Below are 57,671 nucleotides of genomic sequence, written 5' to 3'. Positions count from 1 at the left end.
AATTTCTATGATTTCGATACTGCTGGTAGATTCTAAATGCGACATAAAATAAGGTAAACAATGCTCATGTGTGTTGCTATCTACCAGAACAAATATTTTAGAAAAATTATTCTTGTGTATATGTTTATTAAGAGCAGGATAGCACTTGTCGTTAAAATGAATTATACCGTTGTTCGCTGTTATAGAATCCATGAAAAATTATCTGATTAATTTGATGCGAAATTAAGTAGATTTTAACAAAAAAGGTAATTAGAGTATAATTATATTTGCCAAAAATTAGTATTAAAATGATTGATAGGAATACCTTTAATAACACTGAGATTGCTTTTAGTTTAAAAAATGATTCTCAACTTGAACGGGCATATTTTTTATTTAAAATGATATCAGTGGAGCCATTAGTAAAAATAGGAACTGCAGCCACTAATTTTGCACTTAAGGCGAATTTGCCTATTGAGGGTTTAATTCGGTCTACCGTATTCGATCATTTTTGTGGAGGTGTTAATGAAGAGGATTGCTTGCCTGTAATAAATAATATGTATGACAAAGGAGTGAGTTCCGTTTTGGATTATTCTGTTGAAGGTAAAGAGAATGAAAAAGAGTTTGACAATGCCCTCGATACTGTTTTGAATATTATAGAATTTGCAAAATCACTTGACGCAATACCAATAGCAGTATTCAAGCCCTCTGGTTTTGGACGCTTTAAGTTATACGAGAAGGTGAATCAAAATTCAGCATTGAATGAAGCTGAAACTGAGGAATGGAAAAGGGTAGAAGCTAGGTTTGATGCTGTATGCAAAAAAGCTAAGGCCTATGATGTGGCTGTTTTAATTGATGCTGAAGAGAGCTGGATACAAGATGCTGCAGATCGATTGGTAACAAAAATGATGAAAACCTATAACACCGAAAAGCCTATCGTATACAATACACTGCAAATGTATAGGCACGATAGAATGGCATTTTTAGAAAAAGAGCATATCAAAGCTAAAACCGAAGGCTATTATTTAGGCTATAAATTGGTTAGAGGCGCGTACATGGAAAAGGAAAACGATAGGGCAAAAGATAAAAAATATGAATCACCAATTTGTAAAAGTAAGCAGTTGACCGACGATAATTTTAATACAGCATTGCATTACATGATCAGTAATTTAGATAGCATGTCCATTTTCGCAGGAACGCATAACGAAGAGAGCTCTTATTTACTAATGGAATTAATGGCTGAAAACAAAATTTTGAATAATGATCCCAGGGTTTGGTTTGGGCAACTATATGGTATGAGTGATCATATTAGTTTTAATTTAGCTCATTTAGGCTACAACGTTGCCAAGTATATGCCTTTTGGACCGGTGAAAGATGTTATGCCATATTTAACACGTCGTGCAGAAGAAAACACGTCGGTAGCAGGACAAACAGGACGAGAATTGGCACTTATAAAAAAGGAAAAGAAAAGACGTAAGCTAGCTTAAAAAGCATCGCAAATTTCCTCTAACATCTCCTTTATTTCGGCATAACTTGCTTTATGGTTAAGGTTATTTAATTGGTCTAAATTTTGAACAGTATTGGATTTTGTGTTTTGCTCTATGTAAAAGATATCTTCAAGCTTTGTTGCAACTAGCTTTTCATCATTTACGATTAAAGTTTCATGAAGCTTTTCTCCTTTTGATAATCCGGAGACGTTAATATCGCCTTCTTTTTTTAAAATTTCCATGAGAGCTTCAGCCAAATCTTTTATTTTAATGGGCTGTCCCATATTAAACGATACCTTACTGTGTTTTTCAAAATCAAGTTTAATCAATTCTAAAATTAAGTGGCACGCTCTATTTTTCTCGATAAATAAACGCGTAGCATCTTTGTGAGTTATAGTTAGGTGTTCTCCATTTTTAAGTTGTTCTATAAATAAGGGAACTACGGAGCCGTTTGAGCCAAAAACATTACCAAATCTTGCTGAAATAAATTTTGTGACACTGGAATTGCTATTCAATTTAGACAAGTACCTTTCTGAAATTAACTTGGTCATGCCCATTATACCTATTGGATTCACAGCCTTATCCGTTGATATAAAAATAAATCGTTTAGTACTATGTTTTAGAGCTAATTGAGCTAATGATTGAGTAGCGAAAATATTGGTTTTTAACGCTTCGAATGCATTATCCTCAACAAGGGAGACGTGTTTGTAGGCCGCAGTATGAAACACTATTGTTGGCTTATAGGTCTTGAATATTTGAGACATTTTATCAGTATCTCTAATATCCCCTAAAACGACTTTTGTATGTTTAGTATCGTCGATTTCTCGTTTTAGGTAAAATAACGGGGTTTCGGCATTATCCAGTAAAATTAGGGTGTCAAACTTTGAATTTAGGAGAAGCCTTGTCAAGCCACTTCCAATAGAGCCGGCGGCACCAGTAATTAAAATTCTTTCATGAGCATAGGGGTATGCTATAGGTTTTTTTTGTTTTGAAACTTCAGAATTTAACAATCCGGAATTATCTATTAAATTTTTAATTCTTCGGAAGGAGTGTTTATCCATTAAAGTTGTACAATTTTAAGTAATTGAAAAGTATTAATAATTTTAGGATATTCCAAAATATAGATTTAAGATTACTTAGCAGCTACCTTGTATAGGGTAATGAATATAAGCTTTAGATCTAAAAGAAAACCATTGTGTTTAAGATACATCTTATTATACCTCAACTTATCTGGGATAATGGTATTGATAAAATAAGCTTCTGGGTTATCAGCTTTTTTAAGTAACTCTACTTCGTTTCTGTATTGTAATGACGCCAAACCAGTAATACCAGGTTTTAATTTAAAGATTACTAAGTCTTCAGGCTTATAAAAATTCACATAATATCTTAACTCAGGTCTGGGTCCCACAAAACTCATATCGCCTTTAATAATATTGATAAGTTGCGGAAATTCATCAATTTTATACTTACGTAAATAATAGCCAATTCGCGTAACCCTTGCATCATTATCACCAATGGTTAAAAGTCCTTTTTTTTGGGACTTTACATACATAGTTCTGAATTTATAAATATTGAAGTCAACATTATGTTGTCCTACACGTTCTTGGATAAACAAAACAGGACCTTTAGAGTCTAGCTTAATTAAAATAGCTAAAACAAGTAGTAATGGAGCGAGAATTATTAAACCTATTGATGCAAAAATAAAGTCGAATATACGCTTAATCATTGCTAGGGGAAATGTTTAAAATTTTAACAAGACTGTCACAATTTTCGACTTCTATTTCCATGGTTTCATTATTCAGTTTGCTTTCAACTATATATAAACCACAAGGTGTTTGTCTAGGTGTGCTTTTTGAAAAGTTTACACTTCCAGATTTTAGTAAAGCTTTTATTTTCAGGCTATCCAAGGGGTGTACATCAACTTTTGAATATTCAAAGGGCTTTGAATTAATATTTTTTAAAACACGAGCCTCAGGGCCATAAGCGCAGGATGTTTTTTTGCCGTTTAAAAAAAAGGCTAAAATAATTAAGCCTATAGAAAAACCACCGAGATAGTAGCCTATGCGTTGGATCAGTTTCATTTGTAATGTTTGAGTTGGGCTGTAGTACGTTTAAAAAACTAACAGGTTAATATCGCTATGTTTTAAATTAAACCATTCACCAACAGACTTGTTCGTTAAAATTCCGTGGTAAAAGTACAATCCATTTTTTAATCCTTTATCAAATCTCAAAGAATTTTCAATACCACCGTCTTCAGCAATTTTCATTAAATATGGTGTAAAAATATTACTTATAGAAACAGATGCAGTTCTAGAGTATCTCGCAGGTATATTGGGTACACAATAATGTATAACACCATGTTTCACAAATGTTGGTTCAATGTGAGACGTAACTTCACTCGTTTCAAAACAGCCTCCCATGTCTATACTCACATCTATTACAACAGCTCCTTTTTTCATATGCTGAACCATGTCTTCTGAAACCACAATGGGTGCTCTGTTTACACCCCGTACAGCACCTATAACCACATCACATCTTTTTAATGCCTTTAGTAGGTTTTTTGGTTGAATGGTAGAAGTAAATAAAGATCTGCCCAAATTAGTTTGTATACGCCTTAGTTTAGTGATTGAATTATCAAAAACTTTTATGCCGGCACCTAAACCATTGGCGCTTCGTGCAGCATATTCACCAACAGTACCTGCGCCGAGAATTACAACCTCTATAGGAGGTACGCCGCTTATATTTCCTAACATCAAACCAGAGCTGTCCTTGCCATTGCTCAACAGTTCCGAAGCTATTAATACAGAGGCTGTTCCTGCAATTTCACTTAAAGAACGTACTGCAGGATAGGTGCCGTCTTCGTCTTTAATAAATTCAAAGGCCAAAGCAGTGATGCGTTTAGAAGCTAGGGTTTCAAAGTATTTTTTAGTTTGTGTTTTTAATTGTAATGCAGAAATTAAGATGGCTTGTGGGTTCATGAGCTTTATTTGCTCTAAACTTGGCGGCTCTACTTTTAATATCATTGGGCAGGAATACACTTTGGCTGTGTCTTTAGAAATTTCTGCTCCAGCCTCACTATAGTCTTTATCACTAAACCTGGCACCTTTTCCTGCTCCGGCCTCAATAAGTACTCTATGGCCATTACTAACTAGTGCAGAAACCGCATCTGGAGTTAAGCAAATTCGGTTTTCTTGATATGTAGTTTCCTTTGGCACGCCAATAAATAATTGACGTTTGTGCTTAAAAATTTCTAGTTTCTCTTCTTGAGGAAGCAATTGTTGCTTGGTAAATGGCGACAAGGATTCAGACATCATTTGTTATGTTTAGCGAGATTGAAATTACAAATATTTTTGGGTTTTATAATTATTTTAAAAACAATTTATTTAGTCGATAAGTTTGGTTTGAGCCAAAAAGTAGGAATATATGTAAAATTAGATGTGGTATTTGTACATCAATTTTTAATTTATTTGCACTAATTTTGTTTGTATTATTTTATGAATATAAAACCTACATTTCTCTTACTAGTATTCATCTCTTTTTTTGGATTCTCTCAACAATACACTATCGAAGGAATTGTAAAAGATGATAAAAATGCACCCATAATTTATGCTAACGTTGTATTGGAAGATGATACCAATACTGATATAAAAACAGGTGTAATTACCAACGCAAACGGTTTTTTTAAATTAGAAAACTTAAAACCCTCTACGTATAATTTAAGAATTAGCTTTTTGGGGTATGAAAGTTTTTTATCAAAAATTAATCTGAATGGAAATGTAAATCTTCAAACCATTATTTTAACTGAACAGACTGAAACTTTAGAAGGCGTAGTGGTTACAGCAAAAAGGCCTACAATAAAACGTTTGGTAGATAGAATTGTGTTTAATGTAGAAAACTCTACGTTATCTAATTCCAATGTTTTAGATGTATTAAAACATACCCCAGGAGTTATTGTGAGTAATGGTTCTATTTCTGTAAAAAACGCATCTCCAGTAGTCTATATAAACGACAGAAGGGTGTATCTATCGGCTGATGAAGTTATGGAGCTATTGGAAGCCACACCTGCAAATAATATTAAGTCTATTGAAGTCATCACTAATCCTCCTGCCAAGTACGATGCCGAAGGTGGAGCTGTTCTAAACATACAAACAAGTAAAAATATTATCGCTGGATATCATGGTAGTGTTTTTGGCAACTATAACCAAGGATTTCAATTCCCTAAATTTTCATTAGGCACAAGTCATTTTTTTAAATCCAAAAAATTAAGTGCTTTTGTAAATTACAATATCAACCCAAGAAAAGATTTTAGAAACAATAAAGAAGAAATTAATTTTATTGATAACAACGCTATTTCATCTACTTGGGAAACCGATTATAATCGTGACAGGGAGTCGAGCAATCAAAATATCACAGGAACTATAATTTATGATTTCGATAATAGTAATAGTTTAAGTTTTTCAGCCAATACTTTAATAGCCCCAAGAAGAAATTCAAGAGAGAAAGTAAATAGTCTTACAGAGGTTTTTAATGCTAACAAGGTTTTAGATTCTTCTTTTAGAACGCTCAATAATTTAGTGTCGGAAAAGTTTAATCTAGCATTTTCTTTAGGCTACATTCATAAGTTTAAAAGAGAAGGTGAGCAGCTTTCAATAGATGTACATTATACGGATTACGATTTTTCTGAATTTCAAAATGTAGATACAGGATACTTCTTGCCAAATGCATCTACATCATTTAGAGATAATAGGTTTCAAACCTTTTCAGGTCAGGATATAGGATTAATGACAGGGCAGATAGACTATAAGCTGCCTTCAGAAGATGGATCTTTATTAGAATTTGGGCTAAAGGCAGTTGGTATAAATTCAGATAATATTTTAGATCAGTTTATTTTTGATAATGGAGTACGTCGAGAAGACATAAATAATTCAGATGTTTTTATTTACAATGAAAAGAATTACGCTGCTTATACAAGTTTTGAAAAGGATTGGGAACGTTGGAGCATTAAAGCTGGTTTAAGGGTTGAGGTCACCGAAACCGAAGGTGAGTCTCAACTTACCCAACAAACCAATATAAATAACTATACCAACTTATTTCCTTCTTTTTATTTGTTGAATAGGTTAAAAAATGACGACGAAATTTATTTTAGCTACAATAAACGTATTAATAGACCAAGATACAGAGAGCTTAATCCGTTTAAATTTTTCAAAAATGATAATTCATTTATTTCGGGTGATCCTGGTTTACTTCCAGAAATTGATGATAGTGTTATTTTAGGTTATACAATTAATAACACCTATACTTTCGAAGCGTATTATAGATATGAAAAAAATCCAATTCTAGAACTACCTGTTCAGGATAATGAAAATAGACTGCTTAAATACATATTTACAAATATAGATCATAACCAATCTTACGGATTGGATTTTACCACTTACACAGGTGTTTCCAAACATTGGAGTCTTTATGTATTATCTTCCTTGTTTTTCTATGAAAATAATTTTTTTGCAATAGGAACTAATAACGAACTTCAGAGTAACGAAAGGTGGTCTGTTTACGCTAATGTTGTAAATTATTTTAATTTTTTAAAAGATAATAGTTTAACAGCAGATATTGGTATAGATTATATAAGTCCTGTCTTTATAGGTCCTAGCGATATAAGTGGTAGGTTAGGTGTAGATATTAATTTTAACAAAACGTTTTGGGATAATAGAGCCTCTCTTAATATTGGTGTTAGAGATTTATTGAATACTAGAAATTTTTCCCAAAGCACAAAGTATTTGAACCAAGATTGGCTTGTGGATACTAATTTGGAAAATAGGCTATTTGTTTTAGGATTTAATTACAAGTTTGGTAATTACAGATTAACTGCAAAACAAAAGACAGTTGATTTAAGTGAAAGGGATAGGTTAGAACAAGAATAATTTTAAAAATACTGTTTTACCTTGTCCCAAAAGTTTTTTGGTGATACTTTAAATTCTTCTTCTAATTCTTCTAGTGATTTTGAAGCATCATTTATTCTATTAAATATACGAGCTCTTATAAGGTATATGGAAGGAATTACCACTGCCATAACAGGTACCATATAAATTAATTGAAATTGGTCCAAATATCTATCATCGTAAAATAAATAAATAATTTGATAGATATACATAGCAATTGGGACTAGGAGTACATGATACCACCAATGTCTATTGGTGAAAAACCATATAAAAATAAGAAGTAATGGGATAGCCTTACCAGTAAATATCCACATGGCAGTATTGGCATTTTCAAAAAAACCACTATAATATGTAAATAAAAAAGTGTCCCAAGTTTTTTCCCTTGGAACACTTTCATATAATGTAAACAAAAAAGGGGTAAGCGCTAAAATTGTAGCGATAATACTCCCTTGAATCAAGCTTTTTTTATCTACCGCGAGGTACCTTGATTGTAGATCTTTCGACTTTTGCTGTTTGTTCTCCATCTTGGTTAACTGTATTCGCTACATAAGCTGTGAACAACATGCCTCCGAAAATTGCTGCTGCAATTACATACTTTTTAATTTTCATTTTTTAAGGGATTTAATTAATTAATTATCCCAAATGTATAGAAAGAGTAGGATAGCAGTTTTGATTAAATGTTAAAATTATGTTAAAAACAGTGTTTTTTAAAATTCCTGCTGTGGGTTTCCCGTAATCTTTAAAAAATATGCGAATTATGTTGGTTTACTTATGCGTCATAGGGGTTTAGGTTAGGTCTGTATTTTATATTTTTAATTTAATTTTTCTTGTATTTATTGATATTTCTTCCAAAATAACCTCGTTAAAATTATCATCCAAAATAGGTTTTATGAATTCTGGCCACTCAATTAAAATCCAGTTTCCAGAATATAGATAATCTTCAATTCCAAAGTTGTAGGCTTCTTCAATATTTTCGATTCTGTATAAATCAAAGTGATAAAGAATGCCATTTTTTATGTTGTACTCATTAACAATTGAAAATGTTGGGCTACTAATAGTGTCAGCACTTCCTAGGATCCTTGCAATACTCTTCACAAGTGTTGTTTTGCCAACACCCATGTTGCCATACAATAAAATAATTTTTGAATCTACTGTTTCAATTAGTTTTTTGGCAACATCCTCAACTTCATCTAAGCTATAAGTAATCTCCAAATCAATTATTATGTTTACGCAATATTACATATAAATTTTCAAAAATACTAACAAAAAGTGTATTTCGTCGATGTTTTTCGTATTACAAAGATATTATTTAGGATTGAAAACTACAAAAGGAATTATCATTTCCTCTATTGAAACGCCTCCATGTTGATAAGTATTCCGGTAATAACTTACATAGTGGTTGTAGTTGTTTGGGTATGCAAAAAACAAATCGCCTTTCGCAAAAATAAAGGAGCTACTCATGTTTATGGTTGGCAAATGAATGCTTTTTGGGTCATCTGCAAGCAGTACATCTTTTTTATCAAAAGTTAAACTTCTTCCCGTTTTGTACCGTAAATTTAAGCTTGTATCTCTATCACCAATTACCTTTGATGGGTTTTTTACATTAATAGTGCCATGATCTGTAGTTAATATTAATTTAAAACCAAGATTTTGTGCTTGCTGAATCATTTCTAGAAGTGGTGAATTTTTAAACCAGCTCAAAGTGAGCGATCTATATGCCTTGTCGTTCGAAGCTAGTTCCTTAACTACTTCCATTTCTGTTTTGGAGTGGGAGAGCATATCCACAAAATTATACACAACAACTGTTAGGTCGTTATCTTTTAACGCTTTAAAATTATCAACCAGTTTTTTGCCATTTTTTAAATTGGTGATTTTGTGATATTCGTAATTTAAATGGTTTAGCCCGAGACGTTGCATTTGTGTTTCTAAAAAATCAGCTTCATGTAAATTTTTGCCTCCTTCATCGGTATCGTTTTTCCAATATTGCGGATACATTTTTTCCATCTCACTGGGCATTAATCCGGAGAAAATAGCATTTCTCGCGTATTGTGTTGCGGTTGGTAAAATGCTGAAAAACGCACTTTCTTGTTCTTTTTTAAAATAGTTGTTAATAATAGGCTCGAAAACTTTCCATTGATCGTACCTTAAATTATCTACAACAACTAAAAGTGTAGGTTGATCTTTACTTAACTCAGGAACAATTTTTTCCTTAAATAGCGTATGAGACATTATTGGTGCATCATCATTGTTGAACCAGTTTGGGTAATTTTTATCAATAAATTTTCCGAATTGAATATTTGCTTCTGTTTTTTGCGATTCTAAAATTTCGAACATGCCTACATCTTCAATGTCTTCTAATTGAATTTCCCAATAAATTAATTTTTGATATAGGCTCACCCAATCTTCATAGGAGTTTACCATGGCCATTTCCATAGCAATTTTTCTAAATTCTTGTTGATAATTTGATGTAGTTTTTTCTGAAACTAACCTCGAGTGGTCTAAATTCTTTTTTAAGCTTAATAATATCTGATTTGGATTCACAGGTTTTATTAAATAATCGGCTATTTTATTGCCAATGGCTTCCTCCATAATATACTCTTCTTCACTCTTAGTAATCATTACGACGGGAATACTGTCTTTCTTTTCTTTTATTTCGTTAAGTGTTTCTAGACCTGTAAGTCCTGGCATATTTTCATCTAAAAACACAATATCAAAATTGTTATCCTCAATAATATCTATGGCTTCAGTACCACTATTGCATGTGGTAACCTTATAGTTTTTCTTTTCAAGGAATAGAATGTGAGGTTTTAATAAATCTATTTCGTCATCAACCCAAAGTATATTAATCATGTTGTTTTATTTTTAGTAGTGGTGTCCTAAAGTTGGACTTCATATATTTATATTTGTAAAAAATGTAAAGATTAAAAGTTTGAATAAACTTAAAATACTAAACGACCCAATTTACGGATTTATTACTATTCCAAACTCGCTAATTTTTGATTTAATCCAGCATAAATATTTTCAACGTTTAAGACGTATTACTCAAATGGGGATGTCTTATTTAGTTTATCCTGGAGCACACCATACCAGATTTCATCACGCTATCGGATGTGTGTATTTAATGCAAAAAGCAGTGAATATACTTCGTTATAAGGGAGTTACAATTTCTAAAGAGGAGGAAGAAGCACTTTATGCAGCCATATTATTGCATGATATTGGTCACGGTCCGTTTTCACATGCTATGGAGCATAGTATTGTAAATGGCGTATCTCATGAGCAAATTTCTTTGTTATTTATGGAGCGTTTAAATGAAGAATTTAACGGAAGTTTAACGCTTGCCATCAAAATATTTAAAGGTGAATACGAGCGTTCTTTCATGTGTCAGCTTATTTCTAGCCAATTAGATATTGACAGGGCCGATTATTTAAAGCGTGATAGTTTTTATACAGGAGTTGCCGAAGGAAACGTTAACAGCGAACGTTTAATCACTATGTTAAATGTTGTTGATGATAATTTGGTAGTTGAAGAAAAAGGGATTTACAGTGTAGAAAAATTTATTATCGCGAGGCGTTTTATGTATTGGCAAGTGTATTTGCACAAAACAGGTCTTGCTGCTGAACAATTACTTATGCGTGTTTTAACAAGGGCCAAGGAATTAACAGAAATGGGTGTGGAATTACAGGCTAGTACTGCTCTTAAATACTTTTTGAACAATGATATTTCTAGGGATGATTTTACAAATGAAACATTAGAAGTGTTCCATGAATTAGATGATTATGACATTATATCTGCAATGAAATTGTGGAAACACCATGACGATTTCGTACTTAGAAATCTATGTGAAATGATAATCAATAGAACTTTACCAAAAATAAAAATCAAAAGAAAAGCTGTAAAACCGCAGGATTTAGAAAAACATATCGAAAGCGTAATGCAGGATTATGGTATTGCAGAGAACGAAGCAAAATATTTTGTGTTTTCAGGTGATATACATAATCAGGCATACCAAACGGAGCAGCAAAATATTAATATTCTGTATAAATCTGGAAAAATTCAAGATATTGTAAAGGCTTCAGATCATCTCAATTTAAAAGCATTATCTAAGCCAGTAACAAAATATTACGTATGTTATCCAAAATAAAAGCACGAGTTGTGATTAGAGTTTTCTCTAATTGTTCACAACCATGGAATATCTTAAAAAACAGAGCATTATAACTTTAGTACATTTTTCCTATTTTTGCTCAAATTAATCAAATTACTACTAACTCAACTCGTGTGAAATTCACAGCACAACAAATAGCAGATATTTTAGAGGGGGATATTGTTGGGGATGCCGATGTTAAAGTGTCAAAACTCGCAAAAATAGAGGAAGGTGTGGAAGGTACACTTACTTTTTTGGCAAATCCGAAATATACAACATATATATACTCTACTAAGGCCTCAATAACTATAGTAAATAAAACTTTTGAGCCAGAAGATAATATTACTACCACCTTAATAAAGGTAGATGACGCTTATAAATCTTTTTCGAAACTTTTAGAGTATTATAATCAAGTTAAGCTTAATAAGTTTGGCATAGAGCAACCATCTTTTATTGCAGAATCTTCGGCATATGGTGAAAACATCTATATAGGTGCGTTTTCATACGTTGGTGAGAATGTTACTATTGGCGATAATGTCAAGATTTTTCCAAATGCATATATTGGCGACAATGTGAAAATTGGTGATAATACTATAATTTTTGCTGGCGCTAAAATATATTCAGAATGTCTTATTGGTAACCATTGCGTGATTAATTCGGGCGCAATTATTGGTGCTGACGGATTTGGTTTCGCGCCCAACGAAAAAGGGGAATACCAAAAAGTACCGCAAACAGGCAATGTTATTTTAGAAGATTTTGTAGATGTAGGTGCTGCCACAACCATAGATAGAGCAACTTTAGGTTCTACTGTAATTAGAAGGGGAGTGAAATTGGATAATCAAATTCAAATAGCCCATAATGTTGAGATAGGTAAAAATACGGTAATAGCTGCACAAACAGGAATTGCTGGCTCCACTAAGATTGGTGAAAATTGTCAAATTGGTGGTCAAGTAGGTATTGTAGGGCACATTACAATTGGCGATAATGTAAAAATACAGGCGCAATCAGGAATTGGTAGAAACGTTAAGGATAATGAGGTCTTACAAGGCTCTCCAGCACTTGCTTATGGAGATTACAATAAGTCTTATGTGCATTTTAAAAATTTGCCAAAAATCATTAAAAAATTCAACGATATAGAAAAAAGCTATGGCAATAGTTAATACAGAGAACAAACAAAAAACTATAAAGAATGAAGTGTCGCTTACAGGAGTGGGGCTACACACTGGTAAAAACGTAACATTAACGTTTAAACCGGCAATTGCCAATTTTGGATTGGCTTTTAAGCGTGTAGATTTAGAAGGTGCTCCAGTTATTGAAGCCGATGCTAACTATGTAACTAATACGCAAAGAGGTACATGCCTAGAGAAAAACGGTGTTATTATACAAACCTCAGAACACGTACTTGCTGCTTTGGTAGGATTGGATATAGATAATGCAATTATTGAACTAAACGCTTCAGAACCACCGATAATGGATGGGTCTTCTAAGTTTTTTATAGAAGCTCTGGAAGAGGCTGGAATTGTTGAATTAGAAGCAACTAGGGAAGAATTTGTCGTGTCTGATGTGATTTCATATACCGATGAAGAAAGTGGTAGCGAGATTTTAGTGATGCCTGCTAAAGAATACCAAATTACTACAATGGTAGATTTTGGGACAAAAGTATTAGGTACTCAAAATGCAACACTGAATCAAATTTCAGATTTTAAAGACCAAATTTCCAATTCTAGAACGTTCAGTTTTTTACATGAAATTGAAATGCTTTTAGAACATGGTTTAATAAAAGGAGGGGATTTAAATAATGCCATTGTTTATGTGGATAAGCCTCTATCGCCTGAAACCATGAAAAAACTGCGTGCTGCATTCAAAAAAGAAAACATTGCTGTAAAGCCGAACGGTATTCTCGATAATCTTACTCTTCATCATCCTAATGAAGCTGCAAGACATAAATTACTCGATGTTTTAGGAGATTTAGCTTTAGTAGGAACGAGAATTCGTGGAAAGGTTATTGCTAATAAACCGGGACATTTTATTAACACACAGTTTGCCAAAAAGCTGTCGAAGATTATAAAAAACGAAAGACGTAACAACGTACCAAATATAGATTTGAATCAAGAACCTTTAATGGACGTGACTCAAATTATGCAAATGTTACCCCACCGTCAACCATTCTTGTTGTTAGACAAAGTATTTGAGCTTACGGATAATTATGTTGTTGGTATGAAAAACGTGACCATGAATGAAGAATTCTTTAAAGGTCACTTCCCTGGTGCGCCGGTGATGCCAGGGGTTTTAATCGTTGAGGCTATGGCTCAAACGGGCGGTATCTTGGTATTAAGCACTGTACCAGATCCAGAAAACTATTTAACATTTTTCATGAAAATGGATAATGTAAAGTTCAAAAGAAAAGTGAGTCCTGGAGATACATTAATATTTAAATGTTCATTAATTACTCCAATTCGTAGAGGAATTTGTCATATGCAAGGTTATGCTTATGCCAATGGTAAATTATGTGCCGAAGCCGAACTTATGGCGCAAATTTCTAAAGTAAAATAATTAAAAACTAAAGCATGAATCAACCTCTAGCATATGTGCACCCAGGTGCTAAAATTGCCAAAAATGTAGTTATAGAGCCTTTTACAACTATCAACAACAATGTAGTAATTGGAGAAGGTACATGGATTGGAAGCAATGTAACCATAATGGAAGGTGCGCGTATTGGTAAAAATTGCAACATTTTCCCAGGTAGCGTTATATCAGCTGTTCCTCAAGATTTAAAATATAATGATGAGGAAACAACCGTTGAAATTGGCAATAATGTAACTATAAGAGAATGTGTTACAATTAATCGTGGCACTGCAGATAGAATGAAAACGGTGGTAGGCGATAATTGCTTAATTATGGCTTATTGTCATATTGCGCACGACTGTATTGTGGGTAATAATTGTATATTCTCTAATAATAGTACACTTGCTGGCCATATTAATATTGGAGACTACGTTGTTTTAGCCGGTATGACAGCGGTTCACCAATTTGTGTCAGTAGGAAACCATGCTTTTGTAACTGGAGGTTCTTTGGTTAGAAAAGACGTGCCGCCTTACGTAAAAGCTGCTCGTGAACCCTTATCGTATGTAGGTATAAATTCAGTAGGTCTAAGACGTAGAGGCTTTACTACAGACAAAATTAGAGAGATTCAAGATATATACAGAATATTATATCAAAAGAATTATAATAATACCCAAGCTTCAGAAATAATTGAGGCTGAAATGGAGGCGACTCCAGAACGTGATGAGATACTTCAGTTTATAAAGAATTCACATAGAGGTATTATGAAAGGATATTTTAAATCAAATTAAACATTTAGATGGCAACAACATCAGATATAAGAAACGGATTATGCATAAGATATAACAATGATATCTATAAAATCATTGAGTTTTTACATGTAAAACCAGGAAAAGGACCAGCATTTGTAAGAACAAAGCTAAAAAGTGTAACTAACGGAAAAGTTATTGATAATACTTTTTCTGCAGGACATAAATTGGATGACGTGCGTGTTGAAACCCATAAATTTCAGTATTTATATAATGATGGAGAATTCTATCATTTTATGAATGAAGCAGACTATACACAGATTCGCTTATTAGAAGCGGCTTTAGATAGACCAGATTTAATGAAAGAAGGCGAGATAGTTACTGTAATCATTAATTCTGAAGATAATATGCCACTTTCAGTAGAAATGCCCGCAAGCGTTATTCTAGAGATCACCCACACCGAACCCGGAGTAAAAGGCAATACGGCCACAAACGCTACTAAACCTGCCACTGTTGAAACAGGTGCTACAGTAAATGTACCTTTATTTATTAATGAAGGTGATAAAATTAAAGTGGAGACAGACAAAGGGACTTATAAAGAACGTGTAAAAGAATAACTTATAGCATAAGTTCAATTCACTCAAAAATCAGTTTTAATAGTTATTGAATATTGCCAACAGTATACTGATATATGAAATTTCCAGAAAAACAGAAATTAAAAGATATTGCACATTTAATAGATTGTGAGTTTGTTGGTGATGCCGATTTTCCTGTTTTAGGGATGAACGAAATTCATGTTGTTGAGCCAGGAGATATTGTCTTTGTAGATCATCCTAAATATTACGATAAAGCACTACAATCTGCTGCAACCATAGTGCTCATTAATAAAAAAGTGGATTGCCCTTTAGGTAAAGCACTTTTAATTAGTGATGATCCGTTTAGGGATTTCAATAAATTATCCAATCATTTTAAGCCATTTCAAGCGTCGAATACCCTAATATCCCATACTGCAAAAATAGGGGAAGGCACAACCATTCAACCTAACACGTTTATAGGTCATAATGTAAGTATTGGTAATAATTGTGTTATTCATTCAAATGTTAGTATTTACGATGACGCCGTAATTGGTGATAATGTTACCATACATGCAGGGACTGTGTTAGGTGCTAATGCATTTTATTATAAGAACAGGCCAGAGGGTTACGATAGGCTTTTATCTTGCGGACGCGTTGTTATTGAAAATAATGTGGATATTGGTGCTTCTTGCACCATAGATAGAGGGGTTACCGGAGATACCACCATAAAAGAGGGTACTAAAATTGATAATTTGGTGCAAATTGGGCATGATACCGTTGTTGGTAGAAAATGTTTAATTGCCTCTCAAGTAGGAATAGCAGGGTGTGTAATTGTAGAAGATGAAGTAACCATTTGGGGGCAAGTTGGAATAACAAGTGGTATTACAATAGGCAAAAAAGCAATAATTTTGGCAAAAGCAGGGGTAAGTAAATCGCTTGAAGGTGGAAATCGATATTTTGGGATTCCTGCAGACGATTATCGTTCTAAATACAAGGAAATTGCTTCAATAAAAAAAGTACCAGAAATCTTAGCGACTTTAAAAAAACAAAAAGGCTAGTAGTTTATTTTTCATTTAAAATGAATTACTTTTGCTAAACTTTAAACAAAAACGGAAATTTATCACTTATGAGTGTATTAGTAAATAAAGATTCAAAAATTATAGTACAAGGTTTTACAGGTAGTGAAGGTACGTTTCATGCTGAACAAATGATAGCATATGGTACTAATATTGTAGGAGGTGTTACTCCGGGAAAAGGAGGTCAAACACACTTAGATAAACCAGTATTTAATACTGTTGAGGACGCGGTAAAAGAAGTTGGAGCCGATACTACAATTATTTTTGTACCACCAGCATTTGCTGCTGATGCTATAATGGAGGCTGCCGATGCGGGCATAAAAGTAATTATTACTATTACCGAAGGTATTCCTGTGGCGGATATGATTACTGCTTCAAATTACATTAAAGATAAAGGTTCGCGTTTAATAGGTCCTAACTGTCCGGGTGTTATTACACCAGGTGAAGCGAAAGTTGGTATTATGCCAGGTTTTGTTTTCAAAAAAGGAAAAGTAGGCATTGTCTCAAAATCTGGAACGCTAACTTATGAAGCCGCAGACCAAGTGGTGAAACAAGGTTTGGGAATTACTACTGCAATAGGTATTGGTGGAGACCCAATTATAGGTACAACTACGAAAGAAGCGGTTGAATTATTGATTAATGACCCTGAAACGGAAGCTGTGGTGATGATTGGTGAAATTGGAGGTCAACTAGAAGCCGATGCGGCGAACTGGTATAAGGAAAGTGGCAGCAAAAAGCCAATTGTAGGTTTTATTGCTGGGGAAACAGCCCCTGCCGGTAGAACCATGGGGCATGCTGGAGCTATTGTTGGCGGAAGTGATGATACAGCTCAAGCTAAAAAGAAAATTATGAGAGCTTGTGGTATTCATGTTGTAGATTCTCCTGCTGAAATAGGAAAGAAAGTTTCGGAAGTTATAGCATAAAAGTTGTAAAACATATTATAAAAATCCCCAATTCTGGGGATTTTTTTGTTTTAATAATATATTTTAGTATAAAATTTATTTTTATGAAATCTAAAATAACGGTATTTGTATTATTTAGTCTTTCAGTATTTAACTGTACAATAGAGATAGAGGATGATGAGAAACTTATCGAACATTTAGCTGGAAAATGGGAACTAATCTCAATAACATTTGATGGAGACCAACAAATAACTGAGTGTGATAAAACAACCACCTCTGAGTTCATTACTAATAGCGCATATAAAGGAAGTTATACAGGCACTGTGTATTTTTGGACAGAAGCGCTTGATTCATGTAACCCGGAAATCTTCAATGGTACTTGGAAATCAGATGATGGAGATTTTGATTTAACCTTAACTATTAGTGGAGCAAATACCTCTTATACTAACAATTTTAGAATAATTTATACGTATAGCTCCGAAGGTGAAAATGACGATGTTGACAATAGTGATGAGCTTATTTACATAGATTTAATATTTGAAAATGAAGATGAAGACTTTGAAAGAATATATACTTATCGGAGGTCGACCTAGTTTTTAAATTAATTAATAATTAAACAGAATAATAATATTTTGAAAAGAACTAACCTCACTATATTTTGTGAGGTTTTTTTATAGCAAGCAATCTGTATTTATTATATTTGAATAAATCATTCTTAATAACATTACACAACAAACCAACTATAAAATGAAATTATTAGAAGGAAAAACGGCCATTATTACAGGCGCTAGTCGAGGGATAGGACGAGGTATTGCGAAAGTATTTGCTGAACAAGGGGCTAATGTAGCCTTTACCTATAGTTCTTCAGTTGAAGCAGCAAACGCATTGGAAAAAGAATTAAAAGATGCCGGTGTAAACGCAAAGGGCTATCAAAGTAATGCGGCTAGTTTTGCAGAAGCTCAAAAATTAGCTGAGGACGTGGTAAACGATTTTGGAAGTATTGATGTGCTAGTGAACAATGCTGGTATTACGAAAGACAATTTATTGATGCGCATTAGTGAAGAAGATTTTGATAAAGTAATAGAAGTTAATCTAAAATCTGTGTTTAATATGACTAAAGCTGTACAACGTACCATGTTAAAACAGCGTAAAGGTTCTATTATCAATATGAGCTCGGTAGTTGGTGTTAAAGGCAATGCAGGACAAACCAATTATGCGGCGTCTAAAGCAGGAATAATTGGATTTTCTAAATCAGTCGCACTGGAATTAGGCTCAAGAAACATAAGGAGTAACGTTATCGCTCCTGGTTTTATAGAAACAGAGATGACCGCTAAACTTGATGAAGAAGTTGTAAAAGGTTGGCGTGCTGGAATTCCTTTAAAACGTGGAGGTACCCCAGAGGATGTAGCAAATGCTTGCGTGTTTTTAGCTAGCGATTTAAGCGCATACATTACTGGCCAAACCATAAATGTTGATGGCGGAATGCTTACCTAAATTATGATTTGGCTTTCTGGTTTTTAGTTGTTGCTTATCTAAAATACTAAGGTTATAAATAGAAGATTGCTTAATGCAAACAGAAACTTTGTTATACATCATACTATCTGGAATAATAGCGCTACTTGTAGCGCTTTTTCAGTATATGTATAAATCAAAACACAAAGGTAAATTAACTTTTGTTTTCACATTACTGCGCTTTTTATCTGTATTCGCTATTTTACTATTGTTAATAAATCCTAAGTTTAATCAGGTAAAAGTTTACACCGAGAAACCTAAACTCGTAATAGCCATAGATAATTCTAATTCTATAGCACATTTAAAGCAAAACGATAATGCTATTGAAGCTTTAAATCGCATTAGGCAAAATCAGGAATTGAATAATAATTTTGATATCGAAGTTTTTAAGTTTGATGAAAACATGCAACAATCAGATAGTCTTGATTTTAAATCAACATCTAGTAATATAGATAAAGCGTTGCGGCAACTTTCAGGTATGTATAAAACTGATGTTGCGCCTATTGTTTTAATTTCAGACGGGAACCAAACTTTTGGTAATGATTTTTCTGTTGCGAACACCTATTCACAACCTGTTTACCCCGTTATTCTTGGCGACACTGTTACTTATACAGATCTTAAAATCCAACAGCTAAACGTTAACAAATACGCGTTTTTAAAAAATAGATTTCCCGTGGAAGCTATTGTAGTATATCAGGGTAATTCTGTGGTGCGTTCAAAGTTTACAGTAAATCAAGGGGATAGGGTTTTGTTTTCTAAAGTAATTGAGTTTTCCAAAACAGAAAATTCAAAGGTTATAAATCTTACACTATCAGCAAGCAGTGTGGGGGTTAAAAGTTATAGTGCTACATTACAAAGCATTGATAATGAAAAAAACACCATAAACAATACAAAAAACTTCGCGGTAGAAGTCATAGATCAAAAAACAAAAATCGCTTTGGTGAGCGATTTTCCACATCCAGATTTGGGTGCATTAAAAAAGAGCATCGAAAGTAACGAACAACGTTCTGTTGAAATTTTTAAACCAAACCAAGTTTCTAGTAAAATAAATGATTTTCAGCTGGTTGTTTTGTACCAGCCAAATAACGCATTTACTGAGCTTTACAAACTTTTAAAATCTGAAAAGAAAAACATATTTACAATTGTTGGAACGAAAACGATACTGGGTTTTTTAAATAAAACAGAGCCTACATTCAATATAAAGGCTACAGGGCAAAACGAGGATTTTCAAGCATTATTAAACTCAAATTATGCGCCTTTTTTGGTTGAAGATATTAATTTTGAATCGTTTCCACCTTTAAAAGGACCATTTGGAGATGTAAATTTTGAAGTGCCTTTTGAGACCATACTGGAAAAATCAGTCTTGGGGATTTCTAAAAATGCGCCTCTGTTAGCAACAATAGAAAACAACAATAGAAGAATGGCTGTGCTTTTTGGTGAAAACATATGGCAATGGCGGGCACAAAGTTATTTGAATGAATCATCATTTAATCCCTTTGATGATTTTTTAGGTAAGTTGGTACAATATTTAGCATCGAACCAAAGCAAAAGTAGATTGACTGTTGATTACGAATCGTTTTATACCGGAAGTGGCAACATCATACTTAAAGCACAAATATTTGATAAAAATTATCAATTTGATGAGCGCCAGTCGTTAGAGTTGATTCTTAGAAATACTATTTCAAAAGAAACGAGCACAATTCCTTTTGTGTTGAGAAACAATAACTATCAAGTAGACTTAAGAGGCTTAGAGGCTTCAAAATATAATTTTACGGTGCAATCCAATAATGGAAACATTTCTAAGTCTGGCAGTTTTGAAGTATTAGAATATAATATTGAACAACAGTTCCTCAACGCTGATGTAACAAAATTGAACCAACTAGCGACAAATACAAACGCTAAAAGTTTTTTTACTGATGATTTAAGTGCATTAACTTCAGAATTAATTTCAAATGAAGCTTACAAACCTATTCAAAAAAGCAATAAAAATACCGTACCTTTGATAGATTGGAAATACCTATTAGGATTGATAGTTTTAACACTATCTGCTGAATGGTTTTTAAGAAAATATAACGGATTAATATAAAAATAAGATACTATGGAAAAATTACCTAAAGTCGCATTACCAGTTATAGTAGTAGTGATTATACTCTTCGTGTTAATAGCTAAATCGGCTGTAACAATCGATTCAGGACATGCAGGCGTTTTATATGAAACTTTGGGAGATGGAGTTGATCCTGAAAAACCTGCATTAGGACCAGGCTTTCATATTGTAGCACCTTGGAACAGGGTTATAGATTATGAAACAAGACAACAAGAAGTGCCAGAGAAAATGGCAGTGTTATCATCTAACGGTTTAGATATTAAATTGGATGCGTCTGTTTTATATGAACCAGACCTTAGCAATCTTGGACGTTTACACAATGAAAAAGGTTTGGATTACTTAAATAGAGTATTACAGCCGGCAGTTAGAAGTGCTGCACGAAGTGTTGTAGGTAGGTATACTCCAGAGCAATTGTATTCTAGCAAAAGAGATGCTATACAAGAGGAGATTTTTGAAGAAACTAAAAAAATCGTAGAGCCGCAATATATTAAATTGAATGATATTTTAATTAGAGACGTAACATTACCACCAACTATCAAAGAGGCGATTGAGCGTAAATTAAAACAGGAGCAAGAATCTTTAGAATACGAGTTTAGATTAGTTACGGCAGAAAAAGAAGCGCAGAAAGTTAGAATTGAAGCTCAAGGTAAGGCAGATGCGAATAGAATTTTAAGCGCATCTTTAAATGATAGAATTTTGCAAGATAAAGGTATTGAAGCTACAATGAAACTATCAGAATCACCAAACAGTAAGGTTATTGTAATTGGTTCAGGCGATAGTGGATTGCCAATTATATTGGGAAATCAATAATTAAAATAATTTAACAATTTATAGTTTATCTTAAATTATAATTAAGAAAGTGCGTTTAAATTATTCAAACTAAAATAGTTTTAAAAATTAAACAGATAATTTGGAGTATTAAACAGAATTTTTTGATATTTGCACAAATAAAAGACATGAACATTACTCACATACATCATCATTTTTTCATTTGCTCTCAGGCGAAGTAAAAATGTATTGAGTAATATCAACATATATTTTAAACCCGTTTGAGACTTATCAAGCGGGTTTTTTAATTTTTAGTTGAGCTTGGTTGGTTTCAAACCCAGAAAAATAAGAAAATGAGTAAATTAAGAATTGCAGTACAAAAATCGGGTCGTTTAAATGAAGACTCAATGAGGTTATTAAAGGACATTGGTATTTCTATCGATAACGGTAAAGATCAATTAAAGGCTTCGGCAAAAGGGTTTCCTGTGGAGGTGTTTTATTTGAGGAATGGCGATATTCCACAATATTTAAAGGATGGTGTAGTAGATGCAGCAATTATTGGTGAAAATGTTTTGATAGAAAAAGGAGAAGGTATAGGTGTTGTTGAAAAGCTGGGGTTCTCTTCTTGTCGCGTATGCATTGCTGTACCTAAGGCCGATAAATATAAAAGTATTAACGATTTAGAAGGCAAGCGTATAGCAACATCATATCCTAATACTGTAAAAATGTATTTAGCTAGGCATGGCGTAAATGCAAACCTCCACATTATTAATGGATCCGTTGAGATTGCTCCCAATATTGGGTTGGCAGATGCTATTTGCGATATTGTTTCTAGCGGAAGCACCTTGTTTAAGAACAATTTAAAAGAAGTGGATACCATTTTAAAATCTGAAGCGGTTTTGGCTGTATCCCCAAAACTGACTGAAGAGCGTAAAGCTATCTTAGAAACCATTCAGTTTAGAATTCAATCGGTTCTAAAAGGAAGAAACTCTAAGTATGTACTGCTAAACGCTCCCAATGATAAGGTTCAGGATATTATTGATGTTTTACCAGGAATGAAAAGTCCAACGGTATTGCCATTAGCCGAGGAGGGTTGGAGTTCAGTGCACTCTGTAATTAGTAAGAATGAATTTTGGGAAGTAATAGACGAATTAAAAGCGAAAGGTGCTCAAGGTATTTTAGTATGCCCAATTGAAAAAATGGTGTTATAGTTTTATTATACACAGATCGAAGCATCTCACCTAACAAAGAGAAGACATGAAAATCATAAAAAACCCAAACAAATCAGACTGGTCGGATTTACTAAAACGACCTACACAAACTGTGGATGATATTGAAGGTGTAGTTAATGAGGTATTCATAGACGTTTCCAGAAATGGTGATGACGCCATTAAAACCTATACCAAAAAATTCGATGGTATTACTTTAGAATCAAATACTATTACTGCAGAAGACATTGAAGTTGCTATTACGAAAGTGCCAGAAAAACTGCAAAAAGCAATCATACAAGCAAAAGAAAATATAGAGGCATTTCACGAGGCTCAAAAAACATCAAAAGTTGTGGTAGAAACCTCTAAAGGCGTAAAATGTTGGCAAGAAAAGCGACCTATACAAAAAGTAGGATTATACATTCCGGGAGGAACAGCACCCCTATTTTCAACAGTTTTAATGTTAGCTGTACCAGCACAAATAGCAGGTTGTAAAGACATCATATTATGTTCACCACCTAATAAACAGGGTAAATTAGCACCAGAAATTTTATTTGCAGCACAATTATGTGGTGTTACTAAAATCGTGAAAGTAGGTGGTATTCAAGCAATTGCAGGCTTAACGTTTGGTACAGAGAGCATTCCAAAGGTTTATAAAATCTTCGGACCAGGAAATCAGTTTGTTACTGTAGCAAAACAGTTGGCAACAAAATATGGCGTAGCTATAGATATGCCAGCTGGACCAAGTGAATTATTGGTGGTTGCAGATGCTACGGCAAATGCATCGTATATTGCTTCAGATTTATTGAGTCAAGCTGAACATGGTACAGATAGTCAGGTCATTTTGGTATCAACTTCAGAAGTGTTGATTAATGATGTTTCTAAAGAAGTTGAGAAGCAACTGGCAGTTTTGCCACGTAAGGCCATTGCAGAAAAAGCCATTGCAAACTCAAAATTAATTTATGTTGAAGATGATGCTACAGCTTTGGAGTTGATAGATGAATACGGACCAGAACATTATATCATTTGTTGTAAAAACGAAGATTTGTATATAGATAATATTAATAATGCTGGATCTGTTTTTATAGGTGACTATACACCCGAAAGTGCTGGTGATTATGCATCTGGTACCAACCATACATTGCCAACCAACGGATTTTCAAAAGCGTATTCAGGAGTTAACTTGGATAGTTTTATGAAGAGTATGACCTTTCAAAAAATATCCAAAGAAGGTATTTTAAATATAGGAGAAACCATAGAGTTAATGGCAGAAGCGGAAGGGTTGCAAGCCCATAAAAATGCTGTAAGTATTCGATTAAAGGATTTAAAAAATTAGCTAATGTCATGCTGAACTTGTTTCAGCATCTCAATAATCAGGCACTGAAATAAATTTAGTGTAACAAGATGATAGATATAAAAAAATTAATAAGGCCCAATGTAAAAGTATTAAAACCATATTCGTCTGCCAGAGATGAATATCAAGGTAATAGTGATGCGATGGTATTTTTAGACGCTAATGAAAATCCATTCGAAAATGGTGTAAATCGGTACCCTGACCCACAGCAAAGAAGCGTTAAATCCTTACTCTCAGAAATAAAAGGAATACCTCAACAAAACATACTTTTAGGTAACGGAAGCGACGAGGTACTGGATTTGATTTTCCGCGCATTTTGTGAGCCAAATGAAGATAATATCATTACTTTACCACCAACGTATGGGATGTACAGTGTTTTAGCTAATATTAATGCTATTGGAATTAAAACAGTGCAGTTAAGTGCAAATTTTCAGCCTAAAGTTGATGAAATTTTAAATATCGCTGATTCAAATTCTAAGCTATTATTTTTATGTTCCCCAAATAATCCAACGGGTAATAGTTTCGAGGCGCAATCTATAGAGCGATTGATAAAAGCATTCAAGGGTGTTGTGGTGATTGACGAAGCGTATATCGATTTTTCAAAAGAAGAAAGTTGGATACGTAGATTAAACGAGTTCCCAAATTTAATTGTTACCCAAACCCTTTCAAAAGCTTATGGAATGGCAGGTATCCGTTTAGGTATTTGTTATGCTTCTGAAGGAATTATTTCAGTATTAAATCGTATCAAACCGCCTTATAACGTTAATGAATTAACCCAGCAAAAGGCTATTGAGCAATTAGAAGAAACTAAAATAACCCAGCAGCAAGTTCAAGTTATTTTAGAGGAGCGTACTGTGTTGATAGATAAATTGTCAGAGATAGATTTTATTTTTAAAATTTATCCATCAGATGCCAATTTCGTTTTGGTAAAAGTTGATGACGCCACAAAGCGCTATAATCAATTAATAGAAAAGGGTATCGTTATAAGAAACAGAACTACCCAACCAGGATGTGAAAATTGTTTGCGTTTTACTGTGGGAACACCAGCAGAAAATGAAATATTAATAAATACTTTAAAATCAATATAGTGAAAAAGGTATTATTCATAGACAGAGATGGTACTTTGGTACTAGAACCGCCAGTAGATTATCAATTAGATAGTTTAGAGAAATTGGAGTTCTACCCAAAAGTGTTTCAATATATGGCAAAAATTGCGAGTGAGTTGGATTATGAATTAGTAATGGTTACAAACCAAGATGGTTTGGGGACGGATAGTTTTCCAGAGGATACGTTTTGGCCTGCTCACAATAAGATTTTGAGCGCTTTTGCTAAAGAAGGTATAGTATTTTCTGCAGTTCATATTGACAAAACGTTTCCTCATGAAAATGCTGAAACCAGAAAACCAAGAACAGGGTTGTTAACTCAGTATTTTTCTGAAGACTACGACTTAGAAAATTCTTTCGTTTTAGGTGACAGAATTACTGATATGGAGTTAGCAAAAAACCTTGGTGCAAAAGGAATTTATCTATCGGAAGATCCAGAATTGGGGGTAGAAGAAATAGAAAGTTCAAAACAAGATATTTTGGACTGCATTGCGCTAACAAGTACAGATTGGAAGGAAATATATGAGTTTTTGAAGCTGAAAGACCGTGTTGCTGAAATAACGCGAAACACTAATGAAACTCAGATATATATTAAGTTGAATTTAGATGGCTCTGGGAAAAACAATATAGATACAGGCCTGTCGTTTTTCGACCATATGTTGGACCAAATTGGGCGCCACGGTGCTATGGATTTAACTATTAAAGTTGATGGTGATTTAGAAGTTGATGAGCACCATACCATTGAAGATACCATGATTGCCTTGGGCGAATTATTCAATAAGGCCTTGGGTGATAAACTAGGTATAGAACGTTACGGTTTTTGCTTACCAATGGATGATTGTTTAGCACAAGTTGCCGTTGATTTTGGAGGTAGAAATTGGCTAGAATGGGATGCTGAATTTAAACGTGAAAAAATAGGAGATATGCCCACTGAAATGTTCTTCCATTTATTCAAATCTTTTACTGATGGTGCAAGATGTAATTTGAATATAAAAGCTAAAGGCACTAACGAGCATCATAAAATTGAAGGCATTTTTAAAGCTTTTGCAAAAGCTATGAAAATGGCTGTAAAGCGAGATGCAAATAAAATGTTTTTGCCAAGTACAAAAGGAATGTTATAAATAGCCATTTGCTATTGGCTGTTTGCCAATTGCTAAGAGCCAAAAGCTAAAAGCTATAAAATGAAATTAGTAATTATAAATTACGGTGCAGGTAACATCAAAAGTATTCAATTTGCATGTAACAGGTTGGGTGTAGATGCTATTTTATCCAATAATCCTGAGGAAATAAAATCAGCAGATAAAATTATATTCCCGGGAGTTGGAGAAGCAAGTTCTGCAATGAAAATGCTAAAACAGAGTGGTTTAGATACCTTAATTCCAAATTTAAAACAACCTGTTTTAGGTATTTGTTTGGGTATGCAATTGATGTGTTTACACACCGAGGAAGGCAATACGGAAGGTTTAGGTATTTTTCAAACCAATGTAAAACGTTTTTCAAATAATGTAAAAGTACCCCAAATGGGATGGAATGTTATTAAAAACTTGAAATCCGATCTATTCAAAGGAATCAAGGAGAACGAATATATGTATTTGGTACATAGTTATTATGCGGAACATTGTAATGAAACAATTGCGGCAACGGATTATGAAATTAATTATGCGTCTGCTTTACAACATGAAAATTTTTATGGCACTCAATTTCATCCTGAAAAGAGTGGAAATGAAGGCGCTAGAATATTAGAGAACTTTATAAATATGTAATGCTTTTAGTCTTTGTCTTTAGCCTGTGGCTAATTACAAATTGCTAATTAAGAATAGCCAAAATATGAGAATAATACCAGCCATAGATATTATTGAAGGAAAATGTGTGCGCCTTACCAAAGGCGATTACGATACCAAAAAAGTGTATAATGAAAATCCTCTAGAAGTGGCCAAAATGTTTGAGGCGTCCGGTATAGAATATTTACATTTAGTGGATTTAGATGGCGCAAAGGCAAGTCATATTGTAAATTATAAGATACTGGAGCAGATAGCTACTAAAACGAAATTAAAAATTGATTTTGGTGGTGGACTAAAAGCAGATGAAGATTTACACATTGCCTTTAATTCTGGTGCAAGACAAATTACAGGTGGAAGTATCGCTGTAAAGGACCCAAAGACTTTCGAGGGCTGGATTAATAAATATGGTAGCGAAAAAATAATATTGGGAGCCGATAGTAATGCAGGTAAAATAGCTATTAGTGGATGGCAAGAAGATAGTTCAGAAGACGTAATTCCTTTTATTAAAACATATCAAAAGAAAGGTATTAAGTATGTTATTTGTACTGATATATCAAAAGATGGGATGTTGGAAGGACCTTCTTTTGATTTGTATAAGGACATTATTTCTAACTGTTCAAATAGTAGCGGTCAATCTGTAAAGTTAATAGCCTCTGGAGGTATTTCGCATGTTGATGAATTACCTAGATTAATAGATTTGGGTTGTGAAGGTGTAATTATCGGAAAGGCCATTTATGAGAAGAGAATTAGTTTATATGAACTTGAAAAATATGTGTAATGCTTACTAAGAGAATCATACCTTGTTTAGATATAAAAAATGGGCGAACTGTTAAAGGTGTCAACTTTGTGGATTTACGTGATGCAGGAGATCCGGTAGCATTAGCAAAACAGTATGCAGATCAAGGTGCAGATGAATTGGTGTTTTTAGATATTACCGCAACGTTAGAGGCTCGAGCGACAACCTTGGAAATGGTACTACACGTTGCCGAACAGGTAAATATCCCGTTTACCGTTGGCGGGGGTATTTCTTCTGTAGCGCATGTAGATGCTTTGTTAAAAAATGGGGCAGATAAGGTGTCTATTAACTCTTCAGCGGTTAAAAGACCCCAATTGGTCAACGAATTGGCAGATAAATTTGGAAGTCAGTGTGTCGTAGTAGCTATCGATGCAAAACAAATTGAAGGGCAATGGAAAGTACATTTGGCAGGCGGAAGTATTCCAACTGAAATTGATTTGTTTGAATGGGCTAAAGAGGTTGAAAAAAGAGGGGCGGGCGAAATTCTATTCACTTCAATGAACCATGATGGTACTAAGAACGGATTTGCGGATGAAGCTTTGGCAAAATTATCAGATATGGTAAATATTCCAATTATAGCCTCGGGAGGTGCTGGTAAGGTAGCGCATTTTGTTGATACTTTTACAATAGGAAAAGCAGATGCGGCATTAGCAGCAAGTATATTCCATTTTGGCGAAATTCCCATCCCTGTATTGAAAAAAGAACTAAAAGAAAATAATATAGAAGTGCGTTTGTAAAGTGCATTCGTTTTGCTGAATTTGTTTCAGCATCTTATAAGCAATGATTATGACAATTAAATATGACGATAAAGGTTTAGTTCCAGCAATAATTCAGGATGCTACAACAAAAAATGTATTAATGTTGGGTTACATGAACGAAGAAGCTTATCAAAAAACCTTGAAAACCAAAAAAGTAACCTTCTTCAGTAGAAGTAAACAACGTTTATGGACTAAAGGGGAAGAAAGTGGTAATTTTTTAAACTTAGTAGGTATTAAGAATGACTGTGACAATGATACTTTGTTGGTTTTAGTAAATCCAGTGGGACCAACGTGTCACAAAGGAACAGGTAATTGTTGGGGAGAAGAAAACACACCATCTTATGGATTCTTTTCAACCTTGGAAGATGTAATTACAGAACGGGTTGCGAATAAAGATACTGCGAAATCTTATGTAGCTAGTTTGTTTTCAAAAGGCATCAATAAAGTAGCTCAAAAAGTAGGTGAGGAGGCCGTAGAAACTGTTATTGAGGCTATGGACAACAACGATGAATTATTTTTATATGAGTCGGCAGATTTATTATTTCACTACTTAATGTTGCTGCAAGCAAAAGGTTTTACCCTAAAAGATATTGAAGAGGAATTAAAAGGGAGGCATAAGTAGCCCCATCGCTTTCATACACCATATTATTTATTAATATTATTGCATGGGTTCAAAAATTAAGCGATAATAAAAAGACTGTATTTATTTTTTTTATATTTGTAAGAATTCAATTATTAAATTATGACCATATATTACTCACCACGTTTAGTTTTAAAGTGGTTACTATGGTTATTTTTTATTTTACTCGTATTTAATTGTGTTGGTATATGGCTAAAGCTTAGCTATAGCAATCGATTGGTAACTCATATTTCCAATGCAACTAGTTTTAATAGTGAAACAAGTATATCAACTTTATATTCTTCATTGATACTATTAACAGCTTCTATTTTAACGTATTATATTAATATTTCTGTAAAAAGGTTGAATAAAGGAAATGCCTCTTGGCTTTGGTTAAGTATCATTTTTTTATATATGTCTATTGATGAATCTGTCGAAATTCATGAAAGAACTATTATGGTCTTTAGAAGTCAATTTAATTTAACAGGACTTTTATATTATAGTTGGGTTATTCCGTACGGTATTCTTGGGCTGCTATTATTGTTTAAGTTTATTCCATTTTTATACAAACTAGAAAAGAAAACCAGAAACTTATTTTTGGTTTCTGGTTTTTTATTCGTTTTTGGTGCAGTAGGGATAGAGCTTTTTGGAGGAAGACATCACGAACTTTATGGTCAAGAAAATATAGAATATGCAATGTTTTATACCATAGAGGAATCTTTTGAGATTATTGCTATCTCTATTTTTATATATGCTCTGTTACGATATATTGCTTTAATTAATCCGAAAAGCACCTTCATTTCTAGGAATTAGTTTAAGGTTAATTTAGTTGAGCCATCCGTTTGCTTCAGATTTTCTTGCAAACCATACAAAAAAGAAAGCCAGTACAATTATCATTATAGTCATTCCAATACTAGAGGCGTAGCCATTAATTAAAATGTATCCCATTTGTACAATAACCGCTAACAATGATAGGTACCATAATTTAACAGACCATGATTTTCTAAGTAATAGTCCAATGGCCGCTAAAGCGCCCCCAAAAACAGCAATAGCAAAAACAGCGGTAACCCAAGCGGGCATGTTGGCTGCAATTTCAAGTTGTTCTGGTGAATACATGGCACGATAACTTTCGGTATCATACGCTTGTTGTAAATAGGCATTTACGCCCATGCCGTTCCAAATAAGAGCAATAATACTCACAATCCAAAACCAAATTGGCGGTTTGCTTGATGTAGAATTCAACATAATTTTATAGTTTTTAGTTAGTAAATGATAATACAATTTATAAATTTTTTGCCACAATAGATAAATAGATTACTTTCCATTTTCTTTAAGGAATAATGAAGAAGTATTTTTACGTTGTAGATATTCAATATTTAGGCTATCGTTTTCATGGGTGGCAAAAGCAACCAAATGTAAAAACGTTACATCTTATGGTAGATCGTACCCTTAACTACATTATGGAAGGTAAATATTTTAAAACATTAACTTCGGGAAGAACGGATGCAATGGTTTCTGCAGAGCATGCTGCTTTTGAGTTATTTTTAAAAGAACCCATAAGAAACGAAACTGAGTTTTTAGCGCTATTCAATTATAATTTACCTCAAGATATAAGAGCTTTAAGTATTAAAGAGGTAAATGCTGAGTTTAATATTATTCAGAATTCCAAAGTCAAGGAATATTTGTATTTGTTTACGTTTGGTGAAAAATGCCATCCGTTTTGTGCACCTATAATGACTACTATTTTAGATGATTTGGATATTGATATTATGAAACATGGCGCTAAACTTTTTGAAGGTGAACATTATTTATGGAGTTATTGCTATAAGCCTACTGAAAATGGCGTTTATATCAGAGAGATTGTAACATGCGAACTAGTAGAAAACCATATTTACACTGCCAGTTATTTTCCAGAACAATCATACATTCTAAGGGTAAAAGGTAAAGGGTTTATGCGAAATCAAATTCGATTAATGATGGGAACTTTGATTGATTTGGGGAAAGGAAATTTAACACTTAAAGATATAGAGGAGAGTTTTATTCCTGATAGTAAAATTAAAATGGATTATATCGCACCTGCCTCTGGACTGATTTTGAATTCTGTGGAATTTGAATAATGTGAACAGCCGATAATAATCGCTGTGAAATTAAAAAACTTTTTAATAAACTACTCTCAGCTTGTTTTCTGATAGTTGAAAAACAAATTTGAACACCTTTTCCGTTTAAGCAACCTATATGGGATTCTGCGTTTGGAATTTAGTGCTTCGACTGAGCTCATGACAGGCCAAAGTTGTGTGTACCTATCGCAGAGTGCGAAGGGTGAAAGCCCAACTTATTTAGCCTGAGCGCGGTCTAAGAGTGTGTAGTGTCACGATACCTTTTCTTCTTAAAAACCTTTAACAGTTTATAGGTTTTTTAACTTAAAATTATGTTAATAAATAACCATTAGGGTTAAAGCCTGTTAAACCGCTTGACATTTTTAAGATATCCTATAGTTTATATAATGAAATTAAAAACAAAAAAATAAAATTATGAGCTATTTAAACATGAATGATGAAGAACTAATGCCTGTGGTGGTGGAATTAAATGTTTTATTAGCCGACTACCACGTGTATTATCAAAAATTAAGAAGTAAACATTGGAACATTATTGGAAAAAATTTCTTTGACTTGCATGAAAAGTTTGAAGAATTGTACAATGATGCCAAAGTAAAAATTGATGAAATTGCTGAGCGTATTTTAACGTTACGCTACCATCCTATGAGTAAATTAGAAGACTATTTAAAAACATCTTCAATCCTAGAGGAGGCACCATTGAAATCTGACCAAAACATGGTTGATGAGACTTTGGACGATCACAAACTTCTTTTGAAACAGATGGGAAAAGTTATTGAAAAAGCCGAAGCCATTTCTGATGAAGGTACTATAGACCTTATAGGTGCCTATATTAGAGAATTAGAAAAATCTAGTTGGATGCTAAATGCTTGGTCAAAGAAAACTTCTGAAAACCTAAAGGATAATATTGTTGAAGCTTAATAACTTATCGAAAGTATTAAGAAAAATAACAAGAATTAAAATTTAGAAAAAAATGGAAAGTACAATAGGAAAAGCATTTACCGAACTTATAGAAAAATTAGAAGGATGGTTAAGTGCAATTATACAAAATATACCAAATTTAATACTCGCAATCGTAGTAATGTTTACAGCTTATTTTGTAGCGCGCTACACTAGGAAGTTTGTATTAAAATTGGTTCAAAAACGTGTCAACCAAAAATCAATTGCAAAAATCATTGCTAAAATATCTGCCGTGGCAGTAGTTGCCGCAGGATTATTCTTAGCCTTAGGTATATTAAACTTGAGCAAAATGTTAACCTCATTATTGGCAGGTGCCGGTGTTGCAGGTTTAGCTATAGGTTTAGCGCTGCAAGGTACACTTTCAAATACATTTGCGGGAGTTGTAATATCGTTTAGAAAACGAATTCAATTGGGTAATTGGGTAGAAACCAATGGCTTTTCGGGAGAAGTTGTTGATGTAAATTTAAAAGAATTTGTGTTGAAACAAGCAGACAACAACTTAGTAATTATACCAAATAAAATGATTTTAGAAAATCCACTTAAAAATTATTCACTTACAACCCGAATGAGAGTGGTGGTTGAATGTGGTGTTGGATATGAATCTGATTTAGAAGAAGTAGAGCGTTTGACAAAAGAAACAATAGCCAACAAATTTGAGCAGGTTAATGATCCAGATGAGGTGGAATTTTATTATACCGAATTTGGAGGAAGTTCTATTAACTACATGTGCAGGTTTTGGATAGATGCTGAAAGCATGTTGGAAAAATTGAAGGCTAAGACTAAAGCTATTATAGAAATTAAGAAAGCTTACGATAAAGCTAATATTAATATTCCATTCCCAATTACAACGTTGCAATTCGATAATAAATTGGCTTTAGACAACTCTTTCGTAAATGAAGAACAAAATAGTAATTAACTATTAAAAATGCACGAGATGCATTGTATGATGTTGACGATGAAATGAAATAAGAAATCAAGAACTAAACATAATTTCTACTTCATATGAAAATGGAATTTTGATGTAGCGTATTACGATGAAGATTCTATAAGTATCAAAACCAAAAATATGATGCTATGAAATAGCTATTTCGAGTTAAGATAAATAAAAAAGTCTCAAGGTAACTTGAGACTTTTTGTATTTTTAGGTTTCTATTAAAATCGAGAACCTCATGAGTGTATCCGTGCCAAAGTCAATCTTTACATTTTTTAAAAAATTAGAAAAGAATAATAATCGCGATTGGTTTAATGCCCATAAACCTGAATTTAAGGCTATTGAAGGCGAAGTAAAATTATTTTACAATGCTGTTTTTGAGAATTTGAAAAAGCACGATGACATTGATAAACTTAAAATATTCAGAATATATCGTGATGTCCGCTTTTCAAAAAATAAGTTGCCATACAAAACGCATTTTGGCGGATCGTTTCACAGAACAAAACCACGACTAAGAGGTGGTTATTATTTACATATACAACCAAATAACGAAAGTTTTATAGCAACAGGCTTTTGGGAACCTGCTAAAGAAGATTTATTACGTATTCGTAAAGAATTTGGAATGGATGATTCTGAAATTCGCGAGATTTTGGCAAATAAAAAATTTAATTCGATTTGGGGTGATTCATTTGTTGGTGATGAAGTTAAAACTGCACCCAAGGGCTTTAGTAAAGAGCATCCAGCGATAGATTTGATTAAAAAGAAGCAGTACATCTTCACTAAAAAATATACAGACAAAGAAGTTTTAGATGCTAGTTTTTTAACGGAAGTTGATTACGCTTTTAAAACTATTCGCCTATTTTTTGATTATATGAGTGATGTACTAACTACCGATTTGAATGGAGTGTCTTTGATTGATTAGGAATTTTTTTTAATGAATAAAACAATTTTTGAGATTACTAAAATGGATTGCCCTTCTGAGGAGAATCTTATCCGTATGAAGTTAGATGGTATTGCAGGTGTCGTGAATTTGCATTTTGATATACCAAACCGAAGATTAACCGTATACCATCATGATGATGCTGAACTTATTGAAACCTCAATTCTCGATTTGAATTTAGGAGGAAAAAAAATATCCAGCGAAAAATCTGAAGACATAAATCTCAACGAAAACACGAGTCAGAGAAAACTACTTTGGACTGTTCTTACTATAAATTTTGTGTTTTTTATTATTGAGATTGCCACAGGGTTTATTTCTAAATCTATGGGGCTTGTTGCTGATAGTTTAGATATGCTTGCCGATAGTTTTGTATATGGCTTAAGTTTGTTGGCTGTTGGCGGAACATTGATTAGGAAAAAACAAATTGCAAAAATTGCTGGCTATTTTCAAATAACCTTGGCAGTGATAGGATTTATTGAAGTTCTAAGACGGTTTTTTGGGGCGGAACAACTACCTAATTTTTCCACAATGATTGTTGTATCCATATTTGCGCTTATTGCAAATGCAATTTGCCTTTATATTTTGCAAAAATCAAAAAGTAAGAACCAGGCACACATGAAAGCAAGTATGATTTTCACATCTAACGATGTGATTATCAATTTAGGAGTGATCATCGCAGGAATATTGGTAAATTGGTTAAATTCTAGCAAGCCAGATTTAATAATAGGCACCATAGTTTTCGTTCTGGTTATTCAAGGTGCATTACGGATTTTAAAGTTGAGTAAATAAAAATACGTTAAACTGCGACCAAAACCTCAGGTCTCTCAAACAGCTGAATATGGCTCAATAACCGCTCTTTTACAATCGTCATCATACGCTTGTTTAGCGCAGAAGAATTTTGAATGTAAATCTCGTAGTCTTCAACTGTAAACAAACCGATAATCATCCCTTTCATGGAATTACGCAGTTTCATGTCTTTTTGAATAGCGTTTTCAATGTAAAGCATACGCTTTTCCAAAGACAAATCATAAAACACCGATTTGTGTTTGGTGATATAGTTTTTAAATACTGCAATTAACAGGTCATTTTGAAATTTAATAATGGGGCGCAACACCAAATTTTGAAAACGTTCGTCGGTACTCATATTTTCCTTAATAGTAGCGCTTAAAATTTCAGGACGGATTTGTTTTAGGTTGAATGCTCTAGAGTCCATTTATGGAGATTTTCAATAAAAGTATCGAAATAAAAACCTTGAAATTTCAGGATCGATTCTTAATTGTTAACGAGGTTATTAACATCGAAGTTTTTTATCTTTAGAAAAAATTTAAAATGAAATTCGGAAGTGTTAATAATCCACAAGATATAGATTTTACATTACCAAAAGATCACCCAGAAACCAAACGTGTTTTAAACGCTGTTAAAGATGACAATATTCCTGAGATATATGTGGGTTGTGCCAAATGGAACAGGGCAGACTTAAAAGGATTTTACCCAAGAGGAACTAAAGATGAATTAGGATATTATTCAAGGCAATTTAACTCTATAGAGCTCAATGCTACCTTTTACAGAATATTTCCTGCAGAACAATTTTCTACTTGGTATGATAAAACTCCTGAAGGATTCAAATTTTTCCCAAAACTAAACCAAGAAATCAGCCATTGGAAACTACTAAACGATACAAACGAAGTGGTAGAGCACTATTTGTATAACGCTTCAAATTTAAAAGAAAAATTAGGTACTATATTTTTACAGATGCACAGTAATTTTAAACCTAAAGATTTTGATCGTGTTGTGCGTTTTGCAGAAAGTTGGCCAAAGAAAATCCCCCTCGCTATAGAGTTTAGACATACGGACTGGTATAACGATAAAGCAATTGCTGAAGATTTATATCAACTTTTGGAGACCAATAACATTTCAAACGTAATTGTAGATACTGCTGGCAGGCGCGATTTAATGCATATGCGATTAACAAATGCTACAGCTTTTGTGCGTTATGTAGGAGCAAACCATCAAAGTGATTATAGGCGATTAGACGATTGGGTAGAGCGTTTAAAGCTTTGGAAGGCGCAAGGTATTAAAGAGATTGATTTTTTCGTACATCAAAATATTGAAAAAGAATCACCATTACTATCTGCTTATTTTATTAAAGAATTAAATAAGGTACTTGGTTGCAATTTAGCCATACCTAATGAAGATTCCCAAAAAACATTATTTTAAAGACTTAAATAATAATTATGAGATTTCATACGAGAAAATGGATTAAACCAGAAGATTTAAATGCAAACGGAACTCTTTTTGGAGGTCGTCTTTTAGAATGGATAGATGAAGAAGCGGCCCTATACAGTATTGTTCAATTAGAAAATCAAAAAGTTGTTACAAAATACATTAGTGAAATAGACTTTAAATCATCTGCAAAACAAGGTGATGTAATTGAAATTGGTATTAAAGCTATAAAATTTGGTAGAGCTTCCTTAACCTTGAGTTGCGAGGTTAGAAATATGAGAACGCGAGAAACCATCATCACTATTTCTAATATTGTAATGGTAAATATTGGGCCAGATGGCAAGGTTTTACCTCATGGAAAAACACAAGTTGAGTATGTAAAAGACAGATTGTAAAAGGTAGTTACTGTTGCTCTTTAAAAATTACAATCAATTTTTCGATTTTGTTGCATAAAATTCAGTTAATGTGCGCTCCATTGTATATTTTATAAAAATAAAATAACAATGTGCTCTAATCTTTTGAATAAATGTAATTAACTATAACTTTGTAAACTGTAATAAATTGGAACTTAAAACGGGTTTCGATATTATTCAAAAACAAACCTTTATTATTTATGAGTAAGACATTATTTGACAAAGTGTGGGATTCTCACGTTGTTAGAAAAATAGAAGATGGACCTGACGTGTTTTTTATTGATCGTCATTTTATACATGAAGTTACAAGTCCTGTGGCTTTCGTTGGACTAAAACAAAGAGGAATTGGCGTGATGTACCCAGAGCGTACTTTTGCTACTGCCGACCATAACACACCAACTTGGGACCAACATTTGCCAGTAGCCGATCCGCTATCTGCAAACCAACTTGAAGCATTAGCAAATAATGCTGCCGAATATGGTATTTCGCATTGGGGATTAGGTCACAGAAACAACGGTATAGTGCATATTGTAGGACCTGAAAATGGTATTACATTACCTGGTTCAACAATTGTTTGTGGAGATTCGCATACATCAACACACGGTGCTTTTGGTGCTATTGCTTTTGGTATTGGTACTTCTGAGGTTGAAATGGTATTGTCTACACAATGTATTATGCAGCCTAAGCCAAAGAAAATGCGTATTAATGTAAATGGAGAACTTGGTTTTGGCGTAACACCTAAAGATGTAGCGTTATACATTATTTCGCAACAAACAACTTCTGGTGCTACAGGATATTTTGTAGAATATGCTGGTGATGTTTTTGAAAACATGTCTATGGAAGGCCGTATGACGGTTTGTAACCTATCTATTGAGATGGGGGCTCGTGGCGGTATGATTGCTCCTGATGAAAAAACTTTTGAGTACATTAAAGGTAGAAAACACACACCAAAAGGGGCAGATTGGGATAAGGCGATGGCATATTGGAAAACGCTTAAAACTGACGATGATGCTGAATTCGATGTAGAGTTTAATTACAATGCCGCCGATATTGAGCCTATGATTACCTACGGAACAAATCCAGGTATGGGAATGGGTGTAACGCAATCTATACCTATGGCAGAAGATGTTCAGGGAGGTGTTGCAACCTATAAAAAATCATTAGGCTATATGAAGTTTAATGAAGGTGATGATATGATTGGAAAACAAGTAGACTATGTATTCCTAGGATCGTGTACAAACGGACGTATTGAAGATTTTAGAGCATTTTGTTCTATTGTTGAAGGTCGCCAAAAAGCAGATAATATTACAGCGTGGTTAGTTCCAGGATCGCATAAAGTTGTGGATCAGATAAAAGAAGAAGGTTTAGATAAGATTTTAGAAGAAGCTGGTTTTGTGTTAAGGGAGCCAGGTTGTTCTGCATGTTTAGCAATGAACGATGATAAAGTACCTGCAGGGAAATTAGCAGTATCTACATCTAACCGTAATTTTGAAGGACGTCAAGGACCGGGTTCTAGAACCTTATTGGCTTCTCCGCTAGTAGCAGCAGCTACTGCGGTTGAAGGTGTGGTAACCGACCCAAGAACATTAATTAAAGTAACAGCTTAAATGGTTGTTAGCGGTTGGCTTTTTGCCATCAGCACAAGAATAAAAATACTAGTTAGCCAATAGCGAATAGCTAATGGCCAAAAGCAAAAATAACATGGCTTACGATAAATTTGAAGTTTTAACAAGTACAGCATATCCGCTTCCAATAGAAAATGTGGATACCGATCAAATCATTCCTGCGCGTTTTTTAAAAGCTACGGAGCGTAAAGGGTTTGGAGATAATTTTTTCCGTGATTGGAGATACGATTCTGAAGGCAATCCTATTGCAGATTTCCCTTTGAATGACAAAAAATATGAAGGTTCTAAAATATTAGTTGGAGGTAAGAATTTCGGTTCTGGATCTTCAAGAGAGCATGCAGCATGGTCGGTTTACGATTTCGGATTACGTTGTGTTATCTCTTCCTTTTTTGCAGATATCTTTAGAAATAACTGTTTGAACATAGGTGTATTGCCTGTTCAAGTTTCAGCTGATTTTTCTCAAAAATTATTTGATGCTATTGAAGCAGATCCTAAAACAGAAATAAAAGTAGATTTACCAAACCAAACAGTAACTTTATTATCAACTGGAGAATCTGAATCTTTTGATATCAATGGATACAAAAAAGGCAATATGCTAAATGGTTTTGATGATATTGATTATCTTCAAAATATGCAAGAAGAAGTGAGAGCATTTGCTGAAACAAGACCTTTCTAGTGTGTTGGCACATCAAAAAACATATTAACTGTGAAAAGCATTCCATTTGATTATGAAATGCTTTTTGTGAATTTGTAAAAACCTTCAATGGGCAAAAGGAGAATAGAAATAATGGATACGACGTTACGAGACGGTGAGCAAACCTCTACTGTATCGTTTTCTGCGTCGGAAAAATTAACTATTGCTAAACTTTTATTGGAGGAATTGAAGGTAGACCGTATTGAAATTGCTTCAGCAAGAGTGTCTGAAGGAGAATTTCAAGCGGTAAAAGATATCACAGATTGGGCTGCTGAACACAACTATATAGATAAAGTTGAAGTGTTAACTTTTGTGGATAAAGGCGTGTCCATTAAGTGGATGGTTGAAGCAGGAGCAAAGGTTCAAAACCTATTAACTAAGGGGTCATTAAATCATTTAACCCATCAACTTAAAAAGACGCCTAAACAGCATTTTGAAGAAGTTAAAGAGGTAATTGATTTAGCAACTAAAAATGCTATTATAACTAATGTGTATTTAGAAGATTGGAGTAATGGTATGCGAAATTCTAAAGACTATGTGTATGAGTTTTTAGAGTTTTTGAAAACACAAAATATTGCCCGAATCATGCTACCTGATACATTAGGTGTCTTAACGCCTAAAGAATCATTTGATTTTATAAGAGAAATAAAGGATAAATATCCAGATTTACATTTTGATTTTCATGCACATAACGATTACGACTTGGGCGTGTCCAATGCCATGGAAGGTCTAAAAGCTGGTGCAGATGGTTTGCATTTAACTGTAAATGGTATGGGCGAACGTGCTGGAAATGCACCTATGAGCAGTACTATTGCAGTGATTAATGATTTTATGCCTGAGATTGAAATGGGTGTAAATGAAAAAGTATTGTACACTGTAAGTAAATTAGTTGAGAATTTTTCAGGTGTAATGATTCCTGCAAACAAACCTATTGTTGGCGCAAATGTATTTACTCAAACTGCTGGAATTCACGCTGATGGAGACAATAAAAAGAATTTATATTTTAGTGATTTAATGCCAGAGCGTTTTGGAAGGAAACGTCAATACGCTTTAGGAAAGTCTTCTGGAAAAGCAAATATCCAGAAGAATTTACAACAGTTAGGTTTGCAATTAAATGATGAGGATTTAAAGAAGGTTACCCAGCGTATTATTGAATTAGGTGATAAAAAACAAGTGGTTACTAAAGAGGACTTACCATACATAATTTCAGATGTTTTAGACAGGACTTATGAAGAAAAGGTAACGGTAAACTCTTATGTATTAACACATTCTAAGGGGTTGAAGCCATCCACGACCGTATCTATAACTATTGAGGATGAAATATTTGAAGAAAATGCACAAGGGGATGGGCAATACGATGCTTTCATGAATGCCGTCAAGAACATATTCAAAAGAAAGAAGATATTACTACCTAATTTAATTGATTATGCAGTAAGGATTCCACCTGGAAGTAATTCTGATGCGTTGTGCGAAACCATTATCACTTGGAGAAACCCTGATAAAGAATTTAAAACCCGAGGCTTGGACAGTGACCAAACAGTTTCTGCGATTAAGGCCACGGAAAAAATGCTAAATATTATTGTTAATTAAGAATACATACCAAACACATGAAATTAAATATAGCGCTTTTAGCGGGAGATGGCATAGGGCCAGAAGTCATAGATCAAGCTGTAAAAGTTAGTGATGCAGTTGCTAAGAAATTTGGACATGAAATTAACTGGAAACCAGCATTAACTGGTGCAGCAGCTATTGATGCTGTAGGAGAGCCTTATCCAGATGAAACGCATGAAATTTGTAAAAGTAGCGATGCAGTATTATTTGGCGCTATTGGTCACCCAAAATTTGATAACGATCCATCAGCAAAGGTGCGGCCAGAACAAGGATTATTAAAAATGCGTAAAGCTTTAGGCTTGTTTGCTAATGTGAGGCCAACATTTACATTTCCTTCGTTATTGGATAAATCACCATTAAAGAAAGAAAGAATTGAAGGTACAGATTTAGTGTTTTTACGTGAATTAACCGGAGGTATTTATTTTGGGGAAAAGGGCAGAAGAGAAGAAGGTGAAACTGCTTATGATAATTGTGTTTATACAAGGGCTGAAGTACAGCGTTTAGCAAAAAAAGGTTTTGAGTTGGCTATGACACGCTCTAAGAAGTTATGTTGTGTAGACAAAGCTAATGTTTTAGAAACTTCTAGATTGTGGAGAGAGACCGTGCAAGCTATGGAGAAAGATTATCCTGAGGTTGAAGTAAGTTATGAATTTGTGGATGCCGTTGCTATGCGTTTGGTACAATGGCCAAATAGTTATGATGTATTAATTACTGAAAACTTATTTGGGGATATTTTAACCGATGAAGCTTCTGTAATTTCTGGATCTATGGGATTAATGCCATCAGCTTCTTTAGGGTCTGATATAGGTTTGTTTGAACCAATCCACGGATCTTATCCTCAAGCAACAGGTTTAAACATTGCTAATCCTATGGCAACCGTATTATCTGCTGCTATGATGTTTGAAAACTTCGGATTATTAGAAGAGGGTAAAGCTATTAGAAATGTGGTAAATGATGCACTAAACGCAGGTGTGGTTACTGAAGATTTAGCAGATGGTGGTAAGTCATATGGCACAAGTGAAGTAGGCGATTGGTTGGCAAATAATATATAGACTTCTAAAAGATAAATTTTTATTACCCTATGGAGTTTTTATTCATAGGGTTTTTTATTTTTCCGTGTTTAGCGTAATACTTGAGGGGTATTCAAAAATTTCTAAACCAAAATAAGGAACCGCTGCTAGAACATGATCAAAAATGTCAGCCATTATATATTCGTAGTTTACCCAGCGTTTATCGGTACTAAAAGCATAAATTTCAATAGGTAAGCCTTGTGAAGTTGGTGCCAATTGACGCACCATAATTGTCATATCCTTATTAACGGCCGAATGGCGTTCAATATACGTTTGCACATATTTTCTAAACACACCAACATTCGTGAGATTTCTACCGTTTAATGGCATGCTTTTATTAATGTTATGTGACGTGTTGAATTCAGTAATATCCTGTTGTCGTTTTTCTAGATATGACCTTATAAGTTCAATTTTCTTAAGTGATTCAATGTCAGCTTCTGAAAGACATTTAATAGAATGTTGTTTAATATTTACAGCACGTTTTATACGCCTACCACCAGAACTTGTCATACCACGCCAATTCTTAAAGGAATCAGAAATTAAAGCATACGTTGGTATCGTGGTGATTGTTTTATCCCAATTTTGCACTTTTACAGTCGCAAGGGTAATTTCAATTACATCACCATCAGCGCCATATTTCTCAAATGTGATCCAATCTCCAATTCGTAACATATCGTTTATCGATACTTGGATACTGGCGACAAACCCTAAAATAGTGTCTTTAAATACTAATATGATTACGGCAGATATAGCACCCAACCCTGTAAGAAATTTTAAAAAAGGGATACCGGTAATAATCGCTATTGCGGACATGACACCTGCCAACCAAGCAAAAATCATAAACACTTGTATATAGCTTTCTATGGGTTTATCCTTAAGCCTTGGTAGCGTTTTTAAATAGTCTCTAACTGTATGTAAAAGACTCCTAGCAATCCATAATGTTAATACAATCGCAAATACTTTCAAGATTTTTTCAACAATAATCTCGAAATTGTAAAAATCAGTAAAAACATCAGGCACAAACTCTATAGCGATTAATAATGGTATTATGTGCGCAATGTTTCTTGGTGCTTTATTGCTAACTAAAAGGTCATCAAAATTTGTCTTAGAACGTTTTGCAAATTGATTAAAAGCACTAATGAGTAGTTTTCTAATAACAATATCAATCAAGAAGATAATGATTAATAAGCCAACCAAAAGCACTAACATATTTAAATATGCAGCTACTTCTTCAGACACACCAAAATCTATAAGCTTTTCAAAAATTAGTCGCTTTAAATCTAAAGATTGTTCTATGTTTTCTTCGGTTTTGGTGTTAGTTTGAATCATCATGCAATTTTCAAATATTTTCTATCGATATAGAATGTGCCAAATGGAATGATTGCAGCTAAAAGTACAATTCCAAATGTTCTTTGAGACCATTTGAGGTCTGATTTTATAAGAAATGCTAACGCACAATAAGCCACAAACAATAATCCGTGGGGCATTCCCAAAAGCTTCACATATTGTGGATCGTTAGCTACATATTTAATGGGTGTAGCTATAAAAAGCAATAATACATAAGATACACCTTCTAAAAAAGCTACAATTCTGAAAATATTTATAATTGAAAACATAGATGAAATTTATGCAAAAATAAGGCAGATGGACCAAAATAAAGCTATGGATACACATTTTTATATTAACCATTGCAATACTAATTATAAAGATTAATCACTTCAAAATTAAGTAGCTAACATTAGTCATGTTTTTTTATAAAAATAGAATGTAGCTTTATAACATCTTTAAAGTTTTACACTTCTGTTCTACACAATAAAAATATTACCAACAACACTAAAATATAAAACCAATGAAAATATTTGACCATAAACACATTAAAAACGTGGTGTTTGTAGGAGCCCACAACAGTGGTAAAACCACATTAGCTGAAACTATGTTGTTTGAGGCTGGACTTATTAACAGGCGCGGTACTATTGAGGATAATAATACGGTAGCCGATTATCATGATATAGAACATGAAAGGCAAGCATCGGTTTTCGCAACACCCATTCATACAGAGTGGCGGAATTACAAAATTAATATTATTGATACTCCAGGGTTGGACGATTTCATAGGAGAGATTATTTCATCTATAAGAGTGGGAGATACAATAGCTACCGTGATAAACGGAAAACATGGAGTAGAGGTTGGCACAGAAATTATCTGGAATTATATAGATAAATACAATAAACCAACCTTGTTTATTGTAAATCAAATCGATAGTGCAGATTGTAATTTCGACGAAGCTTATGATAGCATAAAAACGCTTGTTGGTAATAATGTTGTACAGATTCAATACCCTTTAAAAATTGATGGCTCTCAATGTATTATCGATGTCTTAAAGATGAAATGCTACAAATTTGGACCTGATGGCGGAAAACCAGAAAAAATCCAAATACCTGATAATGAAAAGGAGAAAGCGGAATATTTACATAATGAGTTGGTAGAAAAAGCTGCAGAAAACGATGAAGCATTAATGGAATTGTATTTTGAAAAAGGTACGCTCAACGAAGATGAAATGCGTCAAGGTATCAAGGCTGGTATGCTAAACCATGATTTATTCCCTGTATTTTGTGTTTCTGCATTACAGGATATGGGAAGTGGCAGACTTATGGGATTTATTGATAATGTTGCGCCTGCGGCAGCCGATTTAAAACCTGAGCAGAGTTTAGAGGGCGAATCTATAATGCCCAAACCAGATGCACCAACCTCTTTGTTTGTATTTAAAACATTGTACCAGGCAAATCTTGGTCAAATTACATTTTTTAAGGTAAAATCAGGAGAGGTGAATATCAATGATAGGTTAACAAACTCTAGAACGGATGAAGAAGAAGTGATTAACCAATTATTTATTATGGATGGGAAGACAAGACATTCCGTTAATAAACTATCCACTGGAGATATAGGTGCTACACTAAAGCTTAAGGTTACCGAGACCAACGACACTCTATATAGTGGCAATATTCCAATTACCATAAAACCTATTTTATATCCTGCACCCAGGATTAGTAAAGCTGTGAGCGTTGAAAACAAAGCAGACGATGAAAAGTTAAGTGAAGCGCTTAAACGTATTCATAAGCAAGATCCAACAGTACTAATAACGTATTCTAAAGAGTCTAAGGAGCAAATATTGGGATGTCAAGGCGAATTGCATCTAGCAACGATTGATTGGAGTTTAAAACATCATTACAATATTACAGTCACCTATAAGAAACCAAAGATTAAATATAGGGAAACTATTCAACGGTCCTCCACTGCTAATTATCGTCATAAGAAACAGTCTGGTGGTTCGGGACAGTTTGCTCAGGTACATTTAAAAATAGAACCATGGTATGAAGGTATTCCAGAGCCTGAAGGTTTCAATATTAGAGGAAAAGAAGAGGTAGATTTACCTTGGGGCGGTAAATTGGTGTTTTATAATTGTATAGTTGGAGGTGTAATAGATTTACGCTATTTACCCTCCGTAATGAAAGGTGTTTTAGAAGTTATGGAAGAAGGGCCTCTTACGGGATCTTATATTAGAGATGTGCGAGTTATGGTTTATGATGGTAAAATGCACTCGGTGGACTCTAACGATATATCCTTTAAAATTGCTGGAGCACATGCTTTTAAGGAAGCATTCCTAAATGCAAATCCTAAATTGTTAGAACCCACAAATGAATTAACGGTTAAAGTTCCGGAAGATATGGTAGGTAATGTGATGACCGACTTACAATCAAGGCGTTCCATTATTCAGGGTTTTGATACTGCAAACAATTATCAGATACTTAAATGTACTATTCCAGCAGCTGAGTTGTTCGGCTATTCAACCGATTTACGGTCTTTAACGCAGGGAAAAGCTACATTTAGTTCTAAATTTTCGTCGTACCAACCAGTACCTAATAACATTCAGAATCAATTAGTAAAGGAAGAAGTATAATTTATAAAGAATAATAACCATGATAACTAAAGCAAATTATTTAAGTGATCTAAGATTTAATTTAGAAACCTGGAAAAGAGAGTTACGTTTTCATTTTAATGAAATGGAAACCTTTGAAGAAAAACTAGAGGAAATTGCAGGGCGCGAGTTTGGAAAACGAGCTACGGTACCTCTTGAAAATTTTCAAAATAGAGTAATGATTGAAAAGAATGCCATTTCAAAACTAATGCATCGCTGCAGAAATAAAATGGCAAATATTAATAAAGCTGATTATAACGAGAATATTGATGGACGTTTACAAAACGAACAGCACACCTTAAAAGATGATATGCGAACTTATATTAAACTGCATTATGACTTAAAGGAGGAAATGATGGACTATTTTAGAGAATGGCTCTAATACTATAACTAAACTAATTCATGAAAAACCAGAATTTATGTTCTGGTTTTTTTATGTGCTATAGTTCCATTAAAAATCTACTGTGAGAAACTGTAATCACAACACATTGAAAATAACCAATCCGTAAATCACAAATCGCAACAATCGTAAAGCCCCAAATAATGCAACAATTTTAAAAGGGAACTTGATGATGCCAGCAGCGATGCAGGAAATTGAAAAAGGAAGTGGTAAAAGTGCACCAACTATTATTAGAAAACCGCCCCATTTTCTCGAGTTTTTTAACTGCTTTTTCATTTTAACTTCTAAATAGTTGTGAACAGAAGGGATTTTAGTAATCATCTTCCCTAAGTGATATGCCAATAGACCGGCAGTATATGATAATACAGCAAGAATACTTAAATAACCCCAAGGGTTGGGCATTTTACCAGACCAAGCAATAAATATCTCTGGAGGGATTAGTCCTAAAAGTGTTTCAGAAACAAAAAAGAAACTTAATACGCCATGAGATGGAAGTATTTCAGTTAATTTAATTAAGGCTTCATTAATATTAAAAAAGTGGTTTACTATATAAATTATGGCTATTGCTCCAATAATATATGGTAAAGCCTTTTTTATAGCTTGCCATACAAAAGCGTAAAAACCCGTATACGAGTAGTACTGATGCAATAGTTGCAAACGCGACTTTTCAGATTTAACTTTAGGTTTTTGCTTCATTGTCCTTTATGGGGACAACAAATATAACTCCGTAAAGTAAAAGGCGGAAATATTTAATGTTAATTTGAGAATATTTAACTTTTATTATGTCTTAATTATTCCATATCCTCCAACATCAAGTTATAATCATACTGTAAATCTTCATGGAGTTTGGCTATGGTTTTTTTAGCTAGTAAAAGTTGTCTTTCATACATGTTCACCAATTGCGTGCTACGTTTTATACTTGGTGTAAAATCTTTAAGTTTTCCACAAAAATAGAGTAGGAGTTCAACCTCAGTTTCTTTCTGTTGTGAGTAGCGGATAAACTTTTTTACGTTTCGTAAGATCTTACGAATACTTTTTTTGATGTAATAAAAGTTGTTGGTATTTATCAATTCAAACTCTTCATCCATAAATATTTTTACAGTAGCAATGTATCCACTTTCATTATGCGATTCAAAAAGCAAATACGTCAATAACTCTTTATTCTCTTTTTTAAAACGCGCCAAACGTAGGCAGAGTTGCTGCAATTCATCACTTGAAAGCATGTTTAACTCTTTTTTTATTTCAGGGAGATTTACGGCTTTCATTTCTGTTTTTGATTTGTGCTAAAGATAAACAGACCAATTTATATCACAAAGCAAAGCCATTCTGAATATATTATTAGATTAAACAATATTCAGAATGGCATTATATATTTAATGTATAACTACCTTTTATTAGAAAAGGTCTACTATTTTATTTTCATCGTCTGCACTAATGGTTACCAATAACTTTCTAAAGCCTAGTTTATTCACTTTATAAACTTTTGTGCCAGTAGTCCAGTTTTCTTTTCTAAGAGCTCGTGGCATTAAAGGAAATCCGTAACCAAATTTAGTTCCATTAGGTTTTGGACCTACAACAAAGAAGTTATGGCGATTCAAGCTATTGTTTCTAATTTTAAACTTAATGAACCTAGGGAGAGCTGTTTCAGATGCTATCTCAGTATTATAATCATTTTTATCTGTTTTAATGTTTCTGGACTTTGGCTCATTAACTAAAATAAGTTTACCGCTATTTGAGACTTTTGCCCAAACGTGTTCGGTGGCATTTACTGTTACGGTACCACGGCTCCAAAGGTTTATAAATGCCTTTTCTGCTTTTATTTTAGAAGCATCAATAGTGGAAAGTTCAGAGCCTAAACGTAATTCTTTAGTTTTCCCTTCAATAAACACCTTGCCTACGGGAGCAATAACACGGAGTTCCTCATTATCCACATTTATAATTTTTGTGGTATCATGTGTGCCTTGTTCTACACGATATAAATAAGGCGCCCCGATTGTAATTATTGGTTTTTTAGATGGCGAAATCCATTTTTTTTGATTTAAATACAAGACACCATTTACAACTTCCTTATCAATTAAATCAAATAAATTTTCATCGGTTGCAATGGTTAATTCCTCGTTTGCCTTTGCGTCTATGGTAACGTTGGCGTAAAGATTTATTTTAATTTGCTTTACATTTTCCAATGGAAATATTTTGGTTTCAATAGTTCCATTTCCTTTAATTTGGGCTAATCCTGTTGCTGCAACAAGTATTAGCATCAGAGCAATTTTTTTCATAATTTTTATTTTAATAGTGATGTTTTACCGTATGGATTGTTAAATACCGCCTCGTAGAGCATGGTTTCGGGTTTGTACTCAAATTTTATGGTACGATTGTTTTGGTCTTGAAGCTCAAACTGGTCATTCTGATTTACGAACTTAAATTCTATGCCAAAGTTCGCAGAATTTAGTTCTATTATGCCTTCATAAATACTATCATTATCAGTATCTGTTAAGTAGAAGGTTTTTCCCCAAGACAAAGGTTTTGTTGTACCTCTTACACCAACATCAGCGCTAGATTTTACCTGCCGCATGTCCAACTTAAACTTTATGGTTTTTGTATGGGTCTCTTGAACGCAGCCAGTCAACATAAGAAGGAAAATTAGTATTACGATATGAATAATTGTTTTCATTTTTTAAGTTTTAATTAATTTTTGTGTAACTATAGGTATTTCGAACAATGCGTTCGTTAGTGCCATCAAACTGAACTTCCTTAATGGTTTTGAACGTGTTCGAAGTAATTTCATAAGTGAAGTATAGGGTTGCTTCTTTGTTGGCATCTTTACCTTTTGCCATGGTGACGATTTTTAATATGCCATCCTTATTTGCTATTTTTTCAATCACTTTTTGTTTTCCTAAGTAAGCTCCTTTTTTCTTTATCTTAGTTTTTGAAGTTATATTTTCTTCAGGTTCGTAGGTATATTGCAATTTTTGGACTAATGCGTTATCAGCTACTTGAATCTGCATTGTAGTTGGAATGGATACTAACTTACTATCGCTATAATTTTTATAGGTTAATTTGCCCTCCCAAGAGGTGTTATTCAGCATTTTAAAATCAGATATAGAAATTTTTGCTTGTCCAAAATTTACTCCTATAATTAGAAGTATTGTTAGTATTGTTAAATAAGTTTTCATGATGTTTTTTTTAAGTTTTTATTGATTAAATAATCGATTCCGAAGCGTCCAGAACCTAAGTAAAGGTTATAAATAGATACCCATAGAAAACCCATTGCAGGTAGCATATGCCAAGTGCCATTTCCCCATTTTTGCATAAAAATGGCGACAAGCATTGTACACATTATAAGAAATGCTGAAATTCTAGTGTTTAAACCTAGTGCAAAAAAAATACCTCCAACGGCTTCACTAAAAGCACCCATCCATGCGAAAAATATTGGGGCAATGGCAAAAACACCTCCATAGGAAGCAACATCTTCAGGAAACCATGCAGTGACTTCAAACAAATTTAAGTTCCTGTGGCTTGGTGTCCAAGGCATTCCAAACTTTGAGGCACCGAAATCTATAGCCAAAAGTATTCCGCAGATAAACCTAATAGTTCCAAAAGCTAGATCTGCAAGCCAGTGCGTCTGGGTATTAGGTGTAATTAATAATTTTAGAATTTTCATCATGTTTCGTTTTTTGTTCGACAGAGCAAATTTGAAACATTCAGATGTATTGAACGGCTTAAATAGTATTAGGAGGACTTAAAATACGATTTGAGACGTCTTAAGTTGTTGTAGACTTTAGGTATTCGGTAGGTGAGTGGTTGGTTAGTTTTTTAAATACACGGTTAAAAGTCGCTTTGCTATTAAAGCCACATTCTTGGGCGATACCCAATAAAGACAATTGTTTATGTTTATCTTCTTTTATCATTGCCTTGAATGCATTAACACGATACATGTTTACAAAATCGTTAAAGTTCTTATTGAATCCAGAGTTTATAACTTCAGAGAGTTGCCCGCGAGACATATTGGCTTGTTCTGCTAAATCTGATAAGTTTAATTCAGGATTTAAGTAAACTTTGTTGTCTTCCATCAAAGATTTTATAGCTGTAATATCTTTTTCTGAAATAGATTTGTCTGTTTTAGTATACGAAACTTGAGGTATCGCCTCTAGACTAGGAGAAAATGTAAAGTTGAGTTTATTTAATTTTGTGGTATCAGTAAAATAACCTTTGATGCCAATATAAAGTGTAACTAAAGCGCTAAGCAGATTAAGCCACCATCGCTGTTCGTAATTTAGGTCTGTAACAAATGCACCAATAACAGTTTGTAGTGTGTCATATAAAAACAATAAGCTGAATAAAATCAAAAAGCTTAGTATCCAATTAAGTTCTAGCTTGTAGGTGTTAGAAAAATATTGCTTAATTCTTTTTCTGTAATTATAAAATAACTGTAAAGTGAATGCCAGATATAATAGCATAAAAGGAAATTCTATAAATCCCATTACGGGTTGTACAATAGCTTCATCAATAGCGATTTTTAATATACCATTTTGCGTTTCATTAAAACCCGGTTGTAGGGCATCATAGCTGAAAATGATTAGCCTATAAGCTATAAATGTAAATACAAAAGCGAAATGCCACCAATACACCTTTTTAAACCTAAAGTTTGATTTGGTTACGGATTTTACGTAGAGGTAAATTAATGGCCCCAAAGCAATAGCTACATTATATAAAAAGTAATTTATTTTGGTTGTTCTAAACTCATTATACCACCCCATAAAACCTACTGTATAGCATGTTTGACTGTAGCATGTTAAGAGTAATATCAAGCCTAAGAACAAATCAGATAGGTTGCCTTTCCTTTTAAACTTAATAAGAAGTAGAATCGCAAATACTAAGCCCTGAATAACAAGGATTAAAAGCGGAGTACTACGAATATTAAAATCGGGAAACAAGAACTACTAATTTTAGAACTCTAAAATAGTATTATTATCTCAGTTTTGGAAAATCAACAGGGCTCAATTCGTGCATCACATCATAAACAGCTTCAAAAATATCCTCGACAGAAGGCTTGGAGAAATAATCGCCATCATTACCGTATGCCGGACGGTGCGGTTTGGCTGTTACAGTTTTAGGAGCACTATCTAAATATTGAAATGCATTTTGCTCATTTAAAATAGCATCCATAATATATGCGGAAGCGCCACCAGGCATATCTTCATCAATTACCATAACGCGATTGGTTTTGGCTACACTTTTCACAATATCATGGTTGATGTCTAAAGGCACTAAAGATTGAACATCAATAATTTCAGCATCTATACCAACAGCTAACAATTCTTTTGAAGCTTGTTCTACCAAACGTAAGGTCGATCCGTAAGATACTAAAGTGATATCCGTGCCTTCTTTTATTGTCTCAACCACACCAACAGGAGTTTTAAAATTACCCATGTTGTTTGGACGTCTCTCCTTTAAGCGATAGCCATTGAGGCATTCTACTACCAGCGCGGGATCGTCGCCTTCTAAAAGTGTATTATAAAAACCGGCAGCCTTTGTCATGTTTCTAGGTACTAAGACTAAAACACCACGAATTAAATTTAATAAGCCTCCCATTTGCGAACCAGAATGCCAAATACCTTCTAATCTGTGACCGCGAGTTCTGATAATTAAAGGTGCTTTTTGCCTTCCTTTTGTACGATAATGCAGCGTTGCCAAATCATCACTAATTACATTAAGTGCATAGAGTACATAATCTAAATACTGAATCTCTGCAATGGGGCGTAAACCCCTTAATGCCATGCCTATTCCTTGTCCAATTATGGAGGCTTCTCTAATACCAGTATCAGCAACACGTAATTTTCCGTATTTTTCCTGTAGCCCTTCCAAACCTTGGTTTACGTCACCAATATTACCAGTATCTTCACCAAAAACCAGCGTTTCTGGATGCTTGCTAAAGATAGCATCAAAATTATCACGGATAATAATTCTGCCATCCACGAGTTCAGATGTATCATCATAAACGGGCTGAATTTCAGAAACCTTTATAGTAGATTTATCGGTTTCGCAATATAAATGAGAGCTAAATTCTGGCTGAGTCTTTTTTATATTGGTATTAATCCAGCTTTTTAATTGTGCACTTTCATTAGAGTTTTCGGCAATAGTATATCTCAGCGCTTTTCTCGCATTAGACAAAATATCTTTTCTAGTTGGCTCATTTATTTTGGCAAGCGTATCCTTAAGTTTCGAGATAAACACACCATTAGTGCTAGCTTTTGAAAGCTTTTCTAAAAGTGTAATTACTTCATTTTGTTCTTTTTTAATTGGAGCTAAAAATGTGGTCCACGCTTTGGTTTTACTTTGTTTAACTTCACGTTTTATAGTGCGCTCAATATTTGTTAACGTTTCATTGGTTGCAATACCACTTTCAATAATCCATGCTCGCATTTTCTTGTTGCAATCGTGATTTGATTCCCATTGCAGACGTTCTCCTGATTTGTAGCGTTCATGGGAGCCTGAAGTAGAGTGTCCTTGTGGTTGTGTTAGTTCAGTAACATGAATAATTACAGGCACATGCTCTTCCCTTGCTATAGTTCCTGCTTCCTGGTAGGTTTGAATTAAATTCGCATAGTCCCATCCTTTAACTCGTAAAATTTCAAAGCCTTTGTTGTCTTTGTCTCTTTGAAACCCTTTTAAGATTTCTGATATATTTTCTTTTGTTGTTTGATATTTTGCATGAACCGAAATACCGTATTCATCATCCCAAATACTAGTTACCATTGGTACTTGCAATACTCCAGCAGCGTTGATGGTTTCAAAAAACAATCCTTCACTTGTACTAGCATTCCCTATGGTGCCCCAAGCTACTTCGTTACCGTTTTTAGAAAACTTTTTAGCATTTAAATCTTTTAATTCCTTATATACTTTTGATGCCTGCGCTAATCCCAAAAGTCGAGGCATTTGTCCTGCGGTAGGAGAGATGTCTGAACTAGAGTTATATTGTTTGGTTAAATCTTTCCAATTACCATTTTCGTCTATGCTATGCGTTACAAAGTGCCCACCCATTTGGCGTCCTGCCGACATAGGTTCTAACTCTAAATTAGTATTGGCATATAAGCCTGCAAAAAAATGTTCTACGGTTAACTCGCCAATAGCCATCATAAATGTTTGATCACGATAATAACCAGAGCGCCAATCGCCAACTTTAAAAGCCTTTGCCATTGCTAATTGTGGCACTTCTTTACCATCGCCGAAAATACCAAACTTAGCCTTTCCTGTAAGTACTTCCCGGCGCCCCAGCAAACTACATTCACGACTTTGAACGGCAATTTTATAATCGTTTAAAACTTCAGCTTTAAAATCGTCAAATGATATATTGTCTTTCAATTCGGTGAGTTCTTGCATGATTAAGTTGGTTAACAGCGCATGCAAAATTAAGGAAATTTCAGGGTTTTTCCAATTAAAAAAACTCTTAAAAATATATGAAAAACATAAATAAATGAATTAAAGAAGATTTATTTTATATTATTCTTATAAAAACATCACAAATACTAACAATTATTTAATACCAACGTCTTCTGAATAATCCTAAAAGTGATTCCGGGTCTACAGTAAATTTGAACCTTATTTTTTGATCGTAGTCTTTTTGTGCTATTTCCCAACCCAAATTGGAGTATACCGGAAAATAGATTTCAAAATAATCCGTAACTAAATTAATGCGTATTCCAGAATCGTATACAAATTTTGGTGCATTGAATTTGTTTTTAACAAGTCCAAAATCACCATAGGCCAAAATATACTTCCACAGCGTTGTGCTAACATTTGCAGTGCTCATCCATTGGTTGGCAAAGGGCACTTCTAATTTTGATTTAAAACCTCCTTCTGCTTCTATAAATTGCTGACTAAAAATACCAGAGGCTTCTGATCGTCCCAAATAATTATACTCAAATAGATAATCTGTAGGGCGGTCTAAGGCAAAACTAAAGTAGTTCGAATTTATATCGTTATTGTTATCCAAGAAAATACCACTAAAGAATCGTACGTTTAATTGTCTATTGCTCTCAAATAGTTTTCGATATTCATAGTTAAATGATACTTTACTAAATGTTCTTGCTAATTGAAAATCTGCATACCATTTGCTAAAGTTTATTAAATTATCGTTGGAATGAATATAGCGCGCATTAAAAACACTGTAATTGGGTTCGTCACTACTATTTGGATTTAATGGATTTCTATCACGGTGAAAATCTAAAAACCTAAAACGTAGCAATTTTCTTTTATTCGACCTAAAATCATCGTCTTCCCTAAATAAAAACGAAATTGATGGCGTTATACGCCTTACAAATAAGTCTTCTGCATAACTGCTGTAGCTATAACTTGCACCATATGTTAATGCGTATAAATTTCTGTTTTCCAAAAAATGCGTCATTGAAGCAGATGCGCCTCCGGTTAGTGTTTTTGAGCCTAACGAATACTGTGGTTGTATCTTGTATCTTAAATTGCGCCGTAATAAGGTGCCATTATAAACCTTAGCCCCTAAATTAAGGCCATCGTAAATATTGTTAAATTCTACTATAGGCATAAAAAATACTTGATTGTAATTGGGGTCTTCCACATCTTGAAATAACCTGAACTGCAAAGGTTTATTGTTAAAAAAGAAGCCTTTTAAAGATTTCCAGTTGTCCCTTAAATTAAACTCTGGTGCTGCATTGTTGTAGTTTAAAACTAGTTTGTTAGCATCATTCCTCGGAATAGTAAGTCTTTTTTGTTTACCTATATCTTCTATCCAATACTTAGAAATAATGCTATCATTATTCAAGGTGTAAAGCGATATTGGCATATCGTTGTCACGCTTATTTTTTATGGTAACTGTTATAGAGTCTTCGGTTTTTTCAACTTTTTTAATTTTGAAATCAATTTTTTTTCTGGTTTTTAAATAATCCTCAAAAAACCAGTCAATATTCTTATCAGTTCTAGATTTTAGGAATGTTTCAAAAGCTTCCGTAGAGGTTGGCTGCAACCTGTTTTCTTGCAAAAAAGGCTTAATAGTATGCTCTAAAACATCATGATTTATAAAATCATCTAAATATTGTAAACCAATGCCTGCTTTATATTTATTGGCAATATTGCTGTTAAATTTTAATAAGGAATCTTTTTGCATTGTCAAGGGCTGATCCCGGTTTGTCCTTGCCATACTCATATACGCTAGTGTATATTTATCATTATAGTGCAAATCTGCAGCATGAAAAGACCTAATTCCCCAAATATTGGCTAGTTTGCCCATAAATTTCATGTCTGGATAGTGGTCTTCAACGTATTTTATGAGAAAAAATATTTGAAATCCGTCCAGAAGCCAATGGTCTTTTCTAGGGTTTACTATTAACGTGTTCTCTAGATAATTATGTAAAGCTACTTTTAATAAGCGCATTTCATATTCAAAAGAATCTGAAAATGGTTGTAAAAATTTAGGTAGAGATGTAAGTCCATAAACAGGATCGTTAGCATTGTCTATTTCAGTTAACAACAACTTTTCATGAGGATATGGTCCAAGATTTTCGGTTATGTAGCTCATAATTCTATCGTTAATGAGTACTTTTTCCACAACCTGTAAATCGTTATCATATAAATCTGAAACAAGTTCTATTTTATTGTTCTTTATTGATTTAAATCTTAGATTTTTATTTAAATGTAGTTTGCTATTTATTCTATCCTTTCCGTACAATACCGTGGTTGTATTTTCTTTATCTTCAGAAGAGGCAATAACATTTAATTCTGAAGTTAGTTTGTAGTTCTTTGGATACGATAGCTCAAGTTTTATATCAGACTTAGGCTTATACAAATCATTTAAATTTTTGTTACTGTAATATTGCCAAGCACCATCATAAACTACTGGTGTGATATACCAATACCTTAAACTAAGGTCGTTTTCTTTTGTATATCCATAGCTAGTAAATTCACTGCTAGGAATTTTAATAATGTAGTTAAGTGAAATGGTGTAAGATTCGTTAGGACCTATTGGTTTTGGTAGCTTTACCTTAATTACATCTATTTGGTTTTTTAATCTGGTAAATGACAACGTATCGTTATCTTGAAGGATTGCTGCAACATCAGTATAGCCGCGTTGTTCGTCTTTGGCCAAATGAAATCTGTTTATATATTCATCTGCTAATCGTATAGCTAAAGCAGTTTTTTTCGAAGAATAGCTATTGTTCCAATCATTTAAATAAACATCATGAAGCGTATCTTGCGAAGTGTTTTGGTAAGTAATAGTTTGGTTTATGGTAATGCGCTTTTCTTCAACATCAAATTTAGCTTTAATATTGATGCTGTTTTGGCCATAACCTATAAAACCGCAGGCTAGTAATAACAAGTAAGTTAAAACACTGAACTTCAAATTATACGTTTAATTTATTAGATTTGAAACAAGGCGCCACAATATAATGAATTATATAGTGCTTCCCTTAGATATTAGGTGTATGGTAAATTTTAGAAGTTTGGTGATAATCTTGACTCTTTGTAGAAAGCATCTAAGATTGAAATCACCTCATCTTCCGTATCCACCAAATGAATTAAATCCATGTCTTTTGGACTAATATTTCCGTTCTTTTCCAAAAGTGTGGATGTAATCCAATCGATTAGTCCTTGCCAAAAGGATTTCCCAACAAGTATTATGGGAAATTTTTCACTTTTATGAGTTTGAATAAGTGTCATGGCCTCAAATAGTTCATCAAGTGTCCCGAAACCACCTGGCATTACAACAAAGCCTTGAGAGTATTTAACAAACATTACTTTTCTAACAAAAAAATAGTCAAAATCTAAGCTTTTATCAGAATCTATATAGGGATTATCATGCTGTTCAAAAGGCAAATCTATGTTTAATCCTACCGATGTGCCTCCACCTAAGTGAGCGCCTTTATTACCAGCTTCCATAATACCTGGACCTCCTCCTGTAATAACACCGTACCCTGATTCTACAATTTTTTCCGCAACTTTAACGGTTAATTCATAGTATTTATCCTCTGGTCTTGTTCTAGCTGAACCAAAAATAGAAACACATGGGCCTATTTTACTCATTTTTTCGAAACCGGTAACAAACTCGCCCATAATTTTAAATATGGCCCAAGAATCATTAGTTTTAATTTCGTTCCAACTTTTATGTCTTTGTTCTTTTCTCATTAAAATTCATCTATTTTTTATGCGCAAAATAACAAAAGCATATCAAAAAAGGGATAAACTTAAGAAAAGTTTATCCCTTTTTTGTGTCATGTAATAATACATTTAAAGCGGTTTCCTGCCTTGTACGATATTATGAAGTAATGCAACAATCTA

Annotated in this window: 57 protein-coding genes (1 of these 57 only partly in view); 35 read left to right on the top strand and 22 right to left on the bottom strand. The window is 33.6% G+C overall.

Annotation, left to right across the window (positions count from 1 at the left end):
• Positions 1-192, bottom strand: partial view of a 3-dehydroquinate synthase gene (aroB, locus tag BMY39_RS08250; RefSeq protein WP_092578484.1) — the 5' end (the start) only. 876 nt of this gene lie to the left of the window's left edge; the window shows 192 of its 1,068 coding nt (coding positions 1-192); its start codon is at positions 190-192; its stop codon lies off the left edge, out of view.
• A 95-nt stretch (positions 193-287) separates the two neighbouring features.
• Here aroB and BMY39_RS08245 point away from each other — a divergent pair, with 95 nt between their 5' ends.
• Positions 288-1,463 (top strand): proline dehydrogenase family protein, encoded by a 1,176-nt coding sequence (locus BMY39_RS08245; protein WP_092578482.1) that lies wholly within the window; start codon positions 288-290, stop codon positions 1,461-1,463.
• Here BMY39_RS08245 and BMY39_RS08240 read toward each other — a convergent pair.
• From BMY39_RS08240 to BMY39_RS08225, 4 genes are all read right to left on the bottom strand, one after another.
• A complete protein-coding gene (locus BMY39_RS08240; RefSeq protein WP_092578480.1) occupies positions 1,460-2,524 on the bottom strand; it encodes a polysaccharide biosynthesis protein in 1,065 nt (354 codons plus the stop codon). The two genes, BMY39_RS08245 and BMY39_RS08240, sit on opposite strands and share 4 nt — an antisense overlap.
• Before the next feature lie 71 nt (positions 2,525-2,595).
• On the bottom strand, positions 2,596-3,189 hold the full coding sequence (locus BMY39_RS08235; protein WP_092578479.1) for a sugar transferase: 594 nt from the start codon (positions 3,187-3,189) through the stop codon (positions 2,596-2,598).
• A complete protein-coding gene (locus BMY39_RS08230; RefSeq protein ID WP_092578478.1) occupies positions 3,182-3,544 on the bottom strand; it encodes a hypothetical protein in 363 nt (120 codons plus the stop codon). Before BMY39_RS08230 ends, BMY39_RS08235 begins: the two co-directional genes overlap by 8 nt.
• Before the next feature lie 30 nt (positions 3,545-3,574).
• Positions 3,575-4,774 carry an alanine dehydrogenase gene (locus BMY39_RS08225; RefSeq protein ID WP_092578476.1) on the bottom strand — a complete coding sequence of 400 codons (1,200 nt, stop codon included), beginning with the start codon at positions 4,772-4,774 and terminating at the stop codon, positions 3,575-3,577.
• Between the two features lie 183 nt (positions 4,775-4,957).
• Here BMY39_RS08225 and BMY39_RS08220 point away from each other — a divergent pair, with 183 nt between their 5' ends.
• Positions 4,958-7,384: a TonB-dependent receptor gene (locus tag BMY39_RS08220; RefSeq protein ID WP_092578474.1), complete on the top strand. Its 2,427-nt coding sequence runs from the start codon at positions 4,958-4,960 to the stop codon at positions 7,382-7,384.
• Positions 7,385-7,386: 2 nt separating this feature from the next.
• Here BMY39_RS08220 and BMY39_RS08215 read toward each other — a convergent pair whose 3' ends face one another.
• From BMY39_RS08215 to porX, 3 genes are all read right to left on the bottom strand, one after another.
• Positions 7,387-7,926, bottom strand: a complete 540-nt coding sequence (locus BMY39_RS08215) for a hypothetical protein (protein ID WP_245738219.1) — start codon at positions 7,924-7,926, stop codon at positions 7,387-7,389.
• A 280-nt stretch (positions 7,927-8,206) separates the two neighbouring features.
• Positions 8,207-8,614 (bottom strand): tRNA (adenosine(37)-N6)-threonylcarbamoyltransferase complex ATPase subunit type 1 TsaE, encoded by a 408-nt coding sequence (gene tsaE, locus BMY39_RS08210; RefSeq protein ID WP_092578471.1) that lies wholly within the window; start codon positions 8,612-8,614, stop codon positions 8,207-8,209.
• Positions 8,615-8,707: 93 nt separating this feature from the next.
• Positions 8,708-10,252, bottom strand: a complete 1,545-nt coding sequence (porX, locus tag BMY39_RS08205) for a T9SS response regulator signal transducer PorX (RefSeq protein WP_092578468.1) — start codon at positions 10,250-10,252, stop codon at positions 8,708-8,710.
• A gap of 70 nt (positions 10,253-10,322) precedes the next feature.
• Between porX and BMY39_RS08200 the strand changes: the two genes are divergently transcribed.
• The 20 genes from BMY39_RS08200 to BMY39_RS08105 all read left to right on the top strand — a co-directional run bounded on the left by BMY39_RS08200 (position 10,323) and on the right by BMY39_RS08105 (position 30,223).
• Entirely contained in the window at positions 10,323-11,543 is a 1,221-nt protein-coding gene (locus BMY39_RS08200) for an HD domain-containing protein (protein WP_092578466.1), read from the top strand.
• 134 nt (positions 11,544-11,677) lie between these two features.
• On the top strand, positions 11,678-12,703 hold the full coding sequence (gene lpxD / locus BMY39_RS08195; RefSeq protein WP_092578464.1) for a UDP-3-O-(3-hydroxymyristoyl)glucosamine N-acyltransferase: 1,026 nt from the start codon (positions 11,678-11,680) through the stop codon (positions 12,701-12,703).
• Positions 12,690-14,096, top strand: coding sequence for a bifunctional UDP-3-O-[3-hydroxymyristoyl] N-acetylglucosamine deacetylase/3-hydroxyacyl-ACP dehydratase (locus tag BMY39_RS08190; RefSeq protein WP_092578462.1), 1,407 nt, complete (start codon positions 12,690-12,692; stop codon positions 14,094-14,096). Before lpxD ends, BMY39_RS08190 begins: the two co-directional genes overlap by 14 nt.
• A 14-nt stretch (positions 14,097-14,110) precedes the next feature.
• Positions 14,111-14,896: an acyl-ACP--UDP-N-acetylglucosamine O-acyltransferase gene (gene lpxA / locus BMY39_RS08185; protein ID WP_092578460.1), complete on the top strand. Its 786-nt coding sequence runs from the start codon at positions 14,111-14,113 to the stop codon at positions 14,894-14,896.
• Between the two features lie 8 nt (positions 14,897-14,904).
• Positions 14,905-15,471, top strand: a complete 567-nt coding sequence (gene efp / locus BMY39_RS08180) for an elongation factor P (RefSeq protein ID WP_092578458.1) — start codon at positions 14,905-14,907, stop codon at positions 15,469-15,471.
• 74 nt (positions 15,472-15,545) lie between these two features.
• Positions 15,546-16,487 (top strand): UDP-3-O-(3-hydroxymyristoyl)glucosamine N-acyltransferase, encoded by a 942-nt coding sequence (locus BMY39_RS08175; RefSeq protein ID WP_092578456.1) that lies wholly within the window; start codon positions 15,546-15,548, stop codon positions 16,485-16,487.
• 68 nt (positions 16,488-16,555) lie between these two features.
• Complete coding sequence (gene sucD / locus BMY39_RS08170) at positions 16,556-17,428, top strand: succinate--CoA ligase subunit alpha (protein ID WP_092578454.1); 873 nt, start codon at positions 16,556-16,558, stop codon at positions 17,426-17,428.
• A gap of 83 nt (positions 17,429-17,511) precedes the next feature.
• Complete coding sequence (locus tag BMY39_RS08165; protein WP_092578451.1) at positions 17,512-18,000, top strand: hypothetical protein; 489 nt, start codon at positions 17,512-17,514, stop codon at positions 17,998-18,000.
• 154 nt (positions 18,001-18,154) lie between these two features.
• Positions 18,155-18,901 carry a 3-oxoacyl-[acyl-carrier-protein] reductase gene (gene fabG, locus BMY39_RS08160; RefSeq protein ID WP_092578447.1) on the top strand — a complete coding sequence of 249 codons (747 nt, stop codon included), beginning with the start codon at positions 18,155-18,157 and terminating at the stop codon, positions 18,899-18,901.
• 73 nt (positions 18,902-18,974) lie between these two features.
• Positions 18,975-21,005 (top strand): hypothetical protein, encoded by a 2,031-nt coding sequence (locus BMY39_RS08155; protein WP_092578443.1) that lies wholly within the window; start codon positions 18,975-18,977, stop codon positions 21,003-21,005.
• Between the two features lie 12 nt (positions 21,006-21,017).
• Complete coding sequence (locus tag BMY39_RS08150) at positions 21,018-21,833, top strand: prohibitin family protein (protein ID WP_092578439.1); 816 nt, start codon at positions 21,018-21,020, stop codon at positions 21,831-21,833.
• Positions 21,834-22,144: 311 nt separating this feature from the next.
• Positions 22,145-23,002, top strand: a complete 858-nt coding sequence (gene hisG, locus BMY39_RS08145; RefSeq protein ID WP_092578437.1) for an ATP phosphoribosyltransferase — start codon at positions 22,145-22,147, stop codon at positions 23,000-23,002.
• A 46-nt stretch (positions 23,003-23,048) separates the two neighbouring features.
• Positions 23,049-24,335 (top strand): histidinol dehydrogenase, encoded by a 1,287-nt coding sequence (gene hisD, locus BMY39_RS08140; RefSeq protein WP_092578435.1) that lies wholly within the window; start codon positions 23,049-23,051, stop codon positions 24,333-24,335.
• 68 nt (positions 24,336-24,403) lie between these two features.
• On the top strand, positions 24,404-25,441 hold the full coding sequence (gene hisC, locus BMY39_RS08135) for a histidinol-phosphate transaminase (RefSeq protein WP_092578432.1): 1,038 nt from the start codon (positions 24,404-24,406) through the stop codon (positions 25,439-25,441).
• Entirely contained in the window at positions 25,441-26,577 is a 1,137-nt protein-coding gene (gene hisB, locus BMY39_RS08130) for a bifunctional histidinol-phosphatase/imidazoleglycerol-phosphate dehydratase HisB (RefSeq protein ID WP_092578430.1), read from the top strand. Before hisC ends, hisB begins: the two co-directional genes overlap by 1 nt.
• A gap of 60 nt (positions 26,578-26,637) precedes the next feature.
• Positions 26,638-27,219, top strand: coding sequence for an imidazole glycerol phosphate synthase subunit HisH (gene hisH, locus BMY39_RS08125; protein WP_092578428.1), 582 nt, complete (start codon positions 26,638-26,640; stop codon positions 27,217-27,219).
• A 64-nt stretch (positions 27,220-27,283) separates the two neighbouring features.
• Complete coding sequence (hisA, locus tag BMY39_RS08120; RefSeq protein ID WP_092578425.1) at positions 27,284-28,015, top strand: 1-(5-phosphoribosyl)-5-[(5-phosphoribosylamino)methylideneamino]imidazole-4-carboxamide isomerase; 732 nt, start codon at positions 27,284-27,286, stop codon at positions 28,013-28,015.
• Positions 28,015-28,770: an imidazole glycerol phosphate synthase subunit HisF gene (gene hisF / locus BMY39_RS08115; protein WP_092578421.1), complete on the top strand. Its 756-nt coding sequence runs from the start codon at positions 28,015-28,017 to the stop codon at positions 28,768-28,770. The genes hisA and hisF overlap by 1 nt, the downstream gene beginning before the upstream one ends.
• A gap of 49 nt (positions 28,771-28,819) precedes the next feature.
• Entirely contained in the window at positions 28,820-29,413 is a 594-nt protein-coding gene (gene hisIE, locus BMY39_RS08110; protein ID WP_092578419.1) for a bifunctional phosphoribosyl-AMP cyclohydrolase/phosphoribosyl-ATP diphosphatase HisIE, read from the top strand.
• Positions 29,414-29,533: 120 nt separating this feature from the next.
• On the top strand, positions 29,534-30,223 hold the full coding sequence (locus BMY39_RS08105; protein ID WP_092578416.1) for a hypothetical protein: 690 nt from the start codon (positions 29,534-29,536) through the stop codon (positions 30,221-30,223).
• A gap of 12 nt (positions 30,224-30,235) precedes the next feature.
• Here BMY39_RS08105 and BMY39_RS08100 read toward each other — a convergent pair whose 3' ends face one another.
• A complete protein-coding gene (locus tag BMY39_RS08100) occupies positions 30,236-30,655 on the bottom strand; it encodes a hypothetical protein (RefSeq protein WP_092578414.1) in 420 nt (139 codons plus the stop codon).
• A 95-nt stretch (positions 30,656-30,750) separates the two neighbouring features.
• Between BMY39_RS08100 and BMY39_RS08095 the strand changes: the two genes are divergently transcribed.
• The 5 genes from BMY39_RS08095 to BMY39_RS08075 all read left to right on the top strand — a co-directional run bounded on the left by BMY39_RS08095 (position 30,751) and on the right by BMY39_RS08075 (position 35,144).
• Positions 30,751-31,527, top strand: a complete 777-nt coding sequence (locus BMY39_RS08095; protein WP_092578412.1) for a tRNA pseudouridine synthase A — start codon at positions 30,751-30,753, stop codon at positions 31,525-31,527.
• 414 nt (positions 31,528-31,941) lie between these two features.
• A complete protein-coding gene (locus tag BMY39_RS08090) occupies positions 31,942-32,445 on the top strand; it encodes a Dps family protein (RefSeq protein WP_092578410.1) in 504 nt (167 codons plus the stop codon).
• Positions 32,446-32,497: 52 nt separating this feature from the next.
• Positions 32,498-33,400: a mechanosensitive ion channel family protein gene (locus BMY39_RS08085; protein ID WP_092578408.1), complete on the top strand. Its 903-nt coding sequence runs from the start codon at positions 32,498-32,500 to the stop codon at positions 33,398-33,400.
• 253 nt (positions 33,401-33,653) lie between these two features.
• On the top strand, positions 33,654-34,337 hold the full coding sequence (locus tag BMY39_RS08080) for a DUF2461 domain-containing protein (RefSeq protein WP_092578406.1): 684 nt from the start codon (positions 33,654-33,656) through the stop codon (positions 34,335-34,337).
• A gap of 12 nt (positions 34,338-34,349) precedes the next feature.
• Positions 34,350-35,144, top strand: a complete 795-nt coding sequence (locus BMY39_RS08075; RefSeq protein ID WP_092578404.1) for a cation efflux transmembrane domain-containing protein — start codon at positions 34,350-34,352, stop codon at positions 35,142-35,144.
• Positions 35,145-35,151: 7 nt separating this feature from the next.
• Here BMY39_RS08075 and BMY39_RS08070 read toward each other — a convergent pair whose 3' ends face one another.
• Complete coding sequence (locus BMY39_RS08070) at positions 35,152-35,568, bottom strand: glyoxalase (RefSeq protein WP_092578402.1); 417 nt, start codon at positions 35,566-35,568, stop codon at positions 35,152-35,154.
• Positions 35,569-35,684: 116 nt separating this feature from the next.
• Here BMY39_RS08070 and BMY39_RS08065 point away from each other — a divergent pair, with 116 nt between their 5' ends.
• From BMY39_RS08065 to leuB, 6 genes are all read left to right on the top strand, one after another.
• Positions 35,685-36,572 (top strand): DUF72 domain-containing protein, encoded by an 888-nt coding sequence (locus BMY39_RS08065; RefSeq protein ID WP_092578398.1) that lies wholly within the window; start codon positions 35,685-35,687, stop codon positions 36,570-36,572.
• A gap of 17 nt (positions 36,573-36,589) precedes the next feature.
• Positions 36,590-36,973, top strand: coding sequence for an acyl-CoA thioesterase (locus BMY39_RS08060; RefSeq protein ID WP_092578396.1), 384 nt, complete (start codon positions 36,590-36,592; stop codon positions 36,971-36,973).
• Positions 36,974-37,191: 218 nt separating this feature from the next.
• On the top strand, positions 37,192-38,598 hold the full coding sequence (gene leuC, locus BMY39_RS08055; RefSeq protein WP_092578394.1) for a 3-isopropylmalate dehydratase large subunit: 1,407 nt from the start codon (positions 37,192-37,194) through the stop codon (positions 38,596-38,598).
• A 94-nt stretch (positions 38,599-38,692) separates the two neighbouring features.
• On the top strand, positions 38,693-39,292 hold the full coding sequence (gene leuD, locus BMY39_RS08050; protein ID WP_092579177.1) for a 3-isopropylmalate dehydratase small subunit: 600 nt from the start codon (positions 38,693-38,695) through the stop codon (positions 39,290-39,292).
• Positions 39,293-39,379: 87 nt separating this feature from the next.
• Complete coding sequence (locus tag BMY39_RS08045; protein WP_092578392.1) at positions 39,380-40,900, top strand: alpha-isopropylmalate synthase regulatory domain-containing protein; 1,521 nt, start codon at positions 39,380-39,382, stop codon at positions 40,898-40,900.
• 17 nt (positions 40,901-40,917) lie between these two features.
• Positions 40,918-41,973 (top strand): 3-isopropylmalate dehydrogenase, encoded by a 1,056-nt coding sequence (gene leuB / locus BMY39_RS08040; protein WP_092578390.1) that lies wholly within the window; start codon positions 40,918-40,920, stop codon positions 41,971-41,973.
• Between the two features lie 54 nt (positions 41,974-42,027).
• Here the strand turns inward: leuB and BMY39_RS08035 are convergent, their stop codons facing one another.
• Positions 42,028-43,320 carry a mechanosensitive ion channel family protein gene (locus BMY39_RS08035; RefSeq protein WP_092578387.1) on the bottom strand — a complete coding sequence of 431 codons (1,293 nt, stop codon included), beginning with the start codon at positions 43,318-43,320 and terminating at the stop codon, positions 42,028-42,030.
• Positions 43,320-43,607, bottom strand: a complete 288-nt coding sequence (locus BMY39_RS08030) for a DUF3817 domain-containing protein (protein WP_177176571.1) — start codon at positions 43,605-43,607, stop codon at positions 43,320-43,322. The genes BMY39_RS08035 and BMY39_RS08030 overlap by 1 nt, the downstream gene beginning before the upstream one ends.
• 233 nt (positions 43,608-43,840) lie before the next feature.
• Between BMY39_RS08030 and BMY39_RS08025 the strand changes: the two genes are divergently transcribed.
• Positions 43,841-45,949, top strand: a complete 2,109-nt coding sequence (locus BMY39_RS08025) for an elongation factor G (RefSeq protein WP_092578385.1) — start codon at positions 43,841-43,843, stop codon at positions 45,947-45,949.
• A 19-nt stretch (positions 45,950-45,968) separates the two neighbouring features.
• A complete protein-coding gene (locus BMY39_RS08020; protein ID WP_092578383.1) occupies positions 45,969-46,349 on the top strand; it encodes a hypothetical protein in 381 nt (126 codons plus the stop codon).
• A 96-nt stretch (positions 46,350-46,445) separates the two neighbouring features.
• Here the strand turns inward: BMY39_RS08020 and BMY39_RS08015 are convergent, their stop codons facing one another.
• The 10 genes from BMY39_RS08015 to BMY39_RS07970 all read right to left on the bottom strand — a co-directional run bounded on the left by BMY39_RS08015 (position 46,446) and on the right by BMY39_RS07970 (position 57,518).
• Entirely contained in the window at positions 46,446-47,063 is a 618-nt protein-coding gene (locus tag BMY39_RS08015) for a YqaA family protein (protein ID WP_092578382.1), read from the bottom strand.
• A gap of 95 nt (positions 47,064-47,158) precedes the next feature.
• A complete protein-coding gene (locus BMY39_RS08010; protein WP_092578380.1) occupies positions 47,159-47,632 on the bottom strand; it encodes a hypothetical protein in 474 nt (157 codons plus the stop codon).
• Between the two features lie 129 nt (positions 47,633-47,761).
• Positions 47,762-48,643, bottom strand: a complete 882-nt coding sequence (locus BMY39_RS08005; protein WP_092578378.1) for a GIN domain-containing protein — start codon at positions 48,641-48,643, stop codon at positions 47,762-47,764.
• A gap of 5 nt (positions 48,644-48,648) precedes the next feature.
• Entirely contained in the window at positions 48,649-49,038 is a 390-nt protein-coding gene (locus tag BMY39_RS08000; RefSeq protein ID WP_143064754.1) for a hypothetical protein, read from the bottom strand.
• Between the two features lie 10 nt (positions 49,039-49,048).
• A complete protein-coding gene (locus BMY39_RS07995; RefSeq protein WP_092578373.1) occupies positions 49,049-49,540 on the bottom strand; it encodes a hypothetical protein in 492 nt (163 codons plus the stop codon).
• A complete protein-coding gene (locus tag BMY39_RS07990; RefSeq protein WP_092578370.1) occupies positions 49,537-50,031 on the bottom strand; it encodes a DoxX family protein in 495 nt (164 codons plus the stop codon). The genes BMY39_RS07995 and BMY39_RS07990 overlap by 4 nt, the downstream gene beginning before the upstream one ends.
• A gap of 97 nt (positions 50,032-50,128) precedes the next feature.
• Positions 50,129-51,175, bottom strand: a complete 1,047-nt coding sequence (locus BMY39_RS07985; protein WP_245738217.1) for a helix-turn-helix domain-containing protein — start codon at positions 51,173-51,175, stop codon at positions 50,129-50,131.
• Positions 51,176-51,335: 160 nt separating this feature from the next.
• Complete coding sequence (locus BMY39_RS07980) at positions 51,336-53,747, bottom strand: alpha-ketoacid dehydrogenase subunit alpha/beta (protein ID WP_092578366.1); 2,412 nt, start codon at positions 53,745-53,747, stop codon at positions 51,336-51,338.
• 157 nt (positions 53,748-53,904) lie between these two features.
• Entirely contained in the window at positions 53,905-56,736 is a 2,832-nt protein-coding gene (locus BMY39_RS07975) for a gluzincin family metallopeptidase (RefSeq protein ID WP_245738214.1), read from the bottom strand.
• Positions 56,737-56,828: 92 nt separating this feature from the next.
• Positions 56,829-57,518 carry an LOG family protein gene (locus BMY39_RS07970; RefSeq protein ID WP_092578361.1) on the bottom strand — a complete coding sequence of 230 codons (690 nt, stop codon included), beginning with the start codon at positions 57,516-57,518 and terminating at the stop codon, positions 56,829-56,831.
• Positions 57,519-57,671 lie beyond the last annotated feature (153 nt).

This window comes from Hyunsoonleella jejuensis (genome assembly GCF_900111025.1).
In the GTDB taxonomy this organism is placed as follows: domain Bacteria; phylum Bacteroidota; class Bacteroidia; order Flavobacteriales; family Flavobacteriaceae; genus Jejuia; species Jejuia jejuensis.
This window is presented reverse-complemented; position numbering and strand designations above follow the sequence as displayed.

Coding starts and splice junctions, on each gene's coding strand:
- BMY39_RS08245 (WP_092578482.1), top strand. CDS start 288: ATGATTGATAGGAATACCTTTAATAACACTGAGATTGCTTTTAGTTTA.
- BMY39_RS08240 (WP_092578480.1), bottom strand. CDS start 2,524: ATGGATAAACACTCCTTCCGAAGAATTAAAAATTTAATAGATAATTCC.
- BMY39_RS08235 (WP_092578479.1), bottom strand. CDS start 3,189: ATGATTAAGCGTATATTCGACTTTATTTTTGCATCAATAGGTTTAATA.
- BMY39_RS08230 (WP_092578478.1), bottom strand. CDS start 3,544: ATGAAACTGATCCAACGCATAGGCTACTATCTCGGTGGTTTTTCTATA.
- BMY39_RS08225 (WP_092578476.1), bottom strand. CDS start 4,774: ATGTCTGAATCCTTGTCGCCATTTACCAAGCAACAATTGCTTCCTCAA.
- BMY39_RS08220 (WP_092578474.1), top strand. CDS start 4,958: ATGAATATAAAACCTACATTTCTCTTACTAGTATTCATCTCTTTTTTT.
- BMY39_RS08215 (WP_245738219.1), bottom strand. CDS start 7,926: ATGGAGAACAAACAGCAAAAGTCGAAAGATCTACAATCAAGGTACCTC.
- porX (WP_092578468.1), bottom strand. CDS start 10,252: ATGATTAATATACTTTGGGTTGATGACGAAATAGATTTATTAAAACCT.
- BMY39_RS08190 (WP_092578462.1), top strand. CDS start 12,690: ATGGCAATAGTTAATACAGAGAACAAACAAAAAACTATAAAGAATGAA.
- lpxA (WP_092578460.1), top strand. CDS start 14,111: ATGAATCAACCTCTAGCATATGTGCACCCAGGTGCTAAAATTGCCAAA.
- efp (WP_092578458.1), top strand. CDS start 14,905: ATGGCAACAACATCAGATATAAGAAACGGATTATGCATAAGATATAAC.
- BMY39_RS08175 (WP_092578456.1), top strand. CDS start 15,546: ATGAAATTTCCAGAAAAACAGAAATTAAAAGATATTGCACATTTAATA.
- sucD (WP_092578454.1), top strand. CDS start 16,556: ATGAGTGTATTAGTAAATAAAGATTCAAAAATTATAGTACAAGGTTTT.
- BMY39_RS08165 (WP_092578451.1), top strand. CDS start 17,512: ATGAAATCTAAAATAACGGTATTTGTATTATTTAGTCTTTCAGTATTT.
- fabG (WP_092578447.1), top strand. CDS start 18,155: ATGAAATTATTAGAAGGAAAAACGGCCATTATTACAGGCGCTAGTCGA.
- BMY39_RS08155 (WP_092578443.1), top strand. CDS start 18,975: ATGCAAACAGAAACTTTGTTATACATCATACTATCTGGAATAATAGCG.
- BMY39_RS08150 (WP_092578439.1), top strand. CDS start 21,018: ATGGAAAAATTACCTAAAGTCGCATTACCAGTTATAGTAGTAGTGATT.
- hisG (WP_092578437.1), top strand. CDS start 22,145: ATGAGTAAATTAAGAATTGCAGTACAAAAATCGGGTCGTTTAAATGAA.
- hisD (WP_092578435.1), top strand. CDS start 23,049: ATGAAAATCATAAAAAACCCAAACAAATCAGACTGGTCGGATTTACTA.
- hisC (WP_092578432.1), top strand. CDS start 24,404: ATGATAGATATAAAAAAATTAATAAGGCCCAATGTAAAAGTATTAAAA.
- hisH (WP_092578428.1), top strand. CDS start 26,638: ATGAAATTAGTAATTATAAATTACGGTGCAGGTAACATCAAAAGTATT.
- hisA (WP_092578425.1), top strand. CDS start 27,284: ATGAGAATAATACCAGCCATAGATATTATTGAAGGAAAATGTGTGCGC.
- hisF (WP_092578421.1), top strand. CDS start 28,015: ATGCTTACTAAGAGAATCATACCTTGTTTAGATATAAAAAATGGGCGA.
- hisIE (WP_092578419.1), top strand. CDS start 28,820: ATGACAATTAAATATGACGATAAAGGTTTAGTTCCAGCAATAATTCAG.
- BMY39_RS08105 (WP_092578416.1), top strand. CDS start 29,534: ATGACCATATATTACTCACCACGTTTAGTTTTAAAGTGGTTACTATGG.
- BMY39_RS08100 (WP_092578414.1), bottom strand. CDS start 30,655: ATGTTGAATTCTACATCAAGCAAACCGCCAATTTGGTTTTGGATTGTG.
- BMY39_RS08095 (WP_092578412.1), top strand. CDS start 30,751: ATGAAGAAGTATTTTTACGTTGTAGATATTCAATATTTAGGCTATCGT.
- BMY39_RS08090 (WP_092578410.1), top strand. CDS start 31,942: ATGAGCTATTTAAACATGAATGATGAAGAACTAATGCCTGTGGTGGTG.
- BMY39_RS08085 (WP_092578408.1), top strand. CDS start 32,498: ATGGAAAGTACAATAGGAAAAGCATTTACCGAACTTATAGAAAAATTA.
- BMY39_RS08080 (WP_092578406.1), top strand. CDS start 33,654: ATGAGTGTATCCGTGCCAAAGTCAATCTTTACATTTTTTAAAAAATTA.
- BMY39_RS08075 (WP_092578404.1), top strand. CDS start 34,350: ATGAATAAAACAATTTTTGAGATTACTAAAATGGATTGCCCTTCTGAG.
- BMY39_RS08070 (WP_092578402.1), bottom strand. CDS start 35,568: ATGGACTCTAGAGCATTCAACCTAAAACAAATCCGTCCTGAAATTTTA.
- BMY39_RS08065 (WP_092578398.1), top strand. CDS start 35,685: ATGAAATTCGGAAGTGTTAATAATCCACAAGATATAGATTTTACATTA.
- BMY39_RS08060 (WP_092578396.1), top strand. CDS start 36,590: ATGAGATTTCATACGAGAAAATGGATTAAACCAGAAGATTTAAATGCA.
- leuC (WP_092578394.1), top strand. CDS start 37,192: ATGAGTAAGACATTATTTGACAAAGTGTGGGATTCTCACGTTGTTAGA.
- leuD (WP_092579177.1), top strand. CDS start 38,693: ATGGCTTACGATAAATTTGAAGTTTTAACAAGTACAGCATATCCGCTT.
- BMY39_RS08045 (WP_092578392.1), top strand. CDS start 39,380: ATGGGCAAAAGGAGAATAGAAATAATGGATACGACGTTACGAGACGGT.
- leuB (WP_092578390.1), top strand. CDS start 40,918: ATGAAATTAAATATAGCGCTTTTAGCGGGAGATGGCATAGGGCCAGAA.
- BMY39_RS08035 (WP_092578387.1), bottom strand. CDS start 43,320: ATGATTCAAACTAACACCAAAACCGAAGAAAACATAGAACAATCTTTA.
- BMY39_RS08030 (WP_177176571.1), bottom strand. CDS start 43,607: ATGTTTTCAATTATAAATATTTTCAGAATTGTAGCTTTTTTAGAAGGT.
- BMY39_RS08025 (WP_092578385.1), top strand. CDS start 43,841: ATGAAAATATTTGACCATAAACACATTAAAAACGTGGTGTTTGTAGGA.
- BMY39_RS08020 (WP_092578383.1), top strand. CDS start 45,969: ATGATAACTAAAGCAAATTATTTAAGTGATCTAAGATTTAATTTAGAA.
- BMY39_RS08015 (WP_092578382.1), bottom strand. CDS start 47,063: ATGAAGCAAAAACCTAAAGTTAAATCTGAAAAGTCGCGTTTGCAACTA.
- BMY39_RS08010 (WP_092578380.1), bottom strand. CDS start 47,632: ATGAAAGCCGTAAATCTCCCTGAAATAAAAAAAGAGTTAAACATGCTT.
- BMY39_RS08005 (WP_092578378.1), bottom strand. CDS start 48,643: ATGAAAAAAATTGCTCTGATGCTAATACTTGTTGCAGCAACAGGATTA.
- BMY39_RS08000 (WP_143064754.1), bottom strand. CDS start 49,038: ATGAAAACAATTATTCATATCGTAATACTAATTTTCCTTCTTATGTTG.
- BMY39_RS07995 (WP_092578373.1), bottom strand. CDS start 49,540: ATGAAAACTTATTTAACAATACTAACAATACTTCTAATTATAGGAGTA.
- BMY39_RS07990 (WP_092578370.1), bottom strand. CDS start 50,031: ATGATGAAAATTCTAAAATTATTAATTACACCTAATACCCAGACGCAC.
- BMY39_RS07980 (WP_092578366.1), bottom strand. CDS start 53,747: ATGCAAGAACTCACCGAATTGAAAGACAATATATCATTTGACGATTTT.
- BMY39_RS07970 (WP_092578361.1), bottom strand. CDS start 57,518: ATGAGAAAAGAACAAAGACATAAAAGTTGGAACGAAATTAAAACTAAT.